Annotated in this window: 48 protein-coding genes and 1 pseudogene (1 of these 49 cut by a window edge); 35 read left to right on the top strand and 14 right to left on the bottom strand. The window is 39.8% G+C overall.

What is annotated here, in order from left to right; translation table 11 throughout:
• Positions 1-961, top strand: partial view of a calcium-binding protein gene (locus tag QI031_RS21255; protein WP_281481623.1) — the 3' portion only. The gene continues 407 nt to the left of window position 1, outside the view; 961 of the gene's 1,368 nt are visible here — the last part of the coding sequence; the start codon falls outside the window, past its left edge; the stop codon is at positions 959-961.
• A 158-nt stretch (positions 962-1,119) separates the two neighbouring features.
• On the top strand, positions 1,120-1,566 hold the full coding sequence (locus tag QI031_RS21260; RefSeq protein WP_281481624.1) for a DUF4332 domain-containing protein: 447 nt from the start codon (positions 1,120-1,122) through the stop codon (positions 1,564-1,566).
• 116 nt (positions 1,567-1,682) lie between these two features.
• Here the strand turns inward: QI031_RS21260 and QI031_RS21265 are convergent, their stop codons facing one another.
• Positions 1,683-2,297, bottom strand: coding sequence for a TetR/AcrR family transcriptional regulator (locus QI031_RS21265; protein WP_281481625.1), 615 nt, complete (start codon positions 2,295-2,297; stop codon positions 1,683-1,685).
• A gap of 251 nt (positions 2,298-2,548) precedes the next feature.
• Between QI031_RS21265 and QI031_RS21270 the strand changes: the two genes are divergently transcribed.
• The 11 genes from QI031_RS21270 to QI031_RS21320 all read left to right on the top strand — a co-directional run bounded on the left by QI031_RS21270 (position 2,549) and on the right by QI031_RS21320 (position 12,453).
• On the top strand, positions 2,549-4,090 hold the full coding sequence (locus QI031_RS21270; protein WP_425526037.1) for a M16 family metallopeptidase: 1,542 nt from the start codon (positions 2,549-2,551) through the stop codon (positions 4,088-4,090).
• Between the two features lie 36 nt (positions 4,091-4,126).
• Positions 4,127-5,629 carry a M16 family metallopeptidase gene (locus tag QI031_RS21275; protein ID WP_281481626.1) on the top strand — a complete coding sequence of 501 codons (1,503 nt, stop codon included), beginning with the start codon at positions 4,127-4,129 and terminating at the stop codon, positions 5,627-5,629.
• Between the two features lie 606 nt (positions 5,630-6,235).
• The gene (locus tag QI031_RS21280; protein WP_281481627.1) at positions 6,236-6,454 is read left to right on the top strand and encodes a hypothetical protein; all 219 of its coding nucleotides are present in this window, start codon (positions 6,236-6,238) and stop codon (positions 6,452-6,454) included.
• Between the two features lie 549 nt (positions 6,455-7,003).
• A complete protein-coding gene (locus QI031_RS21285; protein ID WP_281481628.1) occupies positions 7,004-7,237 on the top strand; it encodes a hypothetical protein in 234 nt (77 codons plus the stop codon).
• Between the two features lie 167 nt (positions 7,238-7,404).
• Positions 7,405-7,641, top strand: a complete 237-nt coding sequence (locus QI031_RS21290) for a hypothetical protein (RefSeq protein WP_281481629.1) — start codon at positions 7,405-7,407, stop codon at positions 7,639-7,641.
• A 167-nt stretch (positions 7,642-7,808) separates the two neighbouring features.
• Entirely contained in the window at positions 7,809-8,045 is a 237-nt protein-coding gene (locus tag QI031_RS21295; RefSeq protein WP_281481629.1) for a hypothetical protein, read from the top strand.
• Positions 8,046-8,212: 167 nt separating this feature from the next.
• Positions 8,213-8,449 carry a hypothetical protein gene (locus QI031_RS21300; RefSeq protein WP_281481630.1) on the top strand — a complete coding sequence of 79 codons (237 nt, stop codon included), beginning with the start codon at positions 8,213-8,215 and terminating at the stop codon, positions 8,447-8,449.
• Positions 8,450-8,603: 154 nt separating this feature from the next.
• On the top strand, positions 8,604-8,837 hold the full coding sequence (locus QI031_RS21305; RefSeq protein WP_281481631.1) for a hypothetical protein: 234 nt from the start codon (positions 8,604-8,606) through the stop codon (positions 8,835-8,837).
• Between the two features lie 691 nt (positions 8,838-9,528).
• The gene (locus tag QI031_RS21310) at positions 9,529-10,716 is read left to right on the top strand and encodes a phosphotransferase family protein (protein ID WP_281481632.1); all 1,188 of its coding nucleotides are present in this window, start codon (positions 9,529-9,531) and stop codon (positions 10,714-10,716) included.
• A gap of 190 nt (positions 10,717-10,906) precedes the next feature.
• Complete coding sequence (locus tag QI031_RS21315) at positions 10,907-12,010, top strand: T3SS effector HopA1 family protein (RefSeq protein ID WP_281481633.1); 1,104 nt, start codon at positions 10,907-10,909, stop codon at positions 12,008-12,010.
• A 164-nt stretch (positions 12,011-12,174) separates the two neighbouring features.
• Positions 12,175-12,453: a HetP family heterocyst commitment protein gene (locus QI031_RS21320; RefSeq protein ID WP_281481634.1), complete on the top strand. Its 279-nt coding sequence runs from the start codon at positions 12,175-12,177 to the stop codon at positions 12,451-12,453.
• Positions 12,454-12,794: 341 nt separating this feature from the next.
• Here the strand turns inward: QI031_RS21320 and QI031_RS21325 are convergent, their stop codons facing one another.
• Complete coding sequence (locus tag QI031_RS21325; RefSeq protein WP_281481635.1) at positions 12,795-13,580, bottom strand: phosphatase PAP2 family protein; 786 nt, start codon at positions 13,578-13,580, stop codon at positions 12,795-12,797.
• Positions 13,581-13,903: 323 nt separating this feature from the next.
• Here QI031_RS21325 and QI031_RS21330 point away from each other — a divergent pair, with 323 nt between their 5' ends.
• Together QI031_RS21330 and QI031_RS21335 are read left to right on the top strand one after the other, a co-directional pair.
• The gene (locus tag QI031_RS21330; protein ID WP_281481636.1) at positions 13,904-14,695 is read left to right on the top strand and encodes a sulfite exporter TauE/SafE family protein; all 792 of its coding nucleotides are present in this window, start codon (positions 13,904-13,906) and stop codon (positions 14,693-14,695) included.
• 432 nt (positions 14,696-15,127) lie between these two features.
• The gene (locus QI031_RS21335) at positions 15,128-15,526 is read left to right on the top strand and encodes a YidH family protein (RefSeq protein ID WP_425525981.1); all 399 of its coding nucleotides are present in this window, start codon (positions 15,128-15,130) and stop codon (positions 15,524-15,526) included.
• 183 nt (positions 15,527-15,709) lie between these two features.
• Here QI031_RS21335 and QI031_RS21340 read toward each other — a convergent pair whose 3' ends face one another.
• The 4 genes from QI031_RS21340 to QI031_RS21355 all read right to left on the bottom strand — a co-directional run bounded on the left by QI031_RS21340 (position 15,710) and on the right by QI031_RS21355 (position 18,249).
• Positions 15,710-16,729 (bottom strand): sulfate/molybdate ABC transporter ATP-binding protein, encoded by a 1,020-nt coding sequence (locus QI031_RS21340; protein WP_281481637.1) that lies wholly within the window; start codon positions 16,727-16,729, stop codon positions 15,710-15,712.
• 166 nt (positions 16,730-16,895) lie between these two features.
• On the bottom strand, positions 16,896-17,186 hold the full coding sequence (locus QI031_RS21345; RefSeq protein ID WP_343217812.1) for an NIL domain-containing protein: 291 nt from the start codon (positions 17,184-17,186) through the stop codon (positions 16,896-16,898).
• A gap of 21 nt (positions 17,187-17,207) precedes the next feature.
• Entirely contained in the window at positions 17,208-17,834 is a 627-nt protein-coding gene (locus tag QI031_RS21350) for an NIL domain-containing protein (RefSeq protein ID WP_281481639.1), read from the bottom strand.
• A gap of 148 nt (positions 17,835-17,982) precedes the next feature.
• A complete protein-coding gene (locus tag QI031_RS21355; protein WP_281486094.1) occupies positions 17,983-18,249 on the bottom strand; it encodes an NIL domain-containing protein in 267 nt (88 codons plus the stop codon).
• Between the two features lie 1,487 nt (positions 18,250-19,736).
• Here QI031_RS21355 and QI031_RS21360 point away from each other — a divergent pair.
• The 9 genes and pseudogenes from QI031_RS21360 (at position 19,737) to gorA (ending at position 31,111) form a co-directional block, all read left to right on the top strand.
• Positions 19,737-20,471, top strand: a complete 735-nt coding sequence (locus tag QI031_RS21360; RefSeq protein ID WP_281481640.1) for a TIGR04283 family arsenosugar biosynthesis glycosyltransferase — start codon at positions 19,737-19,739, stop codon at positions 20,469-20,471.
• 202 nt (positions 20,472-20,673) lie between these two features.
• Positions 20,674-21,441: a TVP38/TMEM64 family protein gene (locus QI031_RS21365; RefSeq protein ID WP_281481641.1), complete on the top strand. Its 768-nt coding sequence runs from the start codon at positions 20,674-20,676 to the stop codon at positions 21,439-21,441.
• Positions 21,442-21,546: 105 nt separating this feature from the next.
• Entirely contained in the window at positions 21,547-21,717 is a 171-nt protein-coding gene (gene psb34 / locus QI031_RS21370) for a photosystem II assembly protein Psb34 (RefSeq protein WP_281481642.1), read from the top strand.
• A 1,093-nt stretch (positions 21,718-22,810) separates the two neighbouring features.
• Positions 22,811-23,911 carry a septal ring lytic transglycosylase RlpA family protein gene (locus tag QI031_RS21375; protein WP_281481643.1) on the top strand — a complete coding sequence of 367 codons (1,101 nt, stop codon included), beginning with the start codon at positions 22,811-22,813 and terminating at the stop codon, positions 23,909-23,911.
• A gap of 328 nt (positions 23,912-24,239) precedes the next feature.
• Positions 24,240-25,844 (top strand): bifunctional pantoate--beta-alanine ligase/(d)CMP kinase, encoded by a 1,605-nt coding sequence (locus tag QI031_RS21380; RefSeq protein WP_281481644.1) that lies wholly within the window; start codon positions 24,240-24,242, stop codon positions 25,842-25,844.
• Between the two features lie 276 nt (positions 25,845-26,120).
• Entirely contained in the window at positions 26,121-26,723 is a 603-nt protein-coding gene (gene sodB, locus QI031_RS21385) for a superoxide dismutase [Fe] (protein WP_281481645.1), read from the top strand.
• A gap of 521 nt (positions 26,724-27,244) precedes the next feature.
• Positions 27,245-27,451, top strand: coding sequence for a hypothetical protein (locus QI031_RS21390; RefSeq protein WP_281481646.1), 207 nt, complete (start codon positions 27,245-27,247; stop codon positions 27,449-27,451).
• A 90-nt stretch (positions 27,452-27,541) separates the two neighbouring features.
• Positions 27,542-29,605, top strand: a pseudogene (locus QI031_RS31770) (pentapeptide repeat-containing protein).
• A 165-nt stretch (positions 29,606-29,770) separates the two neighbouring features.
• On the top strand, positions 29,771-31,111 hold the full coding sequence (gene gorA, locus QI031_RS21400) for a glutathione-disulfide reductase (RefSeq protein WP_281481647.1): 1,341 nt from the start codon (positions 29,771-29,773) through the stop codon (positions 31,109-31,111).
• Between the two features lie 168 nt (positions 31,112-31,279).
• On the opposite strand, the gene QI031_RS21405 is transcribed toward gorA, so the two are convergent.
• Positions 31,280-33,625: a CHASE2 domain-containing protein gene (locus QI031_RS21405; RefSeq protein ID WP_281481648.1), complete on the bottom strand. Its 2,346-nt coding sequence runs from the start codon at positions 33,623-33,625 to the stop codon at positions 31,280-31,282.
• Between the two features lie 736 nt (positions 33,626-34,361).
• On the opposite strand from QI031_RS21405, the gene labA reads away from it, so the two are divergent.
• The 4 genes from labA to QI031_RS21425 all read left to right on the top strand — a co-directional run bounded on the left by labA (position 34,362) and on the right by QI031_RS21425 (position 38,370).
• A complete protein-coding gene (labA, locus tag QI031_RS21410) occupies positions 34,362-34,883 on the top strand; it encodes a low amplitude/bright protein LabA (RefSeq protein ID WP_281481649.1) in 522 nt (173 codons plus the stop codon).
• A 92-nt stretch (positions 34,884-34,975) separates the two neighbouring features.
• A complete protein-coding gene (locus QI031_RS21415) occupies positions 34,976-36,580 on the top strand; it encodes a 2-isopropylmalate synthase (RefSeq protein WP_281481650.1) in 1,605 nt (534 codons plus the stop codon).
• Positions 36,581-36,749: 169 nt separating this feature from the next.
• Positions 36,750-37,811 carry an S-methyl-5-thioribose-1-phosphate isomerase gene (gene mtnA, locus QI031_RS21420; protein ID WP_281481651.1) on the top strand — a complete coding sequence of 354 codons (1,062 nt, stop codon included), beginning with the start codon at positions 36,750-36,752 and terminating at the stop codon, positions 37,809-37,811.
• Positions 37,812-38,193: 382 nt separating this feature from the next.
• The gene (locus QI031_RS21425) at positions 38,194-38,370 is read left to right on the top strand and encodes a phycobilisome degradation protein NblA (protein WP_281481652.1); all 177 of its coding nucleotides are present in this window, start codon (positions 38,194-38,196) and stop codon (positions 38,368-38,370) included.
• Between the two features lie 335 nt (positions 38,371-38,705).
• On the opposite strand, the gene QI031_RS21430 is transcribed toward QI031_RS21425, so the two are convergent.
• On the bottom strand, positions 38,706-39,812 hold the full coding sequence (locus QI031_RS21430; RefSeq protein ID WP_281481653.1) for an ABC transporter ATP-binding protein: 1,107 nt from the start codon (positions 39,810-39,812) through the stop codon (positions 38,706-38,708).
• A 322-nt stretch (positions 39,813-40,134) separates the two neighbouring features.
• Between QI031_RS21430 and QI031_RS21435 the strand changes: the two genes are divergently transcribed.
• The 4 genes from QI031_RS21435 to QI031_RS21450 all read left to right on the top strand — a co-directional run bounded on the left by QI031_RS21435 (position 40,135) and on the right by QI031_RS21450 (position 45,057).
• Positions 40,135-40,851, top strand: coding sequence for a molybdopterin-dependent oxidoreductase (locus QI031_RS21435; RefSeq protein ID WP_281481654.1), 717 nt, complete (start codon positions 40,135-40,137; stop codon positions 40,849-40,851).
• Positions 40,852-41,253: 402 nt separating this feature from the next.
• On the top strand, positions 41,254-41,877 hold the full coding sequence (locus QI031_RS21440) for a 2Fe-2S iron-sulfur cluster-binding protein (RefSeq protein ID WP_281481655.1): 624 nt from the start codon (positions 41,254-41,256) through the stop codon (positions 41,875-41,877).
• Positions 41,864-42,847 (top strand): FAD binding domain-containing protein, encoded by a 984-nt coding sequence (locus QI031_RS21445; protein WP_281481656.1) that lies wholly within the window; start codon positions 41,864-41,866, stop codon positions 42,845-42,847. The genes QI031_RS21440 and QI031_RS21445 overlap by 14 nt, the downstream gene beginning before the upstream one ends.
• Positions 42,844-45,057: a xanthine dehydrogenase family protein molybdopterin-binding subunit gene (locus QI031_RS21450; RefSeq protein WP_281481657.1), complete on the top strand. Its 2,214-nt coding sequence runs from the start codon at positions 42,844-42,846 to the stop codon at positions 45,055-45,057. Before QI031_RS21445 ends, QI031_RS21450 begins: the two co-directional genes overlap by 4 nt.
• A 227-nt stretch (positions 45,058-45,284) precedes the next feature.
• Here QI031_RS21450 and QI031_RS21455 read toward each other — a convergent pair whose 3' ends face one another.
• Positions 45,285-45,659 carry a hypothetical protein gene (locus QI031_RS21455; protein WP_281481658.1) on the bottom strand — a complete coding sequence of 125 codons (375 nt, stop codon included), beginning with the start codon at positions 45,657-45,659 and terminating at the stop codon, positions 45,285-45,287.
• Between the two features lie 504 nt (positions 45,660-46,163).
• A complete protein-coding gene (locus QI031_RS21460; protein ID WP_281481659.1) occupies positions 46,164-46,457 on the bottom strand; it encodes a response regulator in 294 nt (97 codons plus the stop codon).
• Between QI031_RS21460 and QI031_RS21465 the strand changes: the two genes are divergently transcribed.
• Positions 46,433-47,743 (top strand): IS701 family transposase, encoded by a 1,311-nt coding sequence (locus QI031_RS21465; protein ID WP_281481597.1) that lies wholly within the window; start codon positions 46,433-46,435, stop codon positions 47,741-47,743. The two genes, QI031_RS21460 and QI031_RS21465, sit on opposite strands and share 25 nt — an antisense overlap.
• On the opposite strand, the gene QI031_RS21470 is transcribed toward QI031_RS21465, so the two are convergent.
• From QI031_RS21470 to QI031_RS21480, 3 genes are all read right to left on the bottom strand, one after another.
• The gene (locus QI031_RS21470; protein ID WP_281481660.1) at positions 47,693-51,781 is read right to left on the bottom strand and encodes a chemotaxis protein CheB; all 4,089 of its coding nucleotides are present in this window, start codon (positions 51,779-51,781) and stop codon (positions 47,693-47,695) included. The genes QI031_RS21465 and QI031_RS21470 overlap by 51 nt on opposite strands.
• 712 nt (positions 51,782-52,493) lie before the next feature.
• Positions 52,494-53,099: an RloB family protein gene (locus QI031_RS21475; RefSeq protein ID WP_281481661.1), complete on the bottom strand. Its 606-nt coding sequence runs from the start codon at positions 53,097-53,099 to the stop codon at positions 52,494-52,496.
• Positions 53,092-54,546, bottom strand: coding sequence for an AAA family ATPase (locus QI031_RS21480; RefSeq protein ID WP_281481662.1), 1,455 nt, complete (start codon positions 54,544-54,546; stop codon positions 53,092-53,094). The genes QI031_RS21475 and QI031_RS21480 overlap by 8 nt, the downstream gene beginning before the upstream one ends.
• A gap of 216 nt (positions 54,547-54,762) precedes the next feature.
• Here QI031_RS21480 and QI031_RS21485 point away from each other — a divergent pair, with 216 nt between their 5' ends.
• The gene (locus tag QI031_RS21485; protein ID WP_281481663.1) at positions 54,763-55,833 is read left to right on the top strand and encodes an aldo/keto reductase; all 1,071 of its coding nucleotides are present in this window, start codon (positions 54,763-54,765) and stop codon (positions 55,831-55,833) included.
• Positions 55,834-56,035: 202 nt separating this feature from the next.
• Positions 56,036-56,683 carry a DUF4142 domain-containing protein gene (locus tag QI031_RS21490; RefSeq protein ID WP_281481664.1) on the top strand — a complete coding sequence of 216 codons (648 nt, stop codon included), beginning with the start codon at positions 56,036-56,038 and terminating at the stop codon, positions 56,681-56,683.
• 454 nt (positions 56,684-57,137) lie between these two features.
• Here the strand turns inward: QI031_RS21490 and QI031_RS21495 are convergent, their stop codons facing one another.
• A complete protein-coding gene (locus QI031_RS21495) occupies positions 57,138-57,590 on the bottom strand; it encodes a nuclear transport factor 2 family protein (RefSeq protein ID WP_281481665.1) in 453 nt (150 codons plus the stop codon).
• Between the last annotated feature and the right edge of the window lie 81 nt (positions 57,591-57,671).

Genomic DNA, 57,671 nt, shown 5'->3' on the forward strand with positions numbered 1-57,671 from the left:
TAACGATACCTTAATTGGTGGTATGGGGGATGATATTTTATGGGGTGGTTATAACGCTGAAGAAGGCCAATACGGTGACTACGAAAATAATAAGTTTTACAGTAGCGATCTCTTAATAGGCGGTTCTGGAAACGACACCTTACGCGGAGATTCTATTTGGACAGATATTTTATTCACAGATCAGCTACCCCAAACTGGAAACGACACACTTTATGGCGGTTCCGGAGATGATCTTTTGCAAGGTGCTTCAGGAGTGGACTATCTCTACGGCGGTTCTGGTAACGATACCCTAATTGCTGGTTATAATTATCTCGACCCAGGCACTTCACGTCAATATAGTGATGGTAATGACTTCCTTTATGGTGGTTCTGGTGATGATTACATTATTGCGAGTAGCGGTAATGACTTTATAGACGGAGGTGCAGGCAACGATACACTCAAAGGCGATGATAATACGCTTTACAATAGTGATGATACCTTAATTGGTGGCTCTGGGGACGATTTATTGGAAGGAAGTACCGGAAGTGATGTTTTAGATGGTGGTGCTGGTAATGATGTGCTAATTGGTGATATTACATTCTATTTTTCTTTTGAAACACCAGATATAGTTGACACCTTAACAGGTGGTGCAGGGGCAGACCAATTTATTCTGGGAGATGAATCTGGAAGTTTTTATGGTGTAGGGATAAGGCGTTCTGGTTCAGGAACAATTATCAACGAATACGCCATCATTACTGACTTTAACACTAACGAGGACGTTATCCAACTTGGTGGTGGCAGTCCATATTCAGACGATCCAGCTAAATATATTTTAGGTTCTTCTCCTGAAGGTTTACCACAAGGAACAGCGATATATCTGGATTCAGATACAGACAGACTAGTTGGGATTGTCCAAGGAGTTTCAAGTTTAAGTCTTGATCAAAACTATTTTCGTATCAGTGAATATACTTTTGATATTTGAATAGATTACAACAGCAAATCTTGCATTTGCAGATAGCGATAATACAGTAATACAAGAAGCGATCGCATTTATCTAATTACTCAAGCGGTAACTGTGATCCGGGGTGAACTAATTTATCAGGCACAATATTTAAGTAAGCCTATGTTTTAGTTCCAAAAATGCCAGCTAGACAAACAAATATTAGAACTGCGATCGCATCTTGTGATTGGCCTATCGAAAAATTACCTGGATTGAGTCAAGAAGAACAATTTAAATTACAAAACTGTGGTATTGCAACTACCAAAACCTTAGTCAAACAAGGTAATAGCCCAGCAGCGAGAATGGCATTAGCCAATAAACTACAAGTTCATTTACAGTATGTCAATAAATGGATAGCTTTAGCTGATCTAGCACGTATTCCTGGCGTGGGTACACAATATTGTGGTTTATTGCTTCATGCGGGTATTGCTTCTGTGGCACAGCTAGCTCAGACTCCCACTCACAGACTGCACCAACAAATTATGCGCTTACAGGTGGCAACAACGCAACGGCGAGATTTGTGTCCAGCGATTGAGTTAGTGCAACAATGGAGTCAACAAGCAAAAATATTGCTGAGTGCTAAGTAATTATTTCTCCCTGCCCCCTGCTCCCCTGCCCCCTGCCCTCTGCCCCCTGCCCTCTGCCCCCTGCCCTCTGCCCCCTGCCCCGGTTGTTGAGCGTAGTCGAAACACTGCCCCTCTGCTCACTCCTTAGCTAGCACACCATTCAAAAAAATATCAGCTAGTCCTTCTGCCATCTGCTGCATTTCTTGAGGGGAAGCGTCAGGTTCCATGAGGGTGTTGTCAGAAAACCCGGCGATCGCAAACATTCCTAAGAACACCTTGGCAACGAGTTTGGCATCAGCTTGACGATAAATGCCTTTATCCATCGCAGTTTGAAAGAATGCTTCGGCGACATCGGTCATTTTGTTAATGACTTCAATTTGAATGCGATCGCGTAAATCTGGATGAAACTGCACTTCCATGAAGCAGACTTTCATCAAATCAACATTTTTATTTAAATTCCACATCCGACGACGCATTACCTGAGCGACAGCTTTATAACTGCCCATTTCACTCAGTTCGGTGAGTAAATCTGTGAGAATATCTACCCAACCACTAGTCGCTACCTCTACCAAAATTGCCTTTTTATTAGGAAAATGTCGAAACAGCGTACCTTCTGCGACACCTGATGCTTCTGCTAATTCGCGAGTAGTAGTGCCATCAAATCCCTGAGAGGCAAACAACCTTTGTGCCGTCTGTAAAATACGAGTACGGGTTTGTACCTCTGAAGATGGGGGAGAATTAAAAACTCGCATAAAAGTTATTGTTATATATTCGGAACACTACTTGTAGCATTATTGTCTAACGTCAAGTACAAAAAGCATAGAAAGCTTAATACAAGATTAATGCCTTGTTGAGCAAACAGTTTATCTCTTAAGTTAGGAGAACTTTACTTTTATTGTCGCTTATGAATCAACCCAATTGTTCAATTTGGGATTTAGAATTGAGGATTTTGCATTGGTGCGATCGCACGTCTGTAATGTTGCGTCGGTTGTTAGCAGTGTCGATGGCAGTAGTAATTTTCTGGTGCGGAATAACTCCCAAAGTCTCGCTAGCACAAACTCAGACTGCATCTCCCACTCAAAGAACCACAACTCCAACCTTACCAGAACCAAGCTCCATTCAACCTTATCTAGATCGGGTAATCAAGGAGTTAACGGAGTTTAGTCTAGAAAATGGCATGAAGTTTATTGTCTTGGAACGACATCAAGCCCCTGTAGTTTCTTTTTTAACTTATGCGGATGTCGGTGGTGTAGACGAGCCAATTGGTAAAACAGGCGTGGCTCACTTTTTAGAGCATTTGGCATTCAAAGGCACGACACGCATCGGTACAAAAGATTACAAGGCAGAAAAACCGCTACTAGAGAAATTGCAGCAGTTAGATACTCAAATTAAAAAAGCAAAAGCCGATGGTCAAAAAGATCAGGTGACTCGGTTACAAGCTGAATTTGAGCAAGTGGAATTGCAAGCAGCCAAACTAGTCAAACAAAATGAACTAGGGCAAATTGTCGAACAAGCCGGAGGTGTAGGTTTAAATGCCAATACCTCAACAGAAGCCACCCGTTACTTTTACAGTTTTCCTGCTAATAAGTTGGAACTTTGGATGTCTCTGGAATCAGACCGATTTCTTAATCCTGTATTTCGGGAGTTTTATAAAGAGAAAGATGTCATTTTAGAAGAGCGACGGATGCGGGTAGAAAATTCACCCATCGGCTTGATGGTGGAGAAATTTATCGATACAGCTTACAAAGTCCATCCTTACAAACGTCCGGTAATTGGTTATGACGCAGATATCCGCAACCTCACACCAGATGATGTCAAGAAGTTTTTTGACAACTACTATGCACCCAGTAATTTAACGATCGCCATTGTTGGAGATGTTAACCCGGCTGAAGTGAAAAAACTAGCGCAAGTTTATTTTGGTCGCTTTCAGACAAAATCCAAAGCTGTAACTCAAATTCCGGTAGAACCACCACAAAAACAAACACGGGAAGTTACTTTACAATTGCCTTCTCAACCTTGGTATTTAGAAGGTTATCATCGTCCGGCGATTAACCATCCAGATAATGCGGTTTATGAAATTATTGGTAGTTTATTAAGTAATGGACGCACATCACGGCTATACAAATCTTTAGTAGAAGAGCAGCGCTTGGCATTAAATGCTCAAGGTTTCAGCGGGTTTCCAGGGGATAAATACCCTAATTTGATGTTGTTTTATGCTCTCACAGCTCCTGGTCACACGGTTGATCAGTTAGCAGTGGCTTTGCGCCAAGAAATTGAGAAACTCAAATCTGAACCTGTGACTATGACTGAATTGCAGCGGGTAAAAACCCAAGCACGGGCAAGTTTGTTACGCAGCCTCGATTCTAATATGGGGATGGCACAGCAATTGCTGGAATATGAGGTCAAAACTGGCTCTTGGCGGAATTTGTTTAAGCAATTAGATCAAATAGCGGCGGTGACAACTGCTGATATTCAGCGAGTGGCAAAGGAAACTTTTACAGCTGAAAATCGCACGATTGGCAAGTTGTTGTCGAAAGATAAATAAACCGCAAAGGCGCGGAGGGCGCAGAGGAAGAGAGATATGCAGAGGTATAAGGTGAAGGTGTTCAAAATCCAAAATGGTAAGCGGCTGATTTATGCATTGATTGCTGCTTTTGCTTGTTTGTTTGTCACGTTTGATTTTTCGCTGGCGGCGACGGCAGAGGCTAAGCATTATACAGAGTTGCAGTTTGCACCACTCCCAGAAATCAAGTTACCCAAGTATGAACGGTTTGTTTTACAAAACGGCTTGGTTGTGTATTTAATGGAAGATCACGAACTACCGTTAATAAATGGAACGGCGATAGTACGGACAGGTAGTCGCCTGGAACCATCAACAAAAGTTGGGTTGGCTGGGTTTACAGGCGAGGTGATGCGGACTGGTGGTACTCAGAAGCATTCGCCAGATCAACTTAATGAGATGTTAGAACAACGGGCGGCATCTGTAGAAACTAATATTGGTGAAACTTCAGGTAGTGCTAATTTTGAGGCACTCAGCGAAGATTTAGAAACGGTTTTTGGGCTGTTTGCTGAGGTGTTAAGGCAGCCTGTATTTGCTCAATCAAAGCTAGACTTGGCTAAGACACAAGCCAAGGGTGGTATTGCCCGCCGCAATGATGATCCTAATGAGATTGCTAGTCGGGAGTTTAAGAAGTTAATTTATGGCAAAGATAGCCCTTATGCTCGCACGGTAGAGTATGCCACAGTCGAGCAAGTCTCCCGTGAAGATTTGGTACAGTTCTACCAAAAATATTTTCATCCCAATAATATGATTTTGGGGATTGTAGGAGATTTTGACGCTCAGAAAATGCGATCGCTGATTCAAGCTAAGTTGGGCGATTGGCAGCGTAACCCTAAAATTACTAAACCCCAGTTGTCAGAAATATCGCCAGCTAAAACAGGTGGTGTCTTTGTGGTAAATCAGCCGCAACTAACTCAAAGCAGTGTACTGATTGGGCATTTAGGCGGACAGTTTAACAATCCCGACTATGCAGCGCTGGATGTATTGAATGGGGTATTAAATGGTTTTGGTGGACGCTTGTTTAATGAAGTGCGATCGCGTCAAGGTATAGCTTACTCTGTATATGGCCAATGGAGTCCCCGTTTTGATTATCCTGGCATGTTCATTGCTGGCGGACAAACACGCTCTGATGCAACTGTGCAGTTTGTCAAAGCCTTACAAACTGAAATTAAACGCACCCAAACTCAAAGAGTCACAGCCAAAGAACTAGCTTTTGCTAAAGAATCTACGCTTAATTCTTTTGTATTCAACTTTCAAGACCCTGCTCAAACTTTATCACGGTTGATGCGCTACGAATATTACGGCTACCCAGCTGATTTTCTATTTCGCTATCAAAAAGGCGTAGCTGCAACAACAGCGGCTGATGTGCAGCGAGTAGCCAAGCAATACCTCCAGCCAGAAAACCTAGTAACTTTAGTGGTGGGCAATCAAACTGCCATTCAACCACCATTAACACAGCTAGCCGCCCAAGTAACACCGATAGATGTGACTATTCCTGATTTGCAACCACAGGTAAAAAATTAACAGTTAACAGTTGACAGTCAAAAAACATATAGAAATAGTGGTTTGTCAACCCAAAAATGACAGGTGGAGGCAGGCAGGGGAAGCAGGGGGAGAAAAGAACTGGACTTTTTCACATTAACTTTGCAAAGTTGATGTGACAGAGTACTAGTATTTGATTTTTGAAAAAAACTCAGTACATCTCATATCTTTTCTTCTTTATTCCCTGTTGTCTGTTCCCCGCAATGCACTGAGTTTCTACTACTTCGACGTTAACTGGTTTAAATACACAACTATACGCTTTGACAACTGTTAACTGTTTACTGGTTTAATTGCGTCTCTATTTTTATGGAAGAACAAGTCAGACAATATAACTATTAATACTAGAAACTTTCATCATTAAAGGCAAAATTACCTTCTTTATGTCTTGAAAAATATCTCTAAAATCTTGAACTTATAAAATTACATTACATAATATTAGATAGTGATCTTAGATTTTTAGTCTAAGCCTGTATAGGACTTTTATCGTTACTACTGTGCTTGAGGAAACAAAAAATGTCGAAAATAATAATCTCTAACTTGTATTTTACTAGTGAAGGAAATCTACTTAATGATATCAGTTTTAAAGAAATGAAATCTGTGGAGGGTGGTTACGGTTATGGTTACGGTGACGTTTATGGTACCCAAAACACAAGTAGAGTGAGTAATACAACCAATACCACAAGTGCAAGTGAAGCTGTAACAAATACCCTTGGCAATGTAAATAATATTCTTGGTAATCTGAGTTCACAAATAGATCAAACAATGCTTAATCTACGGAGCCAATTTCAGCAATCAGGATTATTTTGATTACAATTTTTGACTTTTTTTTGCATTCTAAATTTAATGAGGCTCACATCCCCGACTTCTCAAAAAAGCCGGGGATCTTGTTGTTCACGAATGATTGATTTTTGCTTACTAAACTCAATAATCTGGTCGTTGTGTTTGAAAAGACAGAATTTTTGTGAATATAAGCTCAATAGCACAGGTTTTTAATCGATTTTATTAAAAATAAACTAATACCGATTCAATTGATGATTGCAAAAAATGTTTGGTCTAGACACTATTGGCAATGATTTAAAAATTATTAGCTCATAACTTTTGTAGAACAAAAGTATTAGATCTGTATTAATTAGGTTGCTATTTATAAGCCAATTTTACTATTAGTTTAAATTAATTTAATAAATGCAAATGAAAGGTTTAAAAAGACTCAAAGCAGTTATTTATGTCTTTTTAAACATACTTTTAAGCTTGACTTATTCAATTGTTATGAATAAAAATTGCAGTATCAGTTAAGCAAAGACAGCTTGATTGACTGCATACCTCACTTACTTAAAGCAAGGATTTTAGGAGTAAATTATGGCAACTATCGCTCTTTCTGAACTACACGCTGCTGGCTCACAATTATTTCAAGATTCTGAAAGTTTCCTCAATGAATTGAGCGATGTAGATTCCATTGTTGGTGGTACTTATAATTCCGTTAGCGATATGTCAGGATTGACAAAACTAGCTGAAGCTTGGGTTTATACTTATGGCATTGGTCATATTGCTTATATAGCTAAATCATTCAGCAGTGACGGATACGGATACTAAATAGCTTTGTAGGGAACCATAAAAGCTAAATGACATGACTCTCTAGGGATTGAAAGTAATCTTTGTAATCAACATGAATTTTATCGATTACTAATCAACCTTGAGAGTCAATCAGATTAATCAATCAACAGTTTATTTAATTACAACAAGGATTTTAGGAGTACATTATGGCAAGTATCGCTCTTTCTGAACTACACGCTGCTGGTTCTGAACTGTTCCAAGATTCTGAAAGCTTCCTCAATGAAATGAATGATGTAGATTCCATCGTTGGTGGTACTTATGGCTATGTCAGCGATATGTCAGGCTTGTCAAAGTTAGCTGAAGCTTGGGTCTACACTTATGGCATTGGTCATATTGGCTATATAGCTAAGTCATTCAGTGGTGGCTACGGCTATGGATACTAAATAGCTTTGTAGATAACTACAAAAGCTAAATGACATGACTCTCTAGGGATTGAAAGTAATCTTTGTAATCAACATGAATTTTATCGATTACTAATCAACCTTGAGAGTCAATCAGATTAATCAATCAACAGTTTATTTAATTACAACAAGGATTTTAGGAGTACATTATGGCAAGTATCGCTCTTTCTGAACTACACGCTGCTGGTTCTGAACTGTTCCAAGATTCTGAAAGCTTCCTCAATGAAATGAATGATGTAGATTCCATCGTTGGTGGTACTTATGGCTATGTCAGCGATATGTCAGGCTTGTCAAAGTTAGCTGAAGCTTGGGTCTACACTTATGGCATTGGTCATATTGGCTATATAGCTAAGTCATTCAGTGGTGGCTACGGCTATGGATACTAAATAGCTTTGTAGATAACTACAAAAGCTAAATGACATGACTCTCTAGGGATTGAAAGTAATCTTTGTAATCAACATGAATTTTATCGATTACTAATCAACCCTGAGAGTCAATCAGATTAATCAATCAACAGTTTATTTAATTACAACAAGGATTTTAGGAGTACATTATGGCAAGTATCGCTCTTTCTGAACTACACGCTGCTGGTTCTGAACTGTTCCAAGATTCCGAAAGCTTCCTCAATGAAATGAATGATGTAGATTCCATCGTTGGTGGTACTTATAATTCCGTTAGCGATATGTCAGGCTTGTCAAAGTTAGCTGAAGCTTGGGTCTACACTTATGGCATTGGTCATATTGGTTATTTAGCTCATTCATTTAGTGATGGCTATGGCTATGGATACTAAATAGTTTTGTAGATAACTACAAAAGCTAGATGACTCTTTAGGGATTGAAAGTAATTTTGGTGCTCAACATAATATTATTAATAAATCCTGAGAGTCAATCAGATGAAGTAATCAATAGTTTCTTTAATTACAAAGAGAATTTTAGGAGTACATTATGGCAAATATCACTCTTTCTGAACTACACGCTGCTGGTTCTGAACTGTTCCAAGATTCCGAAAGTTTCCTCAATGAAATGAATGATGTAGATTTCGTTTTTGGTGGAACTTATGGTGGCTATGTTAGCGACATGTCAGGATTAACAAAATTAGCTGAAGCTTGGGTCGATACTTATGCCATTGGTCATATTGCTTTTATAGCTAAGTCGTTCAGTAATGACTATAAAGTCTAACAAATAGCTTTTTAGTTAATTTCAAAAAATAGATGACTCTCTAGAGTTTAAACTTAATCATTGCAATCAATGTAATGTTTATAAATTATTAATAAACTCTGAGAGTCAATCATCTTCAATAATTGATAATTTATTTAGCTTTAACCAGTTATATGAAAGTAAATTATAGCTGTTTATCATTAAAAACTTACTTTTTGTTTTCGGTTATTAGCTATGATAAAAATCAGAAATTTTCTTAACTGATTTCAAGAATTAAACTGTATTCACATGAATAATTGCAAAGACTCAATTAAGTAAATGGCAAAGATTATAATTTCTGAGCTACATCCTGCTGATTCAGAAATATCCTTGACCCACTTGAACGATGATTCTAAATATATATACGGTGGTCAAGACTACACTTTTGACCAAAGTTACTACATGATGATGAAGCTTATTGAAGCCGCAATATCGGTATCTGCTATTTACAGTATTACGTGGATTGTAAGGTTATTTAATAGTGAATAGTAATAACTAAATTGTTTTTCTGATATTTTATCTTGTTACAACCTAAATACAATGTTTAATAGAAGGTATTTGTATGATTATCTTTAAACCTGATTATGGTGTATTGATATTTTTTAATCCCCGAAAAAAACTTTAAAGTAGACTACAAAATTTAGTTATTAATGTTTATAATCGGTCTAAAATTATGCCTACACCACCATTTGTCTTGAGTTCTCAAAATGTTTTTGACTATTTAATTTCTCAAGGTCTATGTACTCAAGAAGATAAGTCGTTGAGCCATATTGACCTTAAACCAGCCAAGAACTTTAATTTATTACTAAATCTGCCCAGCGATCGCCAGCTTTTAGTAAAACAAGAGCGCTATAATCGAGAAGGCAAAACTGTCGGTGAATTTTTGCAAGAATGGCGAGTTCACGATTTTTTACACACTTTCTCAGAACTAAGCCAAATTTACCCATGTTGTTCGGAAGCATTGCATTTTAACGCTGAACACTCAATAATTATTTTCAATTATCTCAACGATTATCGTGATTTGTCAGAGTTTTATGCTACGGAAAATTACTTTCCCCGCGAAATTGCAATGACTGTGGGAGCGACTCTGGCATCAATTCATCGTTTAACTGTTGATCGTCAAGACTACAAAGATTTCTTCAACAACACTGAAGACGCAGTTAGTCAGCAAACTCCTAATTTAGCTCGTGATTTAGAGCGAATCACTCCAGCAGTTTTTGGTATGGTTCCTAGCCACGGTATAAAATTCTTTGCCCTTTATCAACGTTATGACAGTTTAGGAAAAGCGATCGCAGATTTAAGTACTGCTTTCACTCCTTGTTGTCTAACCCATAATGACCTGAAGCTAAACAATATTCTTTTATCTTTAAGTTGGCAAGAAGCACTTCTGCACAATAGACTAGCAGCAAACAGCATTATTCGCTTAATTGACTGGGAACGCGGCGCATGGGGAGATCCTGCTAACGATTTAGGAACATTAATTGCTAGCTACCTACAAATTTGGTTACACAGTTTGGTTACTAGTAATACGATCGCGATCGAAGAATCTTTACGCCTCGCTACAGTGCCTCTACATTTACTTCAGCCTTCAATTGCGGCACTAGCTATTGCTTATTTAGCTAACTTCCCCGAAATTATAGAGCGTCGTCCTGATTTCTTGGAGCGAGTGATGCAATTTTGCGGTTTAGCTTTGATTAGAGCTATTCAAGCACAACTCCAATACGAAAAAACCTTTGGGAATGCAGGTATTTGTATGCTCCAAGTTGCCAAGAGTTTACTATGTCGTCCAAAAGCATCAATTCCGACAATTTTTGGCATGGAAGCATCAACCCTCGCTAACACAAACTTATCTCCTGTTTAAAAGGGAACAGGGAACGGGCAACAGGCAACAGAGGAATCCTCATAATTAAAATTGGCAGCTAGTGGCGTGGGTTTGTACCCAATATTCGCTCCCTAGTTCTTTCACTGTTCCCGTCCCGGAAGGACTTGTCAGTTAATCAGGCTTCCCTCTCTTCATTTTTGCATAACTTTTAACTCATAGGTAAGTACACATGCAACTATTAAATTCACTAGCAAGCCAAATGCAAGACGTTCCAGAATCATTGCAGACATCATTAGAAAACATTGTTCATCAAGTGCAGATCGAATCTCACTACTGCATTAAGCACCCAGATTACAAACCCTTGGAAGTGCCAGAAGCTGCTGCTTCTCGATTTCGACAATTACCTTTAGATCTCCAGAATAAATTTTTAAGTTTACAATTGCGTAGTTTTCTTTATGGTGTTTATTATAATGGCTCTTTAAAACCTAACCTAGAATCTAGTGCAGAAGTCACGAATTTAGCATTGAATCAAAATTTAGAAAATAACACTTTGTTGGGTGTAGATTTAGCATTTTATGATCGCCTACATCAAAACAACAGAAGTGAAGGCTATTTGAGCCATGATTGGTTAGTAGTTAGAGAAGAAACAGATGACACTTTAGCAGTGCAGAGAAATGGTTTAACACTGCACATTGACCGCGCCCATCATTTGCAACCACAAGATCGGTCTGTGGCTATTGGCAACTTAGTAGCAATCAAAATGCCCAAAAACATAGTACAAAACGGATTTTATATGGCAGTGGGGAATTTAGGCGTTTCCCAAGGCGATCAAAGTATCGTGCGTGTCTATTTCAACTTAAGTCCTGAAGGTGCAGTTGCAGTCATGGATTGCTTAACAGTCCAACTCAATGCCTTGGATATTCCTTTTTCATTTAAAGTGCTATACAATCCTACAGATTATACACGTTATGACTCAGGAGTACTTTATTTTGATAAAAGCAACTATGAAGCTATCCACGGAGTATTAGAAAGGGTATATGCAGAATACGAATTTCATTTTTCTGAATCTGTACCTTTATTTACTAAGTTAATAGCACCAGGATTAGCGATCGCTGAAGAACCTAACCGCAAATTTGGCGATCAAGAAAGTTTTGGTACTAACCGTTGCCAAATAATTGCTAATGGTTTACTTGATGCTTGGCTAGAAGGAAATGATACACCAACAAGTCGGATAACATCAATTTTACAGCATTTTTTGCTACATGAAATTGAATTACAGCGTCCTTATTTGAATGCCAATTCTGAGGATATTTACACTCCCATACAAATTTAAAAAAAACAATATTAATTATGGGCATAGGGCATTGAAAATAGGGCAAAAGAAAGAGTTACCAATTTATCAATGCTCTATACCAAAATGGTATAAAAAAATTGTTGAGTTGGGAAAGTAAAGATAAATTATCAGTAGTTTAAAATTGTTGCATTAGAGTTGGCATAATGAATGAAAATTTTTACCAACCTTCAAATATTACGATCAGTTATGAAGAATGGCAAGATATTCTCAAAGCGATCATTGCGAGAAAGTATTCCTGGGCTTGTGTTTTAATTCTGCATTCTCTTGGCTATAACCCTCTTAAATATATATCTTATCGTACTTATATTAGATTAATAAAAAATAATTTTATATTAGGCAATATTAATAATCATAAAACTGCTCAAATAAACTTGAATGATTTTAATATCGAAATCAAAGAAAATCAAATAGATAATAATTAATTTCACTCATCAAAAGGCGACGGTAAACCTACTTCTTCTCTTTCAGAGACGCTGACTGCTGACAAAACTCCACCCATGAAGGGACGGAGTTTTTATATGTAATACCATTTCACGAAATTATTGATACAAATTACTTTTCTTACTCCCCCTGCTTCCGGTCACTGAGTTTCGACACTTCGACAGGCTCAGTGCGGCGCTGCGCGGTAGTTGAGCGTAGTCGAAACTCAACTGCCGCGTAGCCGAAGTGCTGCTCCCCCTGCTTGCCCAAATGTATCAACTTTAAAGTGAAACGGTATAAGTAACTTGTTTTAATATTACGTAAGTATACAAACTCAAAAACCTCATTCATTATTTAGCAACTGCTGTTCTTGCGGAAGTAACTTCGTTTCACTCATCGGTTTTTGACTGATAATATTGGCTGATTTTGATAATGGTCGAATAATTAAACTTACCCCCATTGCCCAAGCGATCGCAACCATCCAACCTGCAACAATATCACTAGGAAAATGTACTCCTAAATATAGTCGTGTCCAGCCAATAGTCAAGATATATAAGCTACCCAAAATTACTGTCAACCAACACCAAATACTATCCCAAGTTAAAATTACCAAAATAGCAATCAACGTCATGCTTGTCATAGCATGGCCACTAGGGAATGAGTAATCAAACTCTGGTGCAACTGAGTTCCATAAATCGGGACGCACTCTATGCCAAAATTCTTTACCCGTGCGGTTGATAATTGCACTACCAGTAGCAGTGATGAGTAAATAGGTGAGCGATCGCCAGCGACGTTGCAGTAGTAAAATAAGGGCGATCGCACTCAGAATTGGTAATACAATCCAAAAAGAACCAAATTTTGTCAACATCACGGCGAATACATCCAGATGCGGCTGTGCTATCGAGTGAATCGTTAGCAGAATCGGTAAATCCCAAGGAAAACCACCTTCGTTGTACCTCACCTCTAACGCCAGCAGTCCAAAAATTTGCAGTGGTAAATATATCCCCACGAACAGCAGCAACAAAGAGCGCCAATGGGTAATTAACAATTTTTGCATAAACCCGATGGGCAATCGCGGCTTTTGCGGTAATGTTTGATTTTCGTCGTTGACTTTTTCTGACTCTGCCATATCAAATACGGTATTGCGCTGTAATTAATGTAGTTTTTTGAAATACTATTATCTAGTCTAATACTGGACTGCAAATCTTCGCTGAAAGTCAATTTTGTGAAAAGTTGGCTAAAATTTCAGTATAAATAAATACAAACATCTTACTCATCTTTTATAACAATATAGACTTTTATTATTTTGAATTTTAAAATACGGTAAGTCGATCAATTTTTAGTAATTTATGAGATTTTCCCAGCAGTCATTAAAAACTTGCCGTTATAACCAGTCTTTAAGTTTCAGCTAAACAAAGCCACATTCGCAAAACCCAGGTCAAGGACAGGAGTATGGATTTTTTATTGTTGCCTCTCTTCAGCTTTCTAGTTGGTATTGTTGTTGGTCTGACAGGAATCGGTGGTGCTTCTCTCATCACTCCGATGTTGATTTTTGTTTTTCAAGTACCATCTGCAGTAGCAATAAGTTCTGATGTTGTTGCAGCGACGTTAATGAAAATCGTTGGTAGCATTAAGCACTGGCAGCAACAAACTCTTGATAGAGAGGTGGTGAAATGGTTGGCGTGGGGGAGTGTTCCTGGTTCTCTGTTGGGAGTAGGAATACTGCACTTGATTAAACTCAAGGCTGAACATAATCTGAACAACATTACGCTGCATTTGTTGGGTGTAACGATTTTGTTAGTCACAGTTTTGGCGTTAGTGCAAATGTTGCTGTTGACCTTTTTTCCAGAGTTTCAATTACCTGAACTTCCCAAATTTGACTTAACCACTCAACTAGGACGCTTAAAAACGGTAAGTGTAGGAGCATTTTTGGGCTGTGTTGTGGGTCTAACAAGTGTTGCTTCTGGCTCTATGTTTGCCTTGGTGCTGATTGCATTTTTTCGTTTGGATGCACGAAAGTTAGTTGGTACAGATATTTCCCAAGCCGCAATTCTCTTACTATTTACTGCTCTTGGACACCTCACTTTAGGAACAGTTGATTGGAGTTTAGTATTACCGATATGGTTTGGCTCAGTACCAGGAGTATTATTAGGAGCTAAAATCTGTCAAATTGCGCCGCAAAAACCACTGCGGTTTATAATTTATTTTATATTGATGATGGTAAGCTTAAAGTTAGTTTATTAAAGACTTGATAAAATTAATTACACACTTTATTTCTCTGTTCTCTGCATAACCATAAATTCAGTAGAAATTGCAAGCCGCGCTTGATACATGAATCACTACCGCGAAAATTAATGATTAAGAAACTAGTACTGATTGAATCACAAGAATTGTCAGTCAAAAATTAAGAGTCAGTATTGTTATGACTTTTTTATTTATAATTAGTTTTTGTTTTCAATTTATATGATTTCGTGTTCAAAAAAACTGGTTAATTAATATTAAATCTAAACATGAAATTAAAATAATCTGTTATTATTTAAAATAATAAACATAGTTTAATAAAATCGACAACTATAGAGGTAACTTTATTTATTTAAACAAATAAAAATTAAACAAAATTCTTAGTATTTACTTGACCACGTAAATTTTATAACAATAGAAGTAAACAAAATAGAAGTGAAAAACTTAGAAACAAAAAAATACAGATCAGATCGGGTTCGGGATCATTTGGCAAATGAACGTACTTATTTAGCATGGATGCGGAGTGGTATTTCGCTTATGGGTTTTGGTGTTTTGATTGTGAGGTTGCGGATTATCCGGCCTCCATTAGCACCACAACCTCCTGGTAATGGCTGGAAGTTGGGTTTAGCATTTGCTTTAATAGGGGTATTAACAGTAGTACTTTCAACTCAACATTATTTTGCTGTTCGCCGAGACATTGACGAGGATACCTACCAACCGCCAGACCGTTGGATACTTTTGGCGAGTTTAGCTGTGGTTCTACTCGGTGGAGGAGTACTATACTATGTGTTCACGGTTCCTCTAGATTATTTGAATAGTTTTATACTGGAGTAACCTTTTTCTTTGTGTTCACCATCCAACATTACATCTACTGAGTAAGTGAAGAATCACCTCATCTAAAAAACTTATAGTGAAAGCAGCTTGGTAAATGAAATTTTTTAGATAAAGAAGAAATTTAAATATTTAGGAAACCGGATTTTACATGAACCCGGTTTCTATAGCCAATATTCAGCACTCCTAACTCAAACCGTTAGCAGTAGCAAACACTTTTGTTTGTTTCGGTTTGATGTAGACATGCTGCCCTTTTTCTAGCTGAAGCTGAAAAAACTGTTCTCGACTAAGATTAGCATTGAGCATTTCACCAGACCGCAATACTAACTCTGCACGAATTTCCCAACCAAGATGAATAATCCGATCGACGATCGCAGAAATTGTATTATCGTCGGCATTCCTATTAATCAAAATATCATGTGGTCGTAAAAAAACTTTGTCATTAAGAGAAGTTGTACTTTTGTTAGAGAAGATACCAACATTACTAGATAGGACGTTCACAGGGCCAATAAAACTCATGACAAACGGTGTAGCTGGGTTGTCATAAATTTCCGCCGGAGTCCCAACTTGTTCTACCCGTCCTTGATTCATCACCACAATTTCGTCAGCTACTTCCATTGCTTCTTCTTGGTCATGGGTAACAAATACAGTTGTGACATGAACTTCTGAATGCAGATTACGTAACCAAACCCGCAAATCTTTACGGACTTTAGCATCTAATGCTCCGAAAGGCTCATCTAATAATAATATACTGGGTTGAACAGCAAGTGAGCGTGCTAATGCTATCCGTTGTCGTTGACCACCAGAAAGTTGAGAAGGATAGCGATCGCCAAATTGCTGCATCTGCACCAATTCTAAAAGTTCCTCAACGCGTTGGCGAATCTGGTGTTTAGGATGCTTACGCAGATCCATCGCAAAACCGATATTATCACGCACTGTCAGGTGTTTAAACAGCGCATAATGTTGGAAAACAAAGCCAATATTACGTTTTTGTACGTTGTCATGAGTAGCATTTTCACCAGCTAACCAAATTTGACCAGCATCTAGTGTTTCTAACCCAGCAATTATGCGTAGCAATGTGGATTTTCCTGAACCCGAAGGGCCTAGTAACGCTACTAAAGATCCCGTTTTAATTTCCAGACTGACATCATCAACAGCACGGAAGCTTCCGTAATGCTTGGCAACATTTTCAACTACAATACTCATAATTATTTGTTCTTTAAATTTGCTAGATTTCAGCTTAACTACGATTTTACTATCGACTTTAAGTATTTTAACTAAATTGATTTTATTATTTTTCAAATAAAAAAGACAATACAGTTTTTGCTATATGCAAAATATCTTTTTCAAAAAAAACTTAAAGCTAAAAAATTCAATAATACCAACTATCTCCATCTGTATTTGGTTTACCAATAATTTTGAGATTTAAAGATTCCAGATAATTTAAACAATGATTGATGTGAGACGTATAACCTCGCAGCTCAATGTCGAAATATCCTTGCTTATAAAGATTTTGGTCTTGCTTGGCTCCTGTAATATTAACTGTTAATTTATAACGAGAAATCATTTGTGAAATAATTGGTTCATGCAAGTAACATTGAGGAATATACAAGCGCACGCGCAATTGAGTAATGCTTTTACTTTCAAAAAAAAATGAAACCATAGCCATATAGCAATATTTGCTTTAAATCAGATGCCCATGTAGAGAAGATTCATCTACCCACATGGGTAAATTTAATGTTTTTAAATAATTGAAACTAGAAAAAAGTTGCTGTGGTTTACCCCAAATATCCAAATCAAACCAACCATCATTCTCTTGATTAGCTAACAATGAAGCCCCAATAATATTGACTGTAACTCCATAACAAGATACTAAGTCAGAGATGATTGGTGTTTGGTAGTAATCTTTCAAGATACAAATTTGTAAGCGTAGTCGATAAGATTGACTACTATAGCCTTGGTAGGGTTGAGTTTGCTCCTGTATTGGCAAGGGTACAAATTCTTTACTTGGGTTGGGAAACGGCTTAAAACTTAAATTATGCTGCACATTGCCAGGAATACTTAGTTGCATCAAATCTACTCCCAAATTCTGTAGATACAGCAGACCATTACAGATGTGTTCTGAATTTCCTTGGAGTTGTAAGTCAAACCAACCGTGGTTGTCTGTTGCTGTGAGTATCGCAGCAGTAATATTGACCGTAACGCCATAGCGCGATACTAAACGTGAAATTAAAGGTTGCCGTTGGTAATGTTGGGGTATGCGAATGCGGCTATCAATTGGGGTGAGTTGAGGAAGTTTTTGTTGCGGCATAAAAATAGTTAATATAGGACTCCTATTTGATTTTTGAACACGATTCAGTACATATTTATCCCTTCTTAACTGTTCCCTGTTTCCTGTTCCCTACCTATACAAATAAATTCACCGAATCAAACCGGATTACTATATAAACAACAATTAATCACCAACTACTGATATTATTTTCGTCCCAAATTTCTAGTTCTATCTCTTGAAGATGATTAATAGCAGCATCTATTTGTGCTGTTGTACCTTGCAAATCAAGGTCGAACCAACCGTCACCAACAGCGTTTGCGCCCAAAATTGCAGCGGTAATATTGATAGTCAGGCCATAGTCTGAGACTAAGCGAGAAATCACCGGTTCTTGATGAAAATTTTTGGGGATTCGCAAGTGAATTTGTTTGTTAATAGTCTGATTGTCAGCAAGCATATCCAAATTACATATAGGACTCATACAGCGTTTCTCGGTTGGGTGTAGTACGTCTTTTAAGAAGAGAGGGGCTAGGGACTAGGGATTAGAGACTAGGGAAATGTACCTCTTTTAAATTAAATTTGCTGTATTTGATTTTGAGAAAAAACTCAGTACACCTCTAAATCCCTTTTTTCCTGCGATGCACTGAGTTTCGACTGCGCTCAACTACCGCGTAGCCGAAGTGTTCCCCGTTCCCTTTCTACGTAAATATATTCATTAATCAAAGGAGATAAACAACAAAAGTAAAAGTAAATACCAATCGTATTAAATTAATGCCAAAGGTTTTATCGTCTTTTCTTTGCTTGAATTTGGTCAAAAACTGCCCCATCTGCAAAAAATTTCTTTTGGACAACATTTCAGCCGCCATAATCTACTACCGAAATAAAGCTTTTTAAAGATGTGCGTTTCCATTGATTCAAAATATCTAGCTACATACTGACTTTAGCTCCTTTTTTTAATCTACAGTTTGTCGGTCGAGTATTTGTACTTTGTATTTAATTATAGATACTACAGCTATCTAGATAAAATAGCAAGAGTAATCATCACAATTTCGGTCAAGAATGTGATGATTACATCAAAAAGCCACCATTAAACCTTTACTCCGGTTCAGTGGTGGCTTGAAATACAGATCTAGTTGACTTCTTGCTAAAACTGCGTTTTTATTGAGAATGAACGAATCAGGGTTCTCAAAACGTGAGTCAATACTCTTGCAAATGTTGACAAAGATTCGGATATATGGATAGGGTTTAGAGAGGATTTTTTTAATCCGTCGAACTCACATTCAAGTTAAGGACTAAAGTCCTGACTACGAACTTACTGCAACCACAACTTAACAAAAACAGAAATTTATCTCAACACAGTTATTGATTAGCAAGTATTAGTTACCCAAGTAATTACTCAAATACTGCGTACTTTTATTATTAAAATCCATAGTTTATTTATACAATCAAACCTCATAAATATTGAGTTAAACTAACTAGCGTGATTCCAGTCACTGAGTAACTCATGGTCTCGCTGGTAATGGTTGCACTTTCTAGGTGCTACTTTTGGAGTACCAATATTTACGCCTGGAAAAGACTGTTTTTTCTTAGCAGATCTTTTATCTTTTGTAGTTGAATGAGTCTGTGTCGTTGTCATTAATAAAATTATCCTCACAACTCAGCACTAATTTAGATCATCAATTTCAAAACCGCAAATTTCTGAAGAAGGATATTTATTGTTACCAAGAAGCGGAGGGGCAGGGAGCAGGGGGAGCAATTCCTGCCCAGAGCCGTAGAGCAGGGCGGAACATGGGTATAAAGCCCCGCCCTTCTAGGGCGCTCTTGCTGGGGTGGAGTAACAAGCTCCGTTTCAGTTTTCTCCCTTGCTCCCTGCCCCCTGCTCCCCTGCCTCTTTTGACAAGCGATCGCTTAACATAACAAAAGCTACTAACAAAACCATTTATTATGCCTGTAGAGGTACAAAGCAAAGATCTGGGCGATCTTAATACTGCCAAAATTTCTATAATTATTCCTACTCTCAACGAACAAGAAAATATTAAAGCTGCGATCGCCACTACTCAACATAGTACAAATATAGAAGTCATCGTCGTAGATGGTGGCTCACAAGACGATACAGTAGCAATAACTCAATCTTTAGGTATAAAAATTATCTCATCTTTACCTAGTCGTGCTATTCAAATGAACACAGGTGCGATCGCAGCTAGTGGTGAAATTCTACTGTTTCTTCATGCAGATACCCGTTTGCCGATTGGGTTTGATCAGATGATTCGCACAGCCCTACAACAGCCGAAAACTGTAGCTGGTGCATTTGTTTTGCAGATTAACGATCCATCTTGGGGTTTGCGATGGATAGAACGAGGGGTTTACTGGCGATCGCATTTTCTGCAAATGCCTTATGGCGATCAAGCAATTTTTGTTACAAAAGCGGTATTCCAACAAACTGGTAACTTTCCCGAATTGCCAATCATGGAAGACTTTGAACTCATACGACGACTAAAGCGCATAGGAAAAATTATCATTCTCCCTGTACCAGTTATCACCTCAGCCCGTAGATGGTTGCAAAAGGGAATTGTTAAAACCACTTTACTTAACCAAATAGTCATTATTGCTTATTTTTTAGGTGTTTCACCACAGCGACTGCGTAATTGGTATCGTCAGGAAAAACTTAAGAGAATTTAAGCTGTTTTTCATGTATTTAGCATATCTTGGTTTGTAGTATATCAAGGAACAGCCCTAACAGTTATAGCGATCGCTACATCAAGGGGTGAAATTTCATATATTAAAACTCCCTATACTCTCTGCGCCTCTGTCTTGAAAAGTTCAGATCGCCGGAAATCGGCGCTCCGACTTTTCGCTGCGTCTCTGCGTGACATTAATTATTATGACTACAAAGCACAAGCTCGGATTCAATCATAAACTCAAGCTACTACTATTAAGTCTTCTAGTTGCTACCTTAATAATTGCCGCCAAATACTTCAATATTCAAGAAATTTTACTAAGTTCAATCACTTGGGTTAATAGTCTCGGTGCTTTAGGCCCCATTGCTTACATAGTTATTTACAACTTAGCCACATTACTATTCATACCAGGTTCCCTGCTGACATTAAAAGGCGGTTGTCTGTTTGGTTTGTTGTGGGGTTCAGTCTATGTGTTGATTGCTGCAATTATCGGCGCAACCTTAGCTTTTCTCATCGGACGCTACCTGTCACGTGATTGGGTTGCTAAACAGATTGAGAAACATCCTCAGTTTAAAGCCATTGATTTAGCAGTTGCCAAAGAGGGATGGAAAATTGTGCTGCTAACTCGCTTGTGTCCTCTATTTCCCTTCAACTTACTAAACTATGCTTTTGGAGTTACACAAGTTTCACTCAAAGACTACATACTAGGCTCATTCGGCATTATTCCAGGGACTGTCATGTATGTTTACCTCGGTTCTCTAGCCGGGAATTTAGCCATGACATCTAATCAGCCGACTAATCCAGAAGCCCAAATTTGGCAATGGCTAATGCAAGTCGTTGGGTTGATAGCCACCGTTGCTGTAACTATATATATGACAAAAATTGCTCGTCAAGCCTTAGCTCAAAGTGTAGCAACAGTAGATAGCACTCATGAGCAAACTGAGAATCACTCAAATAGGAATTATAAGTAGAATTTATGAAAACTATCCATATTTTTTTGTCAAGCCTAGTTGACACTTTGTAACAATATTGTTAAATTAAGTTACATAAGTTAACAAAAAAAGGAAAATAATTTTATGTATACCACCACTAATGAAGACGGCGTTCTCAACAACTACCCAACTGAACCCCAGGTTTACTATGCTGAGTACCCTGCAATTTGGGAACAACGTAAATACGTTTTACAAAGTATGTTTGCTACTTTAATAGTCACCACTTTAGTTTTGGTTGCTTTTAGCGTTAGCTAAGACTTTTGAGTTTTTGTATCGGTATCTCTCATCGTCATTTGGATTTCCTCCCCGCCTCGGTTAGTTTCGCCGGGGTTTTTTTTATTAGTACAAGTAGGGGTAATTCGCTAAAACGGGACTCTCTCATCTCATCACTCTAGAGACAGAGTAATCAAGACTAAATATGTAGAGTTGCAAGAACTCACTTTATCTCTAGTGAATGAGGAAGTCAAAACCTTAGATCGGTAGAATTAAAATAAAACTACGTATACAAAGGAAAATCAACGAGTTTTTAAAACCTTTCCCGTATCTTGTCTCAACGTGCGATCGCTTGCTTTGAAAACTCATACTTAAATTAACTACTTTATGTCAGTAACAGTAGTGTCTTTTTATACATCTTTAAGTCGTTTTACACACTTCGATGAGTACTTTTTCACTATGTTTTTCTTTGAGTATCAAAAATGTTAACGACAAATATACTTAATTTTTTACTGATGATTGCTGTTAATTTTTGATATATGAGTTACTCAAACAAGGGTATGTTTAAGCATATATACTTAAGTGCTTTTTGTTTAAAAACGCCAAAACAATGTTGATGATATTAGTTTGTTGAAAAATAATTTTATTGGTAAGTATTGATATAACTCAATTTTAACCAAATATTAAAACTTAATAAACTAAAATTAATTACACTTTTTAGTGATTTGTTTTCTTTACATATTTAATAATTATAGATTATATTTTTAAAAATTATATGTTGTATAAGATACAAACCTTATTAGAAGAGTTACAGCTAATTTAAATTATCCAAAATATTAAGTTTTGATAAGAAAAATTTTGCTAAACGCAAAAAACGTTACATAGTCACAATGCTCATTTGAGAAAGGTTTTGCCCCTTAAATTAGAACTTGAAGTTGATGAAGTTAATAAGATCTACGCTAAAACCCTGATCCCCAAGCTCAAAGGTTCATGCTAGTCTGTTGCAGTTAATAAATAAAAAAGTGAAAGCAGAACGAGTTCGACTTGTAAAGGATGTGTCACTCACAAACAAGTGGCTAAAGGAATCCTACGAACCGAATAACTGCTGTTCTACAGTCGCTTTAAAATCGGACGCATGAATCAAAGACATTTGTGGACTATTGTCGCCCTGTTTCTGACTGTTTTGGGAATGCCCTCAGTCGTTCGCGCTCAAACTACCAAGGAAAGTGTTGCAGATTCGCAAAAATCACCAGTTAGTGATGTAGTTAAGGTAGGTGAGTTTCAATCCCCAGCAGGGAAACCAACCTCGGATGCTGTGATTACAAACATCCATTCTCACAACATTGGAGGCCGTCAGGCGGCAACCTTGTTTATCAAAAATATTCCAGTTATCACTTTTTTGAGTTCCAAGCCTGTTGCAAGTGTTAATAAAAAAGTTGGTGTAGTTGGAGATGCAAAGGGCGTACAATCATACGCCCTTTCTAGTGATAACTCGGTAAAAGTGGCGAGTGTTGGCAGTTTAAAGGATGCAAGCAACCAAGTTAGTTCGCTTCAAGATGACCCGGTTCAAAGAGCTGGGGTAATAGCAGCCAAAATCAACCAGATGGTTCGTGAAAATGTGGCTGCTGATCAAATTACAGTCAGTTGGAAGGGAGAGAGCGAGGCTACAGCTAATCAAGCTCAAAATAAAAGCTCCTCTAGCCAGCAACAGCCAAGCGATCGCTATGCGATTAAAATCAATAAACAAGAATTGGTAGAAATTAACGAAAATACCCGCCTCGCAGGTACTACCAAAAATCTTGCAGAAGATGCATTACAAGCAACCAATCGTTTGCGGCGACTCATAGGTAATGCATCTCCCGTCAAAGAAATTGCTGACTTACCAGTACGTCCAGCAATTTCCATACAAAATTTGCCGCAACAAATAGCCAGCAAAGTGCGGCTTAATTTTAAAGGCATGGCTTCTTATTACGGTTACGACGGTTCTGGTAGCCAAACTGCTAGCGGTGAGAGATTCAATCCAGAAGGCATGACCGCTGCCCATCGTAGTTTACCTCTTGGCACAAAAGTCCGCGTTACCAACACCCGCAACGGTCGTTCTGTGGTCTTACGAATCAATGATCGCGGCCCATACATTCGGGGTCGGATTATTGATGTATCTGCTGGTGCAGCTAGGATTTTAGGAATGATCAGCAGTGGTGTTGCACCCGTGCGAATTGAAGTCCTAGGTCGATAAATTATTAATTAGGGCATGGGAAGGAGGAATTGGGGCAGGGTGCGGGGTGCAGCACTTCGGCTACGCTCAGCAACCGGTGAGTTAAGAAAATGCCTTGAATTTAAAGATGTGTACCTAATCTTTAATCTTTCTCCTTTTCCCCCTGCTCCCTGCTCCCCTGCTTCTTTTCCCTGCTCCCCTGCTCCCTGCTCCCCTGCCCCTCTGCTTCCCCTGCTCCCCGCCTCTTCCCTAGCCTCTAATTCTTAATTCCCCTAGTTCAATTATCTCTTCCTTGTGTTTCAGATATAAACTAACGGGGGAGAGGCTCAAGAAGAACTAGGGGTATTTTGTGCGTCTGCTGACAACAGTTGCAGCTTTACGCTGCTATTTAACTAAATGTGGCTCTAAAAACAAGCCAAAGTTTCCAGAAGGTTTAGTACTAGATGAGATAACTAGCTGGTATCAAACGGCAGTCGGCTTAGTACCAACGATGGGAAGCTTGCATCAAGGTCATTTGAGTTTGATCAAAAGAGCGCGGCAAGAAAATTCTACGGTGATTGTTAGTATTTTCATCAATCCCCTGCAATTTGCTCCTAATGAAGATTACGATCGCTATCCTCGGACTTTAGAACAAGACCGACAACTTTGTGAACTAGCGGGAGTGGACGCAATTTTTGCACCCAATCCGGAAGAAATGGGGATTCCTCCGAAGAGTATACAAGAATCTCAAGTTACACAAGTAATCCCTCCATCTGCTATGATAACAGGCTTGTGTGGTCGTTCTCGGCTAGGCCATTTTCAGGGTGTGGCTACGATTGTGACCAAGCTTTTGAATTTAGTGCAGCCTGACCGAGCTTATTTTGGTCAAAAGGATGGTCAGCAACTAGCTATTATTAAACGGCTGGTGGCTGATTTAAATTTGCCAGTAGATATTGTTGCCTGTCCCATAGTGCGGGAACCATCAGGTCTAGCTTTAAGTTCCCGCAATCAATATTTGACTGCACAAGAAAAAGAGCAAGCAACGGTATTATATCGTGGTTTACAACAAGCTGAAGCTGCATTCAAGGCAGGTGTGCGTGACAGCAGCCAGCTAATAGCAGTGGTAGAGCAAGAAGTGGCAAGAGTCAATACTGTATTTGTGGAATATATTGAATTGGTTGAACCGACTACGTTAATGTCTTTAGAAAAAATTGCAGAGGAAGGAATGATTGCGATCGCAGCTCGTCTTGGCTCTACACGGTTGATAGATAATACCATCTTGCGCGATCGCCAACCCATCATCGCCATTGATGGGCCAGCTGGAGCCGGAAAATCTACGGTGGCTCGTCGAGTAGCGGCAGAATTGAGTCTAGTTTATCTAGATACGGGAGCGATGTACCGTGCTGTCACTTGGTTAGTATTACAACAAAATATTGCCATTGACGATGAGTGTGCGATCGCAGAACTAGCCAATCAATGTAAAATTGAACTGACTCCTAGTAATGATCTGCAATCTCCGGTGCGAGTTTGGGTTAATGATATTGATGTTACCCAAGCAATTCGCACAATTGAAGTCACATCTCAAGTATCGGCGATCGCTGCCCAAAGTGCTGTACGTCAAGCACTAGTTAAACAACAGCAAAGCTGGGGAAAAAAAGGTGGTTTAGTAGCCGAAGGCAGAGACATTGGTACTCATGTATTCCCCGATGCTGAAGTCAAAATCTTTTTAACCGCCTCTGTCAGCGAACGCGCCCGCCGCCGTCAGCAAGACTTTAAAAAACAAGGTCAGCCTGAAGTTAGTTTAGAGCAACTAGAGCGAGATATTACTGAACGCGACTGGAAAGATAGCACTCGGACAGTTTCTCCTTTGCAAAAAGCCGCAGATGCAATTGAAGTTCCAACCGATGGCTTAAGCGTGGCTGAAATTGCAGCACAAATTATTAATAGCTACCAGCAACAGTTAACTCAACGATAGATTCAGTGGTTAGTTGTCAGTGCATCACTGACCACTAACAACTGACCCGCATAGCGTAAATAAAAGCCATATCTCTAAAGGCTGAACTTGTCACCTATGCTTTGGGATGATTTACAAAGGCGTTTTGTCTTATATCCTCATTTTGATAGTAGAATGACCTCGTTAAGTTTTATATCCTGAAATTTGGATATTAAACTACTGTCAACAAAACCTGTCATTTCCTAGGTTTTTGCAACAGCTTTAAACTGGAAAACAGTAAAGAGAGGATTTCACAAAATGGCATTTTCACAGCCCCCCCTACCCTTTGATTTTAATGCCCTAGAACCTTATGGCATGAAAGGCGAGACCTTTGAGTATCACTATGGTAAGCATCACAAATCTTATGTAGATAACCTCAATAAGCTTACTGATGGTACAGAACTAGCCGATAAACCGTTAGAAGAAGTGATCAAAATTGCCTTTAAAGACTCCTCCAAGACAGGAATCTTCAATAACGCTGCTCAAGTTTGGAACCACACCTTTTTCTGGAATTGTTTAAAACCTGCTGGCGGTGGTACACCCACTGGCAAACTTGCAGACCAGATTAATAAAGACTTTGGTAGCTTCGACAAATTTAAAGAAGAGTTCTCTAATGCTGCTGCAACTCAGTTTGGTAGTGGATGGGCTTGGCTGATTGATGATGGTGGTAAACTACAAGTAATCAAAACACCAAATGCAGAAAACCCCATAGCTCATGATAAAAAGGCACTCCTAACCTTAGATGTTTGGGAACACGCTTACTACCTCGACCACAGAAATGCTCGTCCAGCGTTTATCAAGAACTTCTTAGACCAGCTAGTAAATTGGGAATTTGCTGCTGAAAACTACGCTAAAGCTTAGTTATTTATTTAGAGTAGTCCAAGTAGGTTGGGTTAAGCACAGCGCAACCCAACATCGATAAAAGTGTTGGGTTTCCTTGCGTCAACCCAACCTACATTTTTTACTAAAGCTTAGTCAACATAATTCGTAATTCGTAGTTACAATCAGTGGTTGCTCTGAACCCACCGCTGATAACATAGTGGTAGCGAACTTGCCAGCGTCTTGAAAACCACCAATTTTTAATTTGGTGCGGGTTTGTACCCTCTTTAATCAGGACTTACGCAAAAATAACGTAACTCCGTCATTACGAGCGATAGCGAAGTAATCTATCCTAACGCTGGGATTGCTTCCCTACACTGCGTTCCGGTCGCAATGACAATATCGGCGTTGCGTAAGTCCTGTTTAATTACGAATTACAAATTACGAATTACGAATTACGAATTAGTAATTATTTGGTCACGAGATAATCGTGACTATTTTTAATTTATTTGCTGTAAGCCTTCTAGTGTATCTTAAAAGGTAGTGAAATTAAAATAAAATTTATGGATAGCAAAGAATTAGCACAATACATGGAAGCAACAAATAGCATTGCTAAACCTTGGTTATTAGTGCAATTGCGTCTTAAAAAATTACAAGAACGCCGAGAATTAATTTCAGCAGACACTTACGCTAACGAGTTAGCAGACATACACCAAGACTTGATGAATTTGGGTGAATGGTGGCGTGACATTGAAGATGAAGTATTTTAAACGCTTTTTGATAGAAATTTCATCAAAATCTGGAATACCACAGAGCAAAGTTGTATAAAATCTCAGTAATAACCTCATACTGACGCGATTATGCCGCCAGATTACGCAGGTCAAAATCTCCGGGGTCGCTCTTTTAAAGGTGAAAATCTGACGGGAGCCAACTTTAGCAAGGCGGATATTAGAGGGGCAAACTTTACCAACGCGATTCTTAAAAATGCTGATTTTACAGGTGCTAAAGCTGGACTACAGAAACATTGGACAATTGGTTTGCTCATTCTTTCATGGCTGCTGTCGGCATTATTAGGGTTGTTTTCACTCACCATTGGTGTATTAGTAGCATATCTTTTCGACCCCAAAAACACTGAAGACTTCATCATAGGGATAGTCTTCTTAATTGTATTGCTGTTTTTTTGTATTACTACTATTCGTGAGGGTTTAACAGCAGGTTTAGGAGCCATCGCCATAGCTGGAGTTGGAGTCGGAGCCATAACTGGAACCGGATTCATAACCGTAGCCACGAAAAAAGCCGGACTTTTAGCTTTGGCCGGAGTCTTAGCCGTAGCTCTAGTCATAACCGTAGCAATAGCCATAACCTTAGCCATCGCTATATCCATCGCTATAGATGGAGCCATAATAGCTGCAATCCTAACCTTAGCCGGAGCCTTGTTCGGAGCTTTAGTCGTAGCCTTATCTGGAACCTTAAACGGAGCCTTGGTAGGAGTCTTGTCGGGAGCGTTAATATTATTTAGTGCTTACATTGGCTGGCGCAGTTTAGCTGGTAATGAAAAAGAAGCTTGGGTGCGCTCATTTGCTGTCGCCTTTGCTGCTACAGGTGGAACTAGCTTTCATGGTACTGATTTAACTGATGCTGACTTTACTGGCGCAGTTCTCAGAAATACAGATTTTAGAAAAGCAAACCTGACACGCACTCATTTTTATGAAGTTAAAAAACTCGACCTTGCCAGAGTAGGCAAAACAACACTTATTAACCGAGATATTCTCAATTTACTCGTAACCTGTAATGGTAGAAATAAATCATATCTTGGCACAAACCTCAAAGGCGCTAACCTTATTGGTGCAGACTTAAAAGAAGCAAATCTCAAAGATGCTGATCTTACTGAAGCTACCTTCCAAGGAGCTTGTTTAGAGTGAGCAAATTTAACTCTAGCTCAAGCTATAAATACTAACTTTACCAGCGCCCAAATGACTGGTGCTTGTGTTGAAGCATGGAATATTGAAAGTTCAACTCAGTTAAATAATGTTGATTGTCGCTTTGTCTATCTTTTAGAAAACCCCAAGCCTGAAACAGACGACCGCGAACGCCGTCCCAGTAGTGGCAACTTTCAACCAGGAGAATTTACTAAACTATTTGAAGAGGTTTTAAATACTGTTGATTTGATTTTTCGCAATGGCATTGATTGGAAGGCTTTTGTTAATGCTTTTCAAAATGTGCAGAACCAAAACCAAGACACAGAATTAGCTTTACAAAGTATTGAAAATAAAGGTGATGGGGTAGTTGTCGTTAAGGTCGGTGTGCCTGACGGTGCTGATAAGGAAAAGATTCATAGTGATTTTACCCAAAATTATCAATTAGCGCTGCAAGCTGTAGAAGAAAAATATAAGGCACAATTACAAGCGAAAGATAACGAAATAATCATCTATCGCCAACAAAATGCAGACATGAAAGAAATTGTGGGTTTATTGGCGAATAAACCGATTAATGTTCAAGTTGATAATAAAAATATGACTAACAGTAATGATTACAGCCGTAAATTTGAAAATAGCGGAAATTTTAATAATAGCGGCACAATTAATTTAGGTGAAATTAGCGGCACAGTCACAAATACCATTAATCAGTTACCGAGTTCACCCGAACCAGATAAACCGGGAATTAAGGAATTATTGACGCAATTGCAAGCAGCGATTGAGGCTGAGAAAGATTTACCGCCAGAAGATAAAGCTGAGGCGTTAGAACAAGTTAAGGCTTTGGCACAAGCAGGGAAAAGTCCGCAAGAGGGGGCAATGCAAAAGGCGGCGAAAACGGCAATTAAGATTTTGAAGGGAACTGTTGCCAGTTTACCGAGTGCAACTAAGTTGGTTGAGGAATGTGGTAAATTGTTGCCGTTGATTTCTCGGTTTTTGGGTTTGGGGTAATTGACTTTGTGCCTTTGTGCCTTTGTGGTGAAAAATCTTGAACCACAGAGACACCAAGACACAAAGAGGAAATTTGTCCACCCAAAGGCAGTAGATTAAATGTTGATGAAATAACTATAAGGGAAGAATAGCTCTGCTTGCCAAGTTAAAAAGGAACAGATGATTATGACATTTGATTACGACTTGTTTGTCATTGGTGCTGGCCCTGGGGGATTGGCAGCAGCTAAAAAAGCAGCTAGCTATGGTGCGCGTGTTGCAGTTGCCGAACAAGAAGCGATTGGCGGTACTTGTGTCAATCGTGGTTGTGTTCCTAAAAAATTGATTGTTTACGCTGCTGACTTTGCTTTGCGCGATCGCATAGTCCATAATTATGGATGGAATCAGTGCCAGCGGCATTTTGATTGGACAATCTTTATGAAGTCCGTCCACCAGCATGTAGAACACATCAACGACTCTTATTGTGAGCAGTTGCAAAAAGCTGGAATTGAATTAATTTGGGAACGTGCAACTTTTGTGGATGCTCATACTTTAGATTTAGATGGTCGAAAAGTTACAGCAGACAAAGTTTTAATCTCAGTGGGAGGAAAACCCAATAAACCCAAAATTCCAGGCATAGAATACGCCATTACATCCCGTGAGATGTTTCACTTACCTTATTTGCCCAAGCGTTTGGTAATTATTGGCGGTGGTTACATTGGTACAGAATTTTCCAGCATGATGCACGCTTTAGGCTGCGATGTCACTGCGATCGAAGTAGACGAAATGATTTTATCAGGGTTTGATGATGACGTTCGCTCTGGCGTACAACAGAGTTTAAGCAAACGAGGAATTAGATTTATTTTCAATAACACTGTTGAAAAAATCACACTATCCGAAGATAGTTTGCTATTGACTACTACTGGTAAGTCTCAAAAACCGATCGCCGCAGACACGATTTTGGTTGCCATAGGTTACAGTCCCAATACCAAAAATCTCGGCTTAGAAAAAGCTGGAATAGAACTTGACGAACAAGGTGCAATTAAAGTAGATGAATACTGCTGCACCACCCAAGAAAATATTTTTGCCGTGGGCGACTGCATCAACCGTATACAATTAACCCCAACTGCCAAAGCAGAAGGTATTGCTTTTGCAAATACAGTTTTCGGTAACAAGCCGCAAAAACTGAATTATGATCATGTCCCTTCTGCTGTTTTTTCCCGTCCAGAAGCAGCGAGTGTAGGCATGACTGAGGCAAAAGCGCGAGAAAAATTTGGTGAATCTGTGCAATGCTATCGCACCAACTTCCAACCGTTGTTGTATGCATTAACTACAGAGGAGCAGCCCAACATGATGAAATTAGTAGTAGATAGCGCTTCTGGGCAAGTTCTAGGCGCTCACATGGTAGGCGAACATGCAGCAGATATCATTCAAAGTCTAGGAGTAGCAATTCGCAAGGGAATTACTAAAGAAGACTTGGATGACACTATCGGTATTCATCCCACCATAGCAGAAGAGTGTTTATCGTAATTGGGGCATGGGGCATGGGAAAGAGAAATTGGGGCAGGGGGCAGGGCGCAAGGGAGATAAAGAAGAATTGGGGACAAGGAGAATTGGGGAAACAAATGTCTCCTTGTCTCCCTGTCTCCCCCTGCTCCCTGCTCCCTGCTCCCCTGCTTCTTCTAGCCCCTAGCCCCTTCAAGCATCTGGCTTTGTTCCTGTCCAAGGTGTGGTGGGAGTATCACAATCTTCTAAAAATAATGTATGCATTGGCGATTCGTCTGGTACTGTTAGCATAAGATGAGTGGCTTGAGAATCGACTAACTTGTTAAGCGCTTCTAAAGGCTCTAACGCAGTTTGATATCGTTGTTTGAAATCATCCAATACCATTTGACTGAGAATATCAGCAAAAAAACGACTTACTAGAGCTTTATCCCGCCATTTCACCTCTCCGTGAGCATCCCTATCTAATTCGTGGGGTGCAGTACCTGTTAAGGCTTTAATACCAATCATACCGACTGCATAGATATCACTGTTGTATTGGGGTCGCCCAAAACATTGTTCGCTTGGTGCATAACCTTTAGTACCAATGCCAATTGTGAAAGGAGTTTGCTCTTGATTGTCTAGTTGTGGTGTGGAGACTTCTTTGACAGCACCAAAGTCAATTAATACAAGTTTGCGATCTGAATGTCTTCGGATAATGTTTGTTGGTTTTATATCCCGGTGAATCACACCATGTTCATGAACAAATATTAATGTTTGCAATAAATCCCGGACAATATTAATAACTGTAATTTCTTCTAAAGCTATGCCTGATGGTAGTTCATGGTTAAGAGGATGACCAAGTATGTATTCTTGCACTAAATAGAATTGTTCATCTTGTTCAAAGTAAGCCAAAAGTTGAGGAATTTGATTGTGTGTTCCTAAGTTTTCTAGGGTTTGTGCTTCTGAGTGAAATAAACGTCTGGCAAGTTCTAAGGTTTTTGAATGATTATGAGCTGGTTTTAATTGCTTGACAACACATTGAGGATTTCCAGGACGTTGGGTATCTTCGGCAATGTAGGTTTCGCTAAATCCACCTGAACCTAAAACTTTAACAATTTTGTAGCGTCCAGCAAGTATTTTGCCTGATAACGCTAAATCTCTTTGCTGGAGCAAGTCCTGGAGATCATATTGTTGGCTGATAATTTCTTGAACAACGGGGGAAGTTTTATATTTCTGAAATATTCCTACTAGTTGGCGTGTTCTCATTTTTTCTCTAGCAACTTCGGTTCCCAGATAAGACAGTCCGCTAAAAGCGATCGCCATCATTGGTATAGTAGTTGGGAAAATTAATTGATTGTGTATAAAGCTGGCATAGCTCAACCCTCCCCAAATCACTGCTATGACAATGCTATAAGTAAATCTAGTGAGACCTCGTTTACTTTTAGTAATTAATAATGCTGCACTACCAACCAATACCAGTACAAATAAACCCCGCAGAGATAAATTGTTAATTGCTTGAGCGATCGCTTTACCTGTCATTAAAGTTGCGATCGCATTGGCGTGAATTTCCACTCCTGACATACGTCCAGAGTCTTGACCAATAGCTACTGCATGATAATCATTACTCAACTTGTCTGTAGCACCAATCAAAACTATCTTATCTTTGAAAATCTTGCCTTGTTGCAAATAAGTATCCCAATTTTCTTTATCAAGTACATACCATAGAGGAATCGTTTCAAATGTACCCGCAGACCCCCAAAAGTTAATGCGATCGCCTTTTGTCTGAGGATAATCAACTTGTGCTGTTCTTAGCACCGCTTCATCAAACGAGGGAATTTTTGCTGACAGGCTATTATCTTCAGCTACTAACTTAGAAAACTCGCTAGCCAATCTGTGAACTTTACCATCTACTTCTAAGGGAAAATTCACTGTACCCATAGATACCGACCCGGTAAGAAACATCTGTTGGGGTGGACTCAACTGCATAAATGTTCCTTGATGAGTGGCAAAATTTTCGTAGAGCGCTCCTAATGTAACTTTACTACCATATTTTTTTAACACTGCCTGGAGCTGGCGATCGTCCTCTCTACCATAACTACTTGGTGTATCAAAAATTACGTCTAATGCAACAGAACTTGCACCAGCTTTAACCAATTTTTGAATAACTTCGGCGTATGCAGCCCGTTTAAAGGGAAATGACTTCAGTGTTTCTAAGTAGGCATAGTGTTGTGGATCTGTTTTATAGTACTGTTCGGGAACTGAGATTGACTGATCGTCAATTGCTAAAATCACGATCTTTTCTGGTGGAATCATTGGTTCGCGCAATTGAAAAAATGCAGAAATTGCCTGATTTTCCATTAATTGAACCAAGCCAAAACCAGAAGCACTCAACAATGCAGCTGCAATTGCTGAAGCAGCAGTGAATAGATGACCTAAGCGCGCTGTCAGTTTGTATTGACGTGCTGATGCTGTTAGAGTTACTTTTGTTGGTTTACTTGACGCTATATTGGCAGTAGAGACATGCTTTTTAGTTAATCTAGATGTAGGTTCTTCTGCCATATCGTGTTAATAATTGGTTTACGTACAACTTTATTTATTTATTTGAGTCCCTTTTTACTACAAATACATTGAAGTCAGCGTTAAATGAAAATCTTATACTTTTGTAATATATCTTCTATTCCTCACAAAACTTGGGTTATCAAACCTCTAATCAAGAAGTTTTCAACTCAGTTCAACTCTAATTTGTTCTGTGAGTGAGATTTTAGCAGTAATTATTTCACAAGACTAAGCCGGAAATTCTCCGACTTGGCATTGAGTTGTGCCTGGATTCTTATGGACTACTCAAACAGCAGAATGTTTACTAGAAGTAGTCTTGAGGGAGCTTGCTTAAGGGCGACTTGTGCTTCTTGGATAACACTGGTATTTTTCATAAAGCTTGTTATTTTATTGACTGCAAAAACTTATAGATGGTCATAAATCCATATCTTGCCCTAAGACTTATGAATTACCTCTTTAGGAGTAAACTTGACTGTTGTATAGTCAAGAATACTGTTACTGAGTCAATTTTATTGGTAGATTTTGATCGCGGAGTGTTTCTGATAGTGTTGGGGGTGAACAAGTTTAACGCCCAACACCTTAAGTCTAATATTGCAGAAAATTTTATGCTTTGAAAGAGGTAAGATAAAGGCTATATCTGAAAAGCCGCTTTGAAGATATTAGCAAAATTATCATTTGAGAGTTGCTATAATCTATTGTTCAATCTAAATTCTTTATATATTCTTAGGTGTAATTTTCTATGGGTTCTACAACGAATCGTCTGTCTATTTTTGTAGACGGAAATAATATGTTCTATGCTCAACAAAAAAATGGCTGGTTTTTTGATCCCCGGCGAGTCTTAGAATACTTCAAACACGAGCAATCAGACACAACGTTAATCAATGCATTCTGGTACACTGGCTTAAAAGACCCACAAGATCAAAGAGGTTTCAGAGATGCTCTAATTAGTTTAGGATATACAGTCAGAACTAAAATTCTTAAAGAATATTATGATGATTCATCCGGACGATATTCACAAAAAGCCAATTTAGATATTGAAATTGTTGTAGATATGTTTAATACTGTAGACCAGTATGATCGAGTAGTTTTATTCAGCGGAGATGGAGATTTTGAAAGAGCAATAGAGCTTTTAAGATCAAAGAACACACATATTACAGTGGTATCTACAGAAGGCATGATAGCCAGAGAATTGCGTAATGCTACGGATAGATATATAGATTTAAACGATATTAGAGACCGAATAGAAAAAGTAGAAGGTTAATTATCTTAACAACTATTTACAATAATAAGAGTAAAAAAATTAAGGTTTACGTTCTTTTAAGCAAACAATTAAAACTAAAACAACGAGCCAAAATGACAAACCAACCAGAGCGAATTATCATTTTTGATACCACACTCCGAGATGGAGAGCAGTGTCCAGGAGCGACATTAAACATAGATGAAAAGCTGACGATCGCCAAGCAATTAGCACGTTTAGGTGTTGATGTAATTGAAGCAGGTTTTGCCTTTGCCAGTCCGGGAGATTTTGAAGCAGTCAAGAAAATTGCCCAAATTGTCGGCACAGAAGATGGCCCGGTAATTTGTAGTTTAGCAAGAGCTATTAAAGCAGATATTGAAGCTGCTGCAAAAGCATTAAAACCAGCGGTAAAAGGCAGGATTCACACCTTTATTTCTACTTCTGATATTCATTTAGAGTATCAACTGCGAAAGTCACGGACAGAAGTCTTAGCGATCGCCGAAGAAATGGTAGCGTACGCCAAATCTTTCTTGACAGATGTGGAATTTTCTCCAATGGATGCTGTTCGTTCTGATCCACAATTTCTTTACCAAGTATTAGAGCGAGCGATCGCTGCTGGGGCAACAACAGTTAACATCCCTGATACAGTAGGCTACACTACCCCCAGTGAATTTGGGGCAATAATTAAAGGAATTAAAGACAACGTTCCTAACATTGACCAAGCCATTATTTCTGTTCACGGACATAATGATTTAGGTTTAGCAGTTGCCAACTTCTTAGAAACAGTAAAAAATGGCGCACGGCAATTAGAATGCACCATTAATGGAATTGGAGAACGAGCAGGAAATGCATCGCTAGAAGAATTAGTTATGGCTTTGCATGTGCGGCGACAATATTTCAATCCCTTCTTAGGAAGACCAACAGATTCTGAAGAACCGCTGACAAATATCGACACCCGTCAAATTTACAAAACTTCGCGTTTAGTTTCTAATTTGACAGGAATGTTAGTGCAACCAAATAAAGCCATAGTTGGAGCCAACGCCTTTGCTCACGAGTCTGGCATTCACCAAGATGGGGTACTAAAAAATAAGCTCACCTACGAAATTATGGATGCCCAATTGATTGGCTTGACAGACAATCAAATAGTTTTAGGCAAACATTCTGGGAGGAATGCTTTCCGCACCCGCTTAAAAGAATTAGGCTTTGAACTATCAGAAACCGAATTAAATAAAGCATTTGTTAAATTTAAAGAAGTTGCTGATAAAAAGAAAGAAATTTCTGATTGGGATTTAGAAGCGATCGTTAATGATGAAATTCAGCAAGCTCCCGATTTGTTCAGAGTAGAACTGGTGCAAGTTTCCTGTGGTAGCAACGCCAAACCTACAGCCACAGTCACTCTGCGGACTCCAGCAGGCGAAGAATTAACCGATGCAGCAATAGGTACAGGCCCAGTAGACGCAGTTTATAAAGCAATCAATCGTGTAGTTAACGTACCAAATCAATTAATTGAGTTCTCTGTGCAGTCAGTAACAGCAGGGATTGATGCCATTGGGGAAGTAACTATTCGTTTACGGCATGAATCGAGAGTATTTTCTGGTCATGCAGCCAACACAGACATCATCGTTGCTTCTGCTCAAGCCTACGTTAATGCACTTAATAGATTATATGCATCCTTGCAAACAACCGAAAAGCAACAACAAGTGATTGCAGAGAAAGTCTAAAAGAGGCAGGGAGCAGAACAAGCAGGGGAGCAGGGAGCAGGGAGACAAGGAGAAAGAGGTAGTTTTTCTTCATCCCCCTTGCACCCTGCCCCCTGCCCCTTGTCCTCTTCTCCATGCCCCATGCCCATTTTTAAAAGCAAATTTTTTGTCGAAATATTTTTTTGATTCTATGACAAATTCCCCAAACCAAGTTTATCCGGTTATTTGGCATAACGACTCAGTGTCATTAATTGACCAAACTCGTTTACCTAACGAATATGCTTTTGTAGAAATTCACCGCAGCGAAGACATGGCACGGGCAATTAAAACTATGATTGTGCGTGGCGCACCAGCAATTGGTGTGGCTGCGGCTTATGGCATGTATCTGGGAGCTAGGGAAATTGAAACAAGCGATCGCCACGATTTCTTAGAAAATTTAGATAAAGTAGCCCAGTTATTACGTTCCACTCGTCCGACGGCGGTGAATTTATTTTGGGCAATTGGCCGGATGCTCAAAACTGCCTACGAAACCACAGGGACAGTAGAACAAATTAAACAAATCCTCTTGCAAACAGCGCAAGATATCAATACTGAAGACTTGCAAACTTGTCAGGCGATCGGCGATCATGGTTTGGCAGTATTGCCTACTAATCCCCGAAAACTGACTATACTCACTCACTGCAATGCTGGAGCGCTGGCTACTGCTGGTTATGGCACTGCTTTAGGTATCGTACGTTCCGCTTGGAGAGAAAGTCGTTTAGAGCGTGTTTTTGCCGACGAAACCCGTCCTCGTTTACAAGGTGCAAAACTCACAGCTTGGGAATGTGTGCAAGAAGGTATTCCAGTTACAGTAATTACTGATAATATGGCGGCTCATTGCATGAAACAAAATTTAATTCATGCTGTAGTTGTTGGCGCTGATAGAATTGCCGCTAACGGCGACACTGCTAACAAAATCGGTACTTATAGTGTAGCGATCGCAGCTAAAGCTCATAATATCCCCTTTTTCGTTGCTGCCCCTCTTTCTACCATTGATTTTGAATTATCTGATGGTAGTCAAATACCTATTGAAGAACGAAATCCAGAAGAAATATATCAAATCGGTAATACCATCCTCACACCATCTAATTTAGATTTTTATAACCCAGCTTTTGATGTTACACCAGCTGAGTTGATTACAGCCATAGTTACAGAAAATGGAGCATTTACTCCTAGTGATTTAGCACAATCACAAATCAAACAAATGGTGTGAATTATAAGTAAAAATTAAGTCAAATTGTCGGACATAATAAAAGGGAACAGGGAACGGGCAACAGGCAAGGGTAGATTACTTCGCTATCGCTCTTAATGACGGAGTTACATTATTTTTGCGTAAGTCCTGAAGAGATTGGCAGAAATTTTCCTATTTTTGAACAAAAAAATCAAGATTTCAAAGCTTCTCCCACTGGGGAAGAGAGGTTCTTTATAAACGTCAAACTTACGTTAAATTAGAGTCAAAACTCTGTTAATTATGTCCAAATAATTAATTTTAAAACTTGATTTATAGAACTAAAATCGCCACAATTAAAAGCAATATTTCACAAGATATACAACTCAAATTAAATAGCTATAAATTCCTGAATAGGAGGAAAATAATGAACTCTACAAAACTTACCCTAGAACAGCAGTTTAAATTAAAAATTTTAGAAATACATATTCAGAACTTAAATCAACAACAAGCACAAAAATTATTACTTAAGTTTGTGCAATTAGGCATGATGAAAGACAATATAATTAGTAACTACATACAGACCCAATCAATAGAACCATAAATAATATAGTAATCCGGTTTGATTCGGTGAATTTATTTGTGTAGGTAGGGAACAGGAAACAGGAAACAGGGAACAGTTAAGAAGGGATAGATATGTACTGAATCGTGTTCAAAAAGCAAATAGGAGTCCTATATTGAAATAGCAAAATTTAGCTCAAACTACCAATAAATCAGTCTGAACTTATTATTTAATTCATTTATTTTACACTAATAGGACTTATACACTTGTGACGAAAAACTATAACAGTTTTTTTATGAATGAAATACGCCATTCTAGCCCCTAGCCCCTAACCCCTAGCTCCTTTTCTTTAATCGTCATCCATGCATAAGCCCTAACTAATACTGAGGCAAAATTCTGTCACCAGTTTTAGGATCAAATACAAATAATTGATTTAAGTCTAGTTGTAGATAAAGGCGATCGCCTGGATGCGGATGCACATTTCCACCCACCTGCACATTCAACACAATTGTTGATCCAGGTAAACCCGCACGAATCAAGGTTTCTCTGCCCAAAGGTTCTACCAATTTGACATCAACTGATAAAATTGCGGCGTTTTGCTCGTTAAGTTCTGAATCGGTATTGATTGTGATATGTTCTGGACGAATGCCTAAATCAAAACTATATCCTTGACGCAGATGTACCTTTTGTGTCATCTCTGCTGGAATTGCTAATGACTGTCCACTAACATCAAAAGTATGATCGTTATAGATTGCAGGCAGAATATTCATTGGTGGACTGCCTAAAAAAGTTGCCACCATTTGATTAGCAGGACGCGCATAAACACTTTGAGGAGCGCCAATTTGTTGGATGCGTCCCCGATTTAGCACTACAATTTGATCAGCCAAGGTCATCGCCTCAACTTGATCATGGGTAACGTAAATAGTTGTAATGCCTAACTCTTGGTGTAACTGTTTCAACTCTGCTCTGGTATCATCTCGCAATTGGGCATCTAAATTAGATAAAGGTTCATCAAGTAGAAAAACTTGTGGTTCACGGGCGATCGCTCGTCCTAATGCTACCCGTTGTTGCTGCCCTCCAGAAAGTTGTTTGGGTTTGCGATCTAATAAGTGTTCTAAAGCCAGCGATCGCGCTACATTCGCTACCCTTTCTTGAATAATCTTCGAGTCAACCTTCCGCATTTCCAACCCAAAGGCAATGTTTTGGGCTACCGTCATGTGAGGATAAAGCGCGTAGTTCTGGAACACCATCGCTACATCCCGTTGTCTGGCGGGAACATTATTCACCAGAGTATCACCAATAAAAAGTTTGCCAGAGGTGGCACTTTCCAAACCGGCGATCGTTCGCAAAATTGTCGATTTACCGCAACCCGACGGCCCGACTAATACCCAAAACTCCCCATCAGGAATTTCAAAGCTAATATCTTCAATCGCGGTAACGTTGTTAAATTTACGTTTGATGTCTTCTAGATGAACTTTTGCCATTGTGGAAGTTAGGATTGCAACTTTAGGTGAGGAATTGTCTTAACCATCCCTGACACCCAGGACTTTTAAATTGTACCTAACAGCCTAGACCTCATTGCTGCTTGTTTGTGACGATTGACTGCATCTCAAATTTGCTATATCTCTAAAATAAAGCATTGTCAGTCAGCCAAAATCCCAAGCGCAAAAACCACGTGTGGCATCGGTTAGTTTACACTGCAATTATCAAAAGGTGATCTCCCTTGCTCCCTGCCCCCTGCTCCCCTGCCTCTTCTCAAGGTAGAAAGCATTCTTCTAATCAAATCTATGTTTGTGTAGAGAACTTATGAGTCTGATTCTTCCCAAACGCAATTTATCCCGTCGCCGTTTACTGCAATTGTCTGGACTTTCGGGTATAGGACTACTTCTCAATGGCTGTGGAACAAGTTTGTTATCAAATAGTGTCAGCCAAATCTCTGAGCCTTTAAATCAACGTCTGCAAGAGATGCTTTTAAGTCAAAAACCTGTACCTGAATTTTCTATTACTGACATTGAGCCAGATAAATTACTGGTGAATACCTTTGACTTCACCCCAAAAATTGATCCAGCACAGTTTCAGTTGACTATTGATGGTGAGGTGAGTAACCCAATGCAATTAAGCATGGCAGATATTCAAAAACTTCCCTTAACTTCAATGGTAATTCGCCATGTTTGTGTGGAAGGCTGGGCGGCAATTGTCCAATGGGGAGGGGTGCGATTACAAGACTTAATCACACTAGTCCAGCCTAAATCCAGCGTTCGTTACATCTACTTCAAATCTGCTGATGGCTACTATGAAAGCTGGGATATTGCCTCTGCTATGCATCCCCAAACTCTCATGGCTTATCAAAAAAATGGAGAACCACTCTCGGCAGATAATGGTGCGCCTCTACGTTTAGCATCCCCAATTAAACTAGGCTACAAGCAAAGCAAATGGGTAACTGAGATTATCTTAGTCAGTAAATTGTTACCTGTTAAAGGTTATTGGGAAGATCAAGGCTACGAATGGTTTGCAGGATTATAGTCTGTTTTTACTAATTAATCATATTTTGAATATACAAGGGTGTGAAGCACGTTAGGCGATCGCTCTGATCTTGCTGATTCATTTCTCTGTGTACTCAGCGTCTCTGCGGTTCGTTTGCTTTAGATCAACAACCGCCACTAGATTTAATATTGGAAGTGGAATATTCCAGATTCAAAATATCTAAATTATCTTTTGAAACTTCAATCAATATCCCTAAATTTTGAACATATCTAGTATTTGATAATACTTATGGCATAAATCTTCTGATAGAGACACGATCATCAGAAGAAACTGTATTCTGTTAAAAATGTCCTTTTCAGGAAAATGCTTATAAAAAAGAGTGATTTTATATAAGAAATTGCATCCCAGAAAATTACTCAATATTATTACCAACAAAAACAGATGAAGTTTGTTCTAAAACGCCGCAAGTTAGGTCAATTGATGATTGTCAGCACCGTAGTAGCTACGATCAGTAATTTTGTTAAGAAAGCTGTAGCACAAACTCAAGTCCAAAAAACTACTCCAATGCTGAAAACTTCGACACCTCAAACAACGAAAGTGACACTGCGAGTTAATGGAACAGCACACAATTTGCAGATTGAACCGCGTGTTACTTTACTTGATGCCCTGCGGGAATATATAGGGTTAATTGGTACTAAAAAAGGTTGCGATCACGGTCAGTGTGGTGCTTGTACAGTGCTGGTTGATGGGCAGCGGATTAATTCGTGCCTGACGTTTGCCATTATGCACACTGACGCAAAAATCACAACCATCGAAGGGTTGGCGCAAGGAGACAATTTGCACCCAATGCAAGCTGCTTTTGTGGCTCGTGATGCGTTTCAGTGCGGCTATTGTACGCCCGGACAAATTTGTTCGGCAGTGGGTTTAGTCAACGAAGGACACGCCAAGTCAGATGCTGAAATTCGAGAACTGATGAGCGGTAATATCTGCCGTTGCGGTGCTTATCCAAATATAGTAACTGCTGTCCGCGATGTTTTAGAGGGGAAAAAAGATGCAGCCGTTTAGCTACAAGAAAGCAGGACAAGCAGAAAATGCTGTGGCGTTGGTGGCTCCAGATGCCGAAGCTTCATATCTTGCTGGTGGTACTAGCCTCATCGATTTGATGAAGTTGAATGTCCAAACACCAACAGAGTTGGTTGACATTAATCCACTGCCACTTACCAAGATAGAAATGCAGGGTAACGGCGTGCGGATTGGAGCAATGGCAAGTAATAGTGATGTTGCTTACAATGCCATCATTCAAGAGCGTTACCCTGTATTGTCAGAAGCGTTACTGTCTGGGGCATCGCCGCAACTGCGAAACATGGCTACAGTCGGCGGAAATTTGCTGCAACGTACTCGTTGTTATTACTTCCGTGATACCGCCTTTCCCTGCAACAAACGCGTTCCCGGTTCCGGTTGTCCGGCGATTGAGGGCTACAACCGGATTCATGCAATTCTGGGCGGCAGCGATCGCTGTATTGCCACTCATCCTTCTGATATGGCGGTGGCAATGGTAGCACTCGATGCAGTTGTGCAAATACGCGGTTTAAAGGGAGAGCGTAGTGTTCCCTTAATTGATTTTCATCTTGTACCAGGTGATACGCCAGAAAAAGAGACGGTTTTACAACATGGAGAATTAATTGTAGCTGTTGATTTGCCGGCTTCGCCATTTACAAAGCGATCGCATTATTTAAAAATCCGCGATCGCGCTTCTTATGCCTTTGCCATGTCATCGGTGGCGGCAGCATTAGATATTCAAAATGGGATAATTCGCGCCGCCCGTTTGGCTATGGGTGGCGTAGGCACAAAGCCTTGGCGAGCCTTGGAAGCTGAAAAAGCACTTGTCAATAAACCCGCAAACCAAGCATCATTTCAAGCAGCTGCAAACTTAGCTGTGGCTGGAGCTAAACCGCAAAAATACAACGCCTTTAAAGTCGAACTGACTAAACGCACAATTGTCAGAGCGCTGGCAACGGTAGGAGAAATGGCATGAATACAAAAGATACAAATGCAGTTGTCGGCAAACCATTAAACAGAGTTGATGGACATCTCAAGGTAACTGGCGGCGCGCGTTATTCGGCTGAGTTTCCCGTGGCTAAGATGGCCTATGGAGTGACAATTCAAAGCACGATCGCTAAAGGTAAAATAGCTCAAATTGATACTAAAGCCGCAGAGCAAGTACCGGGTGTATTAGCAATTATTACCCACCTCAACGCACCTAAGGCATCTGGAGACAAGGGCGATGGTAACAAGCTGCAACTGCTGCAAGATAACGTCGTACTTTATAGCCATCAGCATATCGGTGTCGTCGTTGCCGATACCTTAGAACGCGCTATGCACGCTGCTTCACTGGTGCAAGTTCGTTATGACGAAGAGAAACCGACTATTAATATGCGGGATAACCTCAACAAGGCTTACTTCCCTAAAGGTAAAATCCCCGGAGAGGAGCCACCTGATCAGTCTGAGGGCGATGTTACCCAAGGATTAGCGACTGCGGCTGTGCGCGTCGAGCAAACTTATACTACCCCAGTAGAAAACCACAATCCGATGGAGCCTCACGCCACGATCGCAACTTGGCAAGGCGATGAACTACTGCTGTATGACGCTACTCAAGGCATCTTTGGGGATAAACGAAAAGTTGCGGCAGTATTGGGAATTGATCCCAAGAAAGTCCGCGTTATGTCTTATTTTGTCGGTGGTGGCTTCGGCTGTAAAGGGTCAACTTGGTCACATGTCCCTCTGGCGGCGATCGCAGCAAAGCAGGTGAAGCGCCCCGTGAAACTAGTGCTAGGAAGAATACAGATGTATGGGCCTGTGGGCTTCCGGCCAGAAACCGTGCAGAAAGTTTCTTTGGGTGCAACCCGTGAAGGCAAATTAACTGCCCTGCGACACTCTGGCACTTCCCAGACTTCAACCTTCGATGAATTTATCGAACCTGTTGGTAAAAGCGCCCGCATGATTTATGCTTGCCCAAATATCGAAACTACCCACCGTTTAGTAAAGCTAGATCAAGGGACACCAACTTTCATGCGTGCGCCAGGAGAAGCTTCGGGATCTTTTGCTCTAGAATCGGCAATGGACGAACTGGCTTATGCTCTTAATATCGATCCTATCGAGCTACGCTTGCGGAACTATGCGGAAGTCGATCCCAGCAAAAAATTACCTTGGTCGAGCAAATCCCTCAGAGAATGTTACAAGTTAGGGGCAGAAAAGTTTGGCTGGCAAAAGCGCAACCCTCAACCGCGTTCGATGCGAGACGGCAATTATTTAATCGGTTGGGGAATGGCGACAGCTACATATCCTACCTATCGATCGCCTGCATCGGCACGAGCGCAAATCATGGCTGATGGTACCGCTGTAGTTCGCAGTGGTTCTCAGGATATAGGTACGGGAACTTATACCGTAATGACTCAAGTTGCAGCACAAGCACTCGGTTTACCAGTTGATAAAGTCCGCTTTGAACTAGGCGATACTGAGATGCCACAAACACCTGTTTCCGGTGGTTCAATGACTGCCGCCAGTGTTAGCTCGGCTGTGCATTTAGCGGGGAATCAAGCTCGTAGTAAGCTTTTACAACTAGCAATTGCCGATCGCGCCTCACCGCTTTATAGTGCAAAAGCTGAAGATGTCATTGCTCAAGATGGCAATTTGTCTTTAAAGAATAAAGCATCTGCCAGGGAAACCTATCAAGCGATTTTAGCTCGGCATAACATGAAAATGGTGGAAGCCTTAGTAGAAGCTAAACCAGGAGAAGAACAAGAAAAGTATTCCATGCACGCCTTTGGCTCACAATTTGCCGAAGTACGAGTGAATCCTGATTCCGGCGAAGTTCGAGTGACGCGCTGGGTAGGAACCTTTGGCGCAGGACGCATACTCAATGCCAAAACAGCCAACAGTCAGCTGATTGGGGGAATTGTCTACGGTATCGGCATGGCGCTGATGGAACATACGGTAACAGACCCCAACTTCGGACGTGTTGTCAACCACGATTTAGCTGAGTATCACGTACCAGTCAATGCAGACGTTCCCGATATTCAGGTATTTTTTGTCGATGAAAACGATCCCCATATCAACCCCTTGGGTGTGAAAGGAATTGGTGAAATTGGCATTACCGGAGTTGCAGGGGCGATCGCTAATGCTGTTTATCATGCCACAGGTAAACGTGTCCGCGATTTGCCAATTACCTTAGATAAGGTGCTGTAGAAAAGAGGCAGGGGGAAGAGGACAAGGTGCAGGGGGCAGGGGGCAGGGGGGAAGAGGAAAGAGTGTTAATTACAAGTAGAATAAGTGTGAAGTAGCTTTTTCATCTCCCTTGCACTCTGCACCCCGCCCCGGTTACTGAGCGTACTTGTACTGAGCGTAGCCGAAGTAGCCGAAGTGCTGCCTCTTCATCCCCCCTGCACCCTGCTCCCTGCTCCCCTGCTTTTTAATTAACTAGCGATCGCCACTGGCTTTTTGCGCGAAGGACGCTTGCGTTCTGATTTTTTCTTCAGTCCCACAGCTTGAGCTTCATCGCTATCTGAACCATATTGTCCGCGCACTACTTCTTTCATCGCTAATACAGCATTATGAAATTCCCACTCTGCTAATCTAGCAGCATCAGCAGCGGCACGGTATAAAGCTAGTTTCTCGGTTTCGGTTTGTTGAGAAAGCAACATCGCCTGATAAACTTCCTGTAACTTTGCAACCGAGGCATCAGCACGAGTTGTTTTGTAAGTTTCAATGGTTTGCAAACCGTGGAATGAGTCGATATCTTGACTAATCAGTTGAGGGCGCAAACGGTTTGTTGTATTTTGCGGAGGCATACATGCATACGTAGTAAATTATATATTTAATGTACCCATTGCAACAAAAATCATAACAGTAAGGCAAAATTTTCAGATACAGCAGGGCGATTTAACATAACAGGTTAATGCATTGGCATATCAGACTGATGGATTAATATAACAGGTCAATGCATTGGTATTGCAGACTGATGGATTAACATAACAGGTCAATGCATTGGTATTGCAGACTGATGGATTAACATAACAGGTCAATGCATTGGCATTGCAGACTGATGTAATTACAAGACTGTAAGACTTTTAAGGGTATTTGTAGGATATCTTAGTGAGAATCGAACCGCAGAGGCGCAGAGGACACAGAGGAAGAAGGAGCGATCGCTATTTGAAAGTTACAATTGATGAGCGATCGCTATTCCCTTGCTTGTTGTTTGAGTAAATTAGACCTCTTGCATAAATATCTTTTTGTCTCACGCAAAGACGCAAAGACGCAAAGAAGAAGCTAAGAATAAGGACTTTTGCAAGAAGCTACTGAGTGTCAATTCGTCCGGCTAAGCTAGCAACTACAAATAGCAGTTGCTCTGGTTGGATGGGTTTAGCGACGTGCATTTGGAAACCTGCTGCTAAAGCTTCTGCACGATCTTCATCTCTGGCGTATGCTGTCAGTGCGGCGGCTGGAATTTGTCCCCCAGCATCGACACTCAGCGCTCTAACTCGACGAATCAGTGTATAACCCTCTTTTATCACTCTCGACAAAGTATAATTAGGAGCGATCGCAAAAACACCAGACAGAGAGTATGGTTGAGCCTCGCCGAAGCGCACCCACAGTAAAATTTGTGGACGAATACTGCCATTTGTATCAAAACCTCTTTCCAGAAGTTAGAAGCTTTGAAGCTTTTAAGTACCTACACATGGGATGTGTTTCTGATATAAAACGTAAAACTTTACCGGAAATAGCGAAAATTGTAGGGCTAGATAATCATCAAGCATTACACCATTTTTTAACAGAATCACCCTGGGATGTACAAGAATTAAGGAGGCAAAGGTTAGAATTAATATTATATATACTTCAAGGTCGCCCAATCATACTAATAATTGATGAGACAGGGGATAAGAAAAAAGGAAATACGACTGATTATGTGAAACGACAGTACATTGGAAATTTAGGTAAAACAGATAACGGTATTGTGGCGGTTACAGCATATGCAGTCTTATCTGGAATGACGTTTCCTCTAATATTTGAAGTATATAAACCGAGGGAAAGACTACAACCAGGAGAGAAATATTTAACCAAACCCGAAATCGCCGGGATAATGATAAGAAAATTGCGGTCGATGGGGTTTAGATTCAATCTGGTGCTGGCGGATAGTTTATATGGTGAAAGTAGTAAAAGTTTTTTAAGCGTACTAAATGAATTAAATCTTAATTTTATTGTAGCGATTCGCTCAAACCATAGAGCATGGGGAATTACAGACTCAAAAGTAAAATACTCAGATTGGCAAAGATTCAAGCGTGTTTTCTCGGATTTAAGTTCAGAGAATAGATATATTAGAGAGATAATATGTGGCAAAAAATCGGAAGTAAGGTATTGGCAAATAACAACGGATATTGAAGTTCTTCCAAAAAACACGACTTGGTATGTCATGAGTAAATATCCAGAGATTACTCCAAGAGATGTGGGCAATTTTTATGGTTTAAGAACTTGGGTAGAATATGGTTTAAAACAAAGTAAAAATGAATTAGGATGGGCAGATTTTCGCCTAACTCATTATTCACAAATAGAGAAGTGGTGGGAAATTGTTTTTAGTGCCTATCTGTTGGTTAGTCTTCATTCCGAACAACTGCTAAAATTACCACCACAATCTGAATCTAGATTTTCATCACATCCTGGGTGGAATCAAGGCAATGGTTGGAATAGTATTCTGAATAACCTCCGTTTGATACTTCAGCCATTTACATTATTTAACTTAATTAAACCTTGGTTAGCGGTCTTTACAGTCCCTAAGCTATCTGAGGGATTTTTTCAACTTCAAATGATTGTTAATAATCTGACTTGCTCAATTTTTCAAAACTTCAATATCTCTTATTTCTATTTTTCCTCTGCCTAGAGTGACAAAAGAGGGATAACCATCTTCTTCTGGCATACCAATGTCACTCAAGAGGACATCGTAACCGCCAGGGTTTGCCATTAAGGTTGATAGTGCCTCTTGGGCGGATGTTACTGCTGTGACTTCAACTTCATGCGCTTCCAGCACGGCTATAAATAAGTTGCGGATTGCTACTTCGTCATCTACCGCAAGTACTCTAATGCCTGCCAAGGACGGAATGCCATCGCTTAGTATTTCTGGTGTGGTTATTGAGACGACTGGCTCGATTGCTGTCTGTTGGGAACTCTCTTCTGGCTGAGTTTGTAGCGGTAGTCTCACGATAAACGTTGCCCCTTGTCGTTCACCTTGGCTTTGGGCAGTAACTGTACCGCCGTGGAGTTCTACTAAATGACGAACAATCGAAAGTCCTAGTCCCAGCCCACTATTTGAGCGTGTTTTGCTGCCATCAGCCTGACGAAAACGGTCAAATATGTAGGGGAGAAAGTCGGCTTTAATGCCTATACCCGTGTCGGTGACTTGAATCTCAGCTTGTTCGTCAGTGTACTTTAGGGTGATTTCAATTCTTCCTGCCGCTGGTGTAAATTTAATCGCGTTAGAAAGTAAATTCCAAATGATCTGCTGTAAGCGGATTGGATCGACTGGTACGTTTGTAGTGGAAGGCTCTAGTCTAGACTCAATATGAATGTTTTTCGCTTCTGCGGCGACGCTAACGACTTTAAGCGCTGCTTCAATTACCGAGGCTAGTTCTATAAATTCGATTTCTAGATGCAGCCTGCCTGATGTAATGCGCGAAACATCTAAGAGATCCGAAATCAGCTGCGCTTGAGTTCTGGCACTACGTTCAATCGCTTCCAGTCCTTGATCAACCGTTGCTTCATCGAACTGGCGAGTACGAAGTAATTGCGCCCAGCCCAACAAAGCATTAAGTGGATTCCGCAATTCGTGAGACAAAACGGATAAGAACTCATCTTTGGCTAGGTTGGCTGTCTCAGCCATAGCGCGGGCTGACTGTTCTTGAGCCAAAAGCCGAACGCGTTCTACATCCCATTGTTTGCGCTGAGTGATGTCTTCAATCACTAAGAGAATCATCGGCGTATCATCTGTTTGAGGCATTCTACGAGCATTCAGACACATGACTTTGTATCCGATTTGCTCAAAGTTATGCTCGACTTCAACTTCTTGAGACTGGGTGCTGTTAGCAAGAATATCTTCTAAGAGCGATCGCAATTGGGGAATATTCCACTGCCCATTACCCAAATCGAAGATCAGGCGTTTTTCTGTTTGGTTGGGCGCAACTTGGAATGTTTCATAGAAAGATTGATTAGCAGTAATTACCTGTAAGTTTTCATTTAGCACCACCAGAGATTCTCGCACAGTCTCGACAATTGCTTCAGCATAATTTCGAGATTCTTTGAGTTTTTCTGCACTGCGTTTGAGGCTATCAATGTCAACCAATACCACTACAGCTCCGTCAATTTTGTGGTCTATCGTCCGGTATGGTCGGATTCGCAGGTCATACCAATGATTCTCATCGTCTTGCACTTCCTGAGTTTTAAAGTTGAGAGTACTAATTACTTCTAAGATTTTTGGTTCTAAATCGGAAATTAGCAGATTGTGATTAATATCGCTCAACGGTCGCCCGATATCTGTGGGAATCAGGTTAAAGATTCTCCCTGCTAGGGGGGTAAAGCGGCGGATTCGCAAATCGCCTCCGAGCATGAGGATGGGAATATTAATATTACTGAGCAAATTCTGCAAATCGTTACTAACTTGATTTGATTCGATATTCCGCCGTTGCAGTTCGTCGTTAATCGTGTTCAGTTCTTCATTAGTAGCTTGAATTTCTTCTTTGGCAGTTTCTAGTTCTTCGTTGGTACTTTGCAACTCTTCGTTACTGGAGAGGATTTCTTCGTTGGCAGCTCTCAAGTCTTGATTGGTGGCTTGTTGCTCCTCAATAATCGATTGCAGATACTCTTTTGTTGTTGCTAGTTCTTGTTTGAGCTGAGAAGTCTCCTGCTGGCGGGCATTCATTGATTGCCGCTGCCTAGACGAGATTCTGCTATTAATAGTTATCTCTGTTGCAGAAATCGCTGAATCCTGCATATCCTCAAACAAAACTAAAAAGTAATATTCTTCACTGGCGGCAGGTTTAAAAGGTATTACATTAACTCTCACCTGCCTAACTAAATCATTTTCTATAATTTGTAAGTCTTCTTTTTTCACTATCTCCTGCCGCTTTTTTGCTTGGTGAATTGCAGTGCGTAACTCTAAGCGCAATCCTTCTTTTGCCATTTTCAGCAGGTTAAAACTAGGTTTGCCGGCTGGGGGTTGCAGATATAAGTTGGTTTTTCCTCTAAATTGCAGAATGTCTAGGTCGTTGTTAATCACAACACCAACTGGAGCGTAATTATTTAATACGATCCGGTCAGCTTCTTTTTCCATTTCCAAATCATCCCAGGCATTCTGACTCGATATCGGCTGAGGAATGGAAATTTCTAAGGGATAGTTATTGGGAATCAGCTCGATACCCAGTGTTGGCGTTGTGCCTTTTTTAGAATAAATTTTGCTTTTTCTATCTACTAAGGCAAACAAATCTGTAAACTCACCTACTGTCTCCGAAGTGCCTAACATCAAATAGCCGGTTGACTTGAGACCGTAGTGGAAGATGGGCAGGAGCTTTTTCTGGACGTTAGTTCCCAAGTAAATCAGCACGTTTCGACAAGTAATTAAATCCAGCTTGGAAAATGGCGGATCGCTCAGCAGATTTTGTCTGGCAAAGACACACAGTTCGCGTACTGGCTTACCAATCTGGTATCCGCCTTCTACCTGGACAAAGAAACGCTGTAGGCGTTCTGGAGAAACTTCTCTAACTTGGTTGTCCTTGTAAACGGCGTTACGTGCTTGGTCAATCGCTACCTCGTTGACATCTGTAGCAAAAATCTGGATGGGCAGATTAATTTTCTGCTCTGTGAGATATTCTAAGAAGCAAATGGCAAGAGAATAAGCTTCTTCGCCTGTGGAACATCCCGCTATCCAAATACGGATCGGTGAGTCCAAGGTTCGACCCTTGGTGAGAATTGGAAATACCTTTTTTTTTAAAGCTTCAAAAGCTTCGGGATCTCGAAAAAAACTAGTGACGCAAATCAGTACGTCTTGATATAAGGCGGTTACTTCTGCTGGATTGTCTTGGAGATACCGGACGTAGTCTTCTAAGCTTTCAAGCTTGTACAAAATCATCCGCCGCAAGATTCGCCGTTTGAGAGTGGTCTGTTTGTAGTGGCTAAAGTCAACTCCCGTATTAGTCCGCAACAGGCTGAAAATTTTAGCAAGAGCATCTGTGCTTTCAATTTGCGGCTCCAGAGATATTTCTGGAATCGGGCGGTTGATATAGGGATGATGGCTGATTTCTGCCAACTTTTGGGCGATTTCTTGCGGAGTCATGATAAAGTCTACACTACCGGAAGCAATAGCAGTGTTCGGCATACTACTAACTCTTGCTGTGTCTTGACACTGGGCAAAAGTGATACCTCCAACGGCCTTAACTACTTCCAGTCCCCGCGCGCCATCTGCATCGCCCCCCGACAGCACGACTGCGATCGCTTTACTTGCCCGATCTTCTGCTAGGGAAAAAAAGAAATCATCGACTGTCATTGCTACACCACGAGTTGTCAAGCGTGGCTGTAGTCTTAGCATTCCCCCGGCAATGGTCATTGTTTTATTGGGAGGAATCACGTAGACATGATTCGGTTCCACGACCATATCATTTTGCGCTTCAGTTACAGGCATCTGAGTTGCTCTAGAAAGAATCTCGCTGAGCAAACTTTTTTGATGAGGACTTAGGTGTTGAATCAACACAAATGCCATGCCAGTATCTTTTGGCAAATGGTTTAGCAATTGCGTGTAAGCTTCTAATCCACCCGCAGAGGCTCCCAAACCCACAATCGGAAATAATTCTTCTTGCTCGTTTGGCTCTTGATCTGATTCTTCATTGTTAGAAGTGGGACGCTTAGTTTTTTTGGAAGACTGCCTGGGTGACATAATGTATAGCGCAAAATGAATATGTCAAGTTAACTAGGTAAAATAAGACACATTCATTAATATTTGCCTAAAATAAACTTTATGAATGTACTTTTACTTTTACATAATTTTACCAAAGTAACATGTAAAAAACCTCTGTCTTTTTAAAGATTAAACAGCTAATTGCTAGCCACAAAGAATCTATTTACTGAATAAACTCAGGACTTACGCAAGCCCAAATCGTCATTGCGACCGGAACGAAGTGTAGGGAAGCAATCGCAGGATTTTTGCGATTACGTCGCTATCGCTCGTAATGACGAAATTGCGTTAGTTTTGCGTAAGTCCTAAAACTTATACTGTTTGGTTAACAAACTGATCTGTTGAGGTAAGCAGGGGAAGAAGAAGACTAGACAATAACTTCCTTTCCTCCATGCTTCAAGAGCTTATCCGAACCGTATTGACCGATGTCTTAACATAACAAGTCAATGTATTGGCATAACAGACCGATGTCTTAACATAACAGGTCAATGTATTGGCATAACAGACCGATGTCTTAACAGAACAAGTCAATGTATTGGCATTGCAGACCGATGTCTTAACAGAACAGGTCAATGCATTGATATTGCAGACCGATGTCTTAACATAACAAGTCAATGCATTGGTATTGCAGACCGATGTAATTACAAAACTGTAAGCTGATCAAGAGTTAATTGCTAAGCGTAATAGAGTCCATTTACTGAATAAACTTGTTGAGTTCCTGCACTAACAGATGTACTGTTGTTGATGGATTGTCTTGAGATGGAATGTGAGGAACGTATTGTTTAAGAAGATTTTCAGCATTTTTAATAGCAATAAATTGTTTCTCAAGTAGCTCATCATAAATCGTATCGCTATTTTTCTTGTATGGTCGTCCTAATAAATCAGTTAACTTTTTATTATAATCACTTCGAGGAATACCAGTATTGAGAAATTGAAAATGCAGGACATACCACAGTTCAAATGCTTCATTAGAATAAGCTACTTGAAATCCTTGAGCTTCAGCATTTATCATCGCATTATTAAAGTCTTCTTTAGTCCAAGAATCACGATCAAAAACGCACCAAACTTGATTATAATCATCTTGTTTATTTAATTGTTTTGCACTTTCAACTAATTTGCTGGGATTTTCTCCTCTACCCTGCACATTTATTTCAGCAACATTTTTGGGAACGCGAAAATTCCTAAAGTAATTAGGTTCAGTTTTCTCTCCTTCACATACAATCAAGAATCTCTGCCTAATTTCCCTCGTATTAACTTTTCGTTCGTGATATCCACGAGAGTTTACCTTTTTTCTAGGCATCAGAGTCAATTAGATGATTCAAACTTCCAATATATGGAATTGCACCATATCTACCTTTAATATAATCGCTCTCATAAGATGCATCTTCAGGTATTTTGTATTCTGCTAAAGAGTACAAATCTGTTGCACCATATCTATTTTTTTCAGTAAACCAAATTTGATCCCTACGAAAAAGCTTGTTACTAAGCAAATTCGTATCGTGAGTCATAAAGATTAACTGAGCATTACTTGAATTTGTTTCGTGAGAATTAAATAATTTTACAATTGCGCGACTGATTAAAGGATGAATCCTAGCATCAAATTCATCAATGATTAAAATCTTACCATCTTTTAGTGTGTCAACAAGAAGACCTACTAAAACAAAGACTTTTTGAGTTCCCTCAGATTCTTGATGTTCTAAATCAAACAGTTCTGTAGACACAGGATTTCCTTCAGCATCAAATTTTTGATGCATAGTTTTCACTAATGAAAATCTTCTTACCATATTTGTTAAAACAAAGTTCTTTTGCTCATCTGGTAATTTTCTAGGCCAAGAATCAATAGTGATTTCACTTTCTTCTATAATTTCTTCTATTTTGATATTACTAAATCCCAAATCTAATTTTTTAAGCAACTGAATAATTTCATCTTTATTTTTATTTTTTCTTAAACAACTGAGTGTGTATCCTTGATAGTTTCCATCTTCTAAACCAGAAACAACGTTGACTCTGTTGGTCAGTAAATCTAAGATTTCTTCTGCAATCTTGACATTAAATTGAGCAGATACAGATAAGAAAAGAGCATTATGTCTTGTTTTCTCCTGAATACCATCAGCTTTATATGTTTTAGAAACACTAAATTTGTCTAGTTTGCGCTCAAAAAGTTTAGTTTCTTTCAATTTAGGAACATAAAATAACCATTCAGAGACAACTAGGTCACGAGTTGCCTCAAATCCGTATCTATATTTATTACCATTCATTAAAAATACTATTTCAAAAAAAGATGGTTTTTTTTCGGTTTCAGTACTGAGTTGAAATCGCTCAATATTTATTTTTTCAGTACTTTGAGTCTCTTTAGAAGAATTAACCATGAACCATTTCATGAAATCTAAAGCTTTAGCTAGGTTACTTTTACCACTAGCGTTTGCACCGTATATTGCAGCACTTTTAAGTAGTTGCAAATTATCATCTACTTCAAAAACATTATTTTCATCAAGCTTTTTGTTTTGTGCGACAAGATTAGCTGCCACCATGCTAAAGGTGACTTGCTCTTTAAACGATCTGTAGTTGCCGACACTAAATTCAATGAGCATAGCATGAAGTTTAGGCTTAAAGTATAAATCTGTGAATAAATCATAATTTACTGCTTTAAGAGTAGCAATAATTGATTGAAGATGATAAATTGTAAGATTGTTTTCAAATATACATAATATATACCATTTAGCTTTAGGGCGATCGCATACTCTCATAAACTGCAACGCCAAAAAGTACAAAACGCATCAATGAAAAGATTTAAGCAGTCAAAACAGCGATCGCATTCAATAGAAGGCAAATTTTAAAAATGCAGTGCGCTGTAAATGCATCTTGGGGAATATGTTTTAAACACACCTTAGTTAGAGTCTCTGCGCCAAATTACCGTGATAGTATACGCCTCATTCCTGTTGTTGCTACGTTAGGAGGCAAGTATGGAAATTAGTAGACGCAGCCTGTTAAAAACTGCTTCTGCTTCGGGAATAGTGGCAGCAGGACTTGCGGCTTCGGAAGGATTTTTACAACCGATTATTGCTCAAGCAGAACCAGTTGATGAAAATACTCAACTTTTAGCTCAAAGTACACCCACTTCAACTAGACGCGGCGAAATGTTATATCGCAATCTTGGAAGTACTAAAGAACAAGTATCTTTGATTGGTTTAGGGGGATATCATATTGGCAAAATTGAAGATGAGCAACAAAGTATTAAGCTAATCCGCAGTGCCATAGATCGCGGCATTAATTTTATGGATAACTCTTGGGACTATCACAACGGACGCAGCCACCGTTGGATGGGAAATGCCCTTAAAGATGGTTATCGCGATAAAGTTTTCCTCATGACCAAAATCGACGGTCGCACTAAAGCTGCTGCAAAAATGCAGATTGATGAATCACTCAAAGATTTGCAGGTCGATCATATTGATTTATTGCAGCATCATGAAATACTGCGCTTTGAAGATCCTGATCGGATCTTTGCTCCCGGTGGTGCAATGGAAGCAGCTATTGAGGCGCAGAAAGCGGGCAAAATTCGCTATATTGGCTTTACAGGCCACAAAAACCCCAACATTCACCTGCAAATGTTGGAAGTTGCGGCAAAAAACGGTTTCCGCTTCGACACTGTGCAGATGCCCTTGAATGTGATGGATGCCCATTTTAGAAGTTTTGGACAGCAGGTTTTACCTGTGTTAGTCAAAAATAATATTGGTGTCTTGGCGATGAAAACCATCGGGGAGTCTTACATTCTTAGAAGCAATACAGTTAGTGCGATCGAATGCCTGCACTACGCAATGAATTTGCCAACTTCAGTTGTCATTACGGGCATTGACAGCATGAAAATTTTAGACCAAGCGTTTGAGGCAGTTCGCACCTTTAAGCCAATGGATCAAGCACAAGTTACAGCACTGTTAGCGCGTACCCGTGAGGCAGCAGCAAAAGGACAGTATGAACGATATAAGACCACAACCCAAAATGATAGTACAGCTATGAATCCCGCTTGGTTGGGGTAAATATTAATACTATTTTTGCGTCTACTATAGTACGGCCGCCTTCAATCAAGGAATGTGAAATCTATTTGCACAATTTGCATCGACAGCATCTAGCTTACATTAATTGGCTTTAATTGTAGCTCGTAATTTCAGTATTAGTAATTGTCCTTATTTTTTGTTAGACGTTGCAAAAGATAACTATTATTCGAGGAGAACATTGATTATGATCAACTTCAAGATATTTTCTACTGGTATGATGGCGATCGCCTTGTCTGTGGCAACTGGTTGTACACCAACTGGACAGCCCGATCAAAATGTATCTCAAACTCCACCTGCTCAACCAGTGCAAACAACTGACACTCCATCCCCAACTGTATCACCAACTACATCAGGACAAAATAATCTCAGTGCTTCAGACAAACAATTTATGAACGAAGCTGCTCAAGATGGTTTAGCAGAAGTCCAACTAGGACAACTAGCATCAGAACGTGGAACTAGTGATACAGTAAAACAATTTGGACAGCGGATGGTTCAAGATCATACCCAGGTGAACAATCAACTCAAGCAGTTGGCGACTCAAAAAGGTGTGACACTGCCAACTACTATCGGCACTACAAACCAGCAAGTTGAGCAACGCTTATCCAAACTTTCTGGTGCTAACTTTGATCGCGAATATATGAATGAGATGGTTCAAGCTCACCAAAAGGATGTTTCTGCATTTCAAAATGAAGCTCAACAGGGACAAGATGCAGATTTAAAAGCACTTGTGACTCAGGCGTTACCAACTCTTCAAGAACATCTGCAACAAGCTCGTTCCATTGTCAATCCTGGAACTTCAACTAGCACACCAACTCCAACCACTACTCCGTAGGTGCTAGATTTTAGCATCGTCAAAGATACTGTGCAGCGGATTATTGAACGCACCAAATTTCTCTGTGTCCTCAGCGTCCTCTGCGGTTTTATTTTCAGCATTGCATAAATGCGGAATGATTGTATAGATTTTCCTTTGCGTCTTTGTGCGCCAGTTGCCACAAGTCGGTGGCACTTCCTACAAGTCGGCGGCACTTCCTACAAGTCGGGGAACCCGCCCAACGGAGTGCCTTAGGAACCCGCCCACGGCGCTGGCTCCCCAACGCACTGGCTTGTCTTGGCATGAAATATTTACCCCTAGATTTAGCAACGCTTTATTTTCCATTATTTGTGCGTAAGTCCTGTTTAAAATACCCTTAGTGGCTGCTCAAAGAAAAAGAAAAAATCAAAGCAAGAGGAATCCAATTCGCACTATTAGAAGCAGGTTGCTTGATTTTATATAAAGCACAAGCCGATTAATCTTCAATTGGAGGAGCAACAGCCTCCGTTATGCCATACGCTGCTAATCGTTCACATAAAGCTTCTGCCTTTTGCGTATCGAGATAAGCGTGCAGATACACAACTTTTCCCCAGCGCATTTTAATAATATGAACGCCTTCATTAACGTATTGAGAACCGTCTGCTGGTGTAGCTGTATCAACCCACTCAACGGCAATTATTGTATCCCAGGGGAAACCGCTAACTGCAATGTCTTTAATCTCAAAATTTAGTCCAGGCCATAGTAAATAAAGGCGCTGGAACCATTGCCGCATTCCCTCAATACTATGGCGAGTACCTCCAAGTGCATGAGTTCCACTAAAGGTATGAGTAATTGACGGTGACACTCCTTTAAGTGTTGATTCGTAATCACCTCGATTTAAGCACTCGAAAACATTTCTGATTTGTCGACGAATAAGGAAAGAGTACATGGCTTTACGCCTCCTTACAAATCCTTTTTGAATATTATACAGAATTGTTCCGTATAACTACTCTTTACGGAGGATGATATG

Source organism: Halotia branconii CENA392 (assembly GCF_029953635.1).
Lineage (GTDB): Bacteria > Cyanobacteriota > Cyanobacteriia > Cyanobacteriales > Nostocaceae > Halotia > Halotia branconii.

What these genes read in the sequence shown, in the direction of transcription:
- labA (WP_281481649.1), top strand. Translation starts at nt 34,362, where the DNA reads ATGGGTTCTACAACGAATCGTCTGTCTATTTTTGTAGACGGAAATAAT.
- QI031_RS21485 (WP_281481663.1), top strand. Translation starts at nt 54,763, where the DNA reads ATGGAAATTAGTAGACGCAGCCTGTTAAAAACTGCTTCTGCTTCGGGA.
- QI031_RS21320 (WP_281481634.1), top strand. Translation starts at nt 12,175, where the DNA reads ATGAATGAAAATTTTTACCAACCTTCAAATATTACGATCAGTTATGAA.
- gorA (WP_281481647.1), top strand. Translation starts at nt 29,771, where the DNA reads ATGACATTTGATTACGACTTGTTTGTCATTGGTGCTGGCCCTGGGGGA.
- QI031_RS21465 (WP_281481597.1), top strand. Translation starts at nt 46,433, where the DNA reads ATGGTTGAGCCTCGCCGAAGCGCACCCACAGTAAAATTTGTGGACGAA.
- sodB (WP_281481645.1), top strand. Translation starts at nt 26,121, where the DNA reads ATGGCATTTTCACAGCCCCCCCTACCCTTTGATTTTAATGCCCTAGAA.
- QI031_RS21365 (WP_281481641.1), top strand. Translation starts at nt 20,674, where the DNA reads ATGACTACAAAGCACAAGCTCGGATTCAATCATAAACTCAAGCTACTA.
- QI031_RS21315 (WP_281481633.1), top strand. Translation starts at nt 10,907, where the DNA reads ATGCAACTATTAAATTCACTAGCAAGCCAAATGCAAGACGTTCCAGAA.
- QI031_RS21415 (WP_281481650.1), top strand. Translation starts at nt 34,976, where the DNA reads ATGACAAACCAACCAGAGCGAATTATCATTTTTGATACCACACTCCGA.
- QI031_RS21490 (WP_281481664.1), top strand. Translation starts at nt 56,036, where the DNA reads ATGATCAACTTCAAGATATTTTCTACTGGTATGATGGCGATCGCCTTG.
- QI031_RS21480 (WP_281481662.1), bottom strand. Translation starts at nt 54,546, where the DNA reads ATGAGAGTATGCGATCGCCCTAAAGCTAAATGGTATATATTATGTATA.
- QI031_RS21425 (WP_281481652.1), top strand. Translation starts at nt 38,194, where the DNA reads ATGAACTCTACAAAACTTACCCTAGAACAGCAGTTTAAATTAAAAATT.
- QI031_RS21440 (WP_281481655.1), top strand. Translation starts at nt 41,254, where the DNA reads ATGAAGTTTGTTCTAAAACGCCGCAAGTTAGGTCAATTGATGATTGTC.
- QI031_RS21475 (WP_281481661.1), bottom strand. Translation starts at nt 53,099, where the DNA reads ATGCCTAGAAAAAAGGTAAACTCTCGTGGATATCACGAACGAAAAGTT.
- QI031_RS21310 (WP_281481632.1), top strand. Translation starts at nt 9,529, where the DNA reads ATGCCTACACCACCATTTGTCTTGAGTTCTCAAAATGTTTTTGACTAT.
- QI031_RS21360 (WP_281481640.1), top strand. Translation starts at nt 19,737, where the DNA reads ATGCCTGTAGAGGTACAAAGCAAAGATCTGGGCGATCTTAATACTGCC.
- QI031_RS21375 (WP_281481643.1), top strand. Translation starts at nt 22,811, where the DNA reads ATGAATCAAAGACATTTGTGGACTATTGTCGCCCTGTTTCTGACTGTT.
- QI031_RS21280 (WP_281481627.1), top strand. Translation starts at nt 6,236, where the DNA reads ATGAAATCTGTGGAGGGTGGTTACGGTTATGGTTACGGTGACGTTTAT.
- QI031_RS21260 (WP_281481624.1), top strand. Translation starts at nt 1,120, where the DNA reads ATGCCAGCTAGACAAACAAATATTAGAACTGCGATCGCATCTTGTGAT.
- QI031_RS21445 (WP_281481656.1), top strand. Translation starts at nt 41,864, where the DNA reads ATGCAGCCGTTTAGCTACAAGAAAGCAGGACAAGCAGAAAATGCTGTG.
- QI031_RS21270 (WP_425526037.1), top strand. Translation starts at nt 2,549, where the DNA reads ATGGCAGTAGTAATTTTCTGGTGCGGAATAACTCCCAAAGTCTCGCTA.
- QI031_RS21290 (WP_281481629.1), top strand. Translation starts at nt 7,405, where the DNA reads ATGGCAAGTATCGCTCTTTCTGAACTACACGCTGCTGGTTCTGAACTG.
- QI031_RS21435 (WP_281481654.1), top strand. Translation starts at nt 40,135, where the DNA reads ATGAGTCTGATTCTTCCCAAACGCAATTTATCCCGTCGCCGTTTACTG.
- QI031_RS21265 (WP_281481625.1), bottom strand. Translation starts at nt 2,297, where the DNA reads ATGCGAGTTTTTAATTCTCCCCCATCTTCAGAGGTACAAACCCGTACT.
- QI031_RS21450 (WP_281481657.1), top strand. Translation starts at nt 42,844, where the DNA reads ATGAATACAAAAGATACAAATGCAGTTGTCGGCAAACCATTAAACAGA.
- QI031_RS21350 (WP_281481639.1), bottom strand. Translation starts at nt 17,834, where the DNA reads ATGCCGCAACAAAAACTTCCTCAACTCACCCCAATTGATAGCCGCATT.
- QI031_RS21495 (WP_281481665.1), bottom strand. Translation starts at nt 57,590, where the DNA reads ATGTACTCTTTCCTTATTCGTCGACAAATCAGAAATGTTTTCGAGTGC.
- QI031_RS21345 (WP_343217812.1), bottom strand. Translation starts at nt 17,186, where the DNA reads ATGGTTTCATTTTTTTTTGAAAGTAAAAGCATTACTCAATTGCGCGTG.
- psb34 (WP_281481642.1), top strand. Translation starts at nt 21,547, where the DNA reads ATGTATACCACCACTAATGAAGACGGCGTTCTCAACAACTACCCAACT.
- QI031_RS21430 (WP_281481653.1), bottom strand. Translation starts at nt 39,812, where the DNA reads ATGGCAAAAGTTCATCTAGAAGACATCAAACGTAAATTTAACAACGTT.
- QI031_RS21355 (WP_281486094.1), bottom strand. Translation starts at nt 18,249, where the DNA reads ATGCTTGCTGACAATCAGACTATTAACAAACAAATTCACTTGCGAATC.
- QI031_RS21470 (WP_281481660.1), bottom strand. Translation starts at nt 51,781, where the DNA reads ATGTCACCCAGGCAGTCTTCCAAAAAAACTAAGCGTCCCACTTCTAAC.
- QI031_RS21455 (WP_281481658.1), bottom strand. Translation starts at nt 45,659, where the DNA reads ATGCCTCCGCAAAATACAACAAACCGTTTGCGCCCTCAACTGATTAGT.
- QI031_RS21390 (WP_281481646.1), top strand. Translation starts at nt 27,245, where the DNA reads ATGGATAGCAAAGAATTAGCACAATACATGGAAGCAACAAATAGCATT.
- mtnA (WP_281481651.1), top strand. Translation starts at nt 36,750, where the DNA reads ATGACAAATTCCCCAAACCAAGTTTATCCGGTTATTTGGCATAACGAC.
- QI031_RS21295 (WP_281481629.1), top strand. Translation starts at nt 7,809, where the DNA reads ATGGCAAGTATCGCTCTTTCTGAACTACACGCTGCTGGTTCTGAACTG.
- QI031_RS21330 (WP_281481636.1), top strand. Translation starts at nt 13,904, where the DNA reads ATGGATTTTTTATTGTTGCCTCTCTTCAGCTTTCTAGTTGGTATTGTT.
- QI031_RS21285 (WP_281481628.1), top strand. Translation starts at nt 7,004, where the DNA reads ATGGCAACTATCGCTCTTTCTGAACTACACGCTGCTGGCTCACAATTA.
- QI031_RS21305 (WP_281481631.1), top strand. Translation starts at nt 8,604, where the DNA reads ATGGCAAATATCACTCTTTCTGAACTACACGCTGCTGGTTCTGAACTG.
- QI031_RS21405 (WP_281481648.1), bottom strand. Translation starts at nt 33,625, where the DNA reads ATGGCAGAAGAACCTACATCTAGATTAACTAAAAAGCATGTCTCTACT.
- QI031_RS21340 (WP_281481637.1), bottom strand. Translation starts at nt 16,729, where the DNA reads ATGAGTATTGTAGTTGAAAATGTTGCCAAGCATTACGGAAGCTTCCGT.
- QI031_RS21275 (WP_281481626.1), top strand. Translation starts at nt 4,127, where the DNA reads ATGCAGAGGTATAAGGTGAAGGTGTTCAAAATCCAAAATGGTAAGCGG.
- QI031_RS21300 (WP_281481630.1), top strand. Translation starts at nt 8,213, where the DNA reads ATGGCAAGTATCGCTCTTTCTGAACTACACGCTGCTGGTTCTGAACTG.
- QI031_RS21325 (WP_281481635.1), bottom strand. Translation starts at nt 13,580, where the DNA reads ATGGCAGAGTCAGAAAAAGTCAACGACGAAAATCAAACATTACCGCAA.